The organism is Streptomyces sp. NPDC111802 (genome assembly GCF_055634335.1).
Genome location: NZ_JBVKCZ010000032.1, coordinates 56,361 through 112,565 on the forward strand (window position 1 = coordinate 56,361; position 56,205 = coordinate 112,565).

At 69.5% G+C, this 56,205-nt stretch carries 53 protein-coding genes and 3 tRNA genes (2 of these 56 running past the window's edge); 38 read left to right on the forward strand and 18 right to left on the reverse strand.

The features are described 5' to 3' along the window. Together rnpA and rpmH are read right to left on the reverse strand one after the other, a co-directional pair. Positions 1-48, reverse strand: the start of a protein-coding gene (gene rnpA, locus ACZ7NC_RS30605; protein ID WP_148000334.1) for a ribonuclease P protein component. Its footprint begins 324 nt before the window's first position; the window shows 48 of its 372 coding nt (coding positions 1-48); the start codon lies at positions 46-48; its stop codon lies off the left edge, out of view. 21 nt (positions 49-69) lie between these two features. Further along, positions 70-207, reverse strand: a complete 138-nt coding sequence (gene rpmH, locus ACZ7NC_RS30610; RefSeq protein ID WP_471492736.1) for a 50S ribosomal protein L34 — start codon at positions 205-207, stop codon at positions 70-72. A gap of 383 nt (positions 208-590) precedes the next feature. On the opposite strand from rpmH, the gene dnaA reads away from it, so the two are divergent. From dnaA to ACZ7NC_RS30660, 10 genes are all read left to right on the forward strand, one after another. Then, positions 591-2,501 carry a chromosomal replication initiator protein DnaA gene (gene dnaA / locus ACZ7NC_RS30615; protein ID WP_471492737.1) on the forward strand — a complete coding sequence of 637 codons (1,911 nt, stop codon included), beginning with the start codon at positions 591-593 and terminating at the stop codon, positions 2,499-2,501. 893 nt (positions 2,502-3,394) lie between these two features. After that, positions 3,395-4,525, forward strand: coding sequence for a DNA polymerase III subunit beta (gene dnaN / locus ACZ7NC_RS30620; RefSeq protein ID WP_471492792.1), 1,131 nt, complete (start codon positions 3,395-3,397; stop codon positions 4,523-4,525). Positions 4,526-4,771: 246 nt separating this feature from the next. Beyond that, positions 4,772-5,647 carry a phosphogluconate dehydrogenase (NAD(+)-dependent, decarboxylating) gene (gnd, locus tag ACZ7NC_RS30625; protein ID WP_471492738.1) on the forward strand — a complete coding sequence of 292 codons (876 nt, stop codon included), beginning with the start codon at positions 4,772-4,774 and terminating at the stop codon, positions 5,645-5,647. Between the two features lie 142 nt (positions 5,648-5,789). Then, entirely contained in the window at positions 5,790-6,911 is a 1,122-nt protein-coding gene (gene recF, locus ACZ7NC_RS30630; RefSeq protein WP_471492739.1) for a DNA replication/repair protein RecF, read from the forward strand. Continuing rightward, positions 6,908-7,453 (forward strand): DciA family protein, encoded by a 546-nt coding sequence (locus tag ACZ7NC_RS30635; protein ID WP_471492740.1) that lies wholly within the window; start codon positions 6,908-6,910, stop codon positions 7,451-7,453. Before recF ends, ACZ7NC_RS30635 begins: the two co-directional genes overlap by 4 nt. A gap of 482 nt (positions 7,454-7,935) precedes the next feature. Beyond that, positions 7,936-9,996, forward strand: coding sequence for a DNA topoisomerase (ATP-hydrolyzing) subunit B (gyrB, locus tag ACZ7NC_RS30640; protein ID WP_471492741.1), 2,061 nt, complete (start codon positions 7,936-7,938; stop codon positions 9,994-9,996). 42 nt (positions 9,997-10,038) lie between these two features. Beyond that, positions 10,039-12,627: a DNA gyrase subunit A gene (gyrA, locus tag ACZ7NC_RS30645; protein ID WP_471492742.1), complete on the forward strand. Its 2,589-nt coding sequence runs from the start codon at positions 10,039-10,041 to the stop codon at positions 12,625-12,627. A gap of 18 nt (positions 12,628-12,645) precedes the next feature. Then, complete coding sequence (locus tag ACZ7NC_RS30650; protein ID WP_471492743.1) at positions 12,646-13,434, forward strand: DUF3566 domain-containing protein; 789 nt, start codon at positions 12,646-12,648, stop codon at positions 13,432-13,434. A 180-nt stretch (positions 13,435-13,614) separates the two neighbouring features. Beyond that, positions 13,615-13,691: transfer RNA gene (locus ACZ7NC_RS30655), tRNA-Ile, on the forward strand. Positions 13,692-13,803: 112 nt separating this feature from the next. Beyond that, a complete protein-coding gene (locus tag ACZ7NC_RS30660) occupies positions 13,804-14,547 on the forward strand; it encodes an AAA family ATPase (protein ID WP_471492744.1) in 744 nt (247 codons plus the stop codon). Between the two features lie 150 nt (positions 14,548-14,697). Here ACZ7NC_RS30660 and ACZ7NC_RS30665 read toward each other — a convergent pair whose 3' ends face one another. After that, positions 14,698-15,075 carry a DUF6344 domain-containing protein gene (locus ACZ7NC_RS30665; protein WP_471492745.1) on the reverse strand — a complete coding sequence of 126 codons (378 nt, stop codon included), beginning with the start codon at positions 15,073-15,075 and terminating at the stop codon, positions 14,698-14,700. A 337-nt stretch (positions 15,076-15,412) separates the two neighbouring features. Here ACZ7NC_RS30665 and ACZ7NC_RS30670 point away from each other — a divergent pair, with 337 nt between their 5' ends. Next, positions 15,413-15,541, forward strand: a complete 129-nt coding sequence (locus tag ACZ7NC_RS30670; RefSeq protein WP_003999697.1) for a DLW-39 family protein — start codon at positions 15,413-15,415, stop codon at positions 15,539-15,541. Positions 15,542-15,904: 363 nt separating this feature from the next. Continuing rightward, a complete protein-coding gene (locus ACZ7NC_RS30675; RefSeq protein ID WP_471492746.1) occupies positions 15,905-17,167 on the forward strand; it encodes a hypothetical protein in 1,263 nt (420 codons plus the stop codon). Between the two features lie 93 nt (positions 17,168-17,260). Here the strand turns inward: ACZ7NC_RS30675 and ACZ7NC_RS30680 are convergent, their stop codons facing one another. Next, positions 17,261-18,985, reverse strand: a complete 1,725-nt coding sequence (locus ACZ7NC_RS30680; protein ID WP_471492747.1) for a protein kinase domain-containing protein — start codon at positions 18,983-18,985, stop codon at positions 17,261-17,263. A 174-nt stretch (positions 18,986-19,159) separates the two neighbouring features. Continuing rightward, complete coding sequence (locus tag ACZ7NC_RS30685) at positions 19,160-19,708, reverse strand: helix-turn-helix domain-containing protein (RefSeq protein WP_471492748.1); 549 nt, start codon at positions 19,706-19,708, stop codon at positions 19,160-19,162. Between the two features lie 181 nt (positions 19,709-19,889). On the opposite strand from ACZ7NC_RS30685, the gene ACZ7NC_RS30690 reads away from it, so the two are divergent. Both ACZ7NC_RS30690 and ACZ7NC_RS30695 read left to right on the forward strand, forming a co-directional pair. Further along, positions 19,890-19,962: transfer RNA gene (locus ACZ7NC_RS30690), tRNA-Ala, on the forward strand. Between the two features lie 128 nt (positions 19,963-20,090). Next, positions 20,091-20,222 (forward strand): hypothetical protein, encoded by a 132-nt coding sequence (locus ACZ7NC_RS30695; protein WP_471492749.1) that lies wholly within the window; start codon positions 20,091-20,093, stop codon positions 20,220-20,222. A 20-nt stretch (positions 20,223-20,242) separates the two neighbouring features. Here the strand turns inward: ACZ7NC_RS30695 and ACZ7NC_RS30700 are convergent, their stop codons facing one another. Further along, positions 20,243-20,956: a DUF5324 family protein gene (locus tag ACZ7NC_RS30700; RefSeq protein WP_471492750.1), complete on the reverse strand. Its 714-nt coding sequence runs from the start codon at positions 20,954-20,956 to the stop codon at positions 20,243-20,245. Between the two features lie 326 nt (positions 20,957-21,282). Here ACZ7NC_RS30700 and ACZ7NC_RS30705 point away from each other — a divergent pair, with 326 nt between their 5' ends. Both ACZ7NC_RS30705 and ACZ7NC_RS30710 read left to right on the forward strand, forming a co-directional pair. Next, positions 21,283-21,810, forward strand: coding sequence for a peptidylprolyl isomerase (locus ACZ7NC_RS30705; protein ID WP_471492751.1), 528 nt, complete (start codon positions 21,283-21,285; stop codon positions 21,808-21,810). 109 nt (positions 21,811-21,919) lie between these two features. Next, the gene (locus tag ACZ7NC_RS30710) at positions 21,920-22,804 is read left to right on the forward strand and encodes a rhomboid family intramembrane serine protease (protein ID WP_471492752.1); all 885 of its coding nucleotides are present in this window, start codon (positions 21,920-21,922) and stop codon (positions 22,802-22,804) included. A gap of 314 nt (positions 22,805-23,118) precedes the next feature. Here ACZ7NC_RS30710 and crgA read toward each other — a convergent pair whose 3' ends face one another. Beyond that, positions 23,119-23,373: a cell division protein CrgA gene (crgA, locus tag ACZ7NC_RS30715; protein WP_471492753.1), complete on the reverse strand. Its 255-nt coding sequence runs from the start codon at positions 23,371-23,373 to the stop codon at positions 23,119-23,121. A 142-nt stretch (positions 23,374-23,515) separates the two neighbouring features. Between crgA and ACZ7NC_RS30720 the strand changes: the two genes are divergently transcribed. From ACZ7NC_RS30720 to ACZ7NC_RS30745, 6 genes are read left to right on the forward strand one after another with little or no spacing between them, the layout of a single operon-like run. Beyond that, a complete protein-coding gene (locus ACZ7NC_RS30720; RefSeq protein ID WP_471492754.1) occupies positions 23,516-24,292 on the forward strand; it encodes a DUF881 domain-containing protein in 777 nt (258 codons plus the stop codon). 18 nt (positions 24,293-24,310) lie between these two features. After that, positions 24,311-25,033 carry a class E sortase gene (locus ACZ7NC_RS30725; protein WP_471492755.1) on the forward strand — a complete coding sequence of 241 codons (723 nt, stop codon included), beginning with the start codon at positions 24,311-24,313 and terminating at the stop codon, positions 25,031-25,033. A gap of 18 nt (positions 25,034-25,051) precedes the next feature. Then, on the forward strand, positions 25,052-25,249 hold the full coding sequence (locus ACZ7NC_RS30730) for a hypothetical protein (RefSeq protein WP_164905044.1): 198 nt from the start codon (positions 25,052-25,054) through the stop codon (positions 25,247-25,249). Beyond that, positions 25,246-25,884 carry an aminodeoxychorismate/anthranilate synthase component II gene (locus tag ACZ7NC_RS30735; protein WP_471492756.1) on the forward strand — a complete coding sequence of 213 codons (639 nt, stop codon included), beginning with the start codon at positions 25,246-25,248 and terminating at the stop codon, positions 25,882-25,884. The genes ACZ7NC_RS30730 and ACZ7NC_RS30735 overlap by 4 nt, the downstream gene beginning before the upstream one ends. Beyond that, positions 25,881-27,149, forward strand: a complete 1,269-nt coding sequence (locus ACZ7NC_RS30740) for a class E sortase (protein ID WP_471492757.1) — start codon at positions 25,881-25,883, stop codon at positions 27,147-27,149. Before ACZ7NC_RS30735 ends, ACZ7NC_RS30740 begins: the two co-directional genes overlap by 4 nt. A 13-nt stretch (positions 27,150-27,162) precedes the next feature. Continuing rightward, on the forward strand, positions 27,163-27,927 hold the full coding sequence (locus ACZ7NC_RS30745) for a class E sortase (protein ID WP_471492758.1): 765 nt from the start codon (positions 27,163-27,165) through the stop codon (positions 27,925-27,927). A 104-nt stretch (positions 27,928-28,031) separates the two neighbouring features. On the opposite strand, the gene pknB is transcribed toward ACZ7NC_RS30745, so the two are convergent. The 6 genes from pknB to ACZ7NC_RS30775 form a co-directional block, all read right to left on the reverse strand. Continuing rightward, a complete protein-coding gene (gene pknB, locus ACZ7NC_RS30750; RefSeq protein ID WP_471492759.1) occupies positions 28,032-30,026 on the reverse strand; it encodes a Stk1 family PASTA domain-containing Ser/Thr kinase in 1,995 nt (664 codons plus the stop codon). A 170-nt stretch (positions 30,027-30,196) separates the two neighbouring features. Further along, the gene (locus tag ACZ7NC_RS30755; RefSeq protein ID WP_471492760.1) at positions 30,197-31,675 is read right to left on the reverse strand and encodes a peptidoglycan D,D-transpeptidase FtsI family protein; all 1,479 of its coding nucleotides are present in this window, start codon (positions 31,673-31,675) and stop codon (positions 30,197-30,199) included. Beyond that, positions 31,672-33,126, reverse strand: coding sequence for an FtsW/RodA/SpoVE family cell cycle protein (locus ACZ7NC_RS30760; protein ID WP_471492761.1), 1,455 nt, complete (start codon positions 33,124-33,126; stop codon positions 31,672-31,674). Before ACZ7NC_RS30760 ends, ACZ7NC_RS30755 begins: the two co-directional genes overlap by 4 nt. Positions 33,127-33,154: 28 nt before the next feature. Next, positions 33,155-34,741: a Stp1/IreP family PP2C-type Ser/Thr phosphatase gene (locus ACZ7NC_RS30765; RefSeq protein WP_471492793.1), complete on the reverse strand. Its 1,587-nt coding sequence runs from the start codon at positions 34,739-34,741 to the stop codon at positions 33,155-33,157. Positions 34,742-34,831: 90 nt separating this feature from the next. Then, on the reverse strand, positions 34,832-35,347 hold the full coding sequence (locus tag ACZ7NC_RS30770) for an FHA domain-containing protein FhaB/FipA (protein ID WP_471492762.1): 516 nt from the start codon (positions 35,345-35,347) through the stop codon (positions 34,832-34,834). Between the two features lie 10 nt (positions 35,348-35,357). Further along, positions 35,358-36,227 carry an FhaA domain-containing protein gene (locus ACZ7NC_RS30775; protein ID WP_471492763.1) on the reverse strand — a complete coding sequence of 290 codons (870 nt, stop codon included), beginning with the start codon at positions 36,225-36,227 and terminating at the stop codon, positions 35,358-35,360. Positions 36,228-36,754: 527 nt separating this feature from the next. Here ACZ7NC_RS30775 and ACZ7NC_RS30780 point away from each other — a divergent pair. Beyond that, positions 36,755-36,841, forward strand: a tRNA-Leu gene (locus ACZ7NC_RS30780). Positions 36,842-36,999: 158 nt separating this feature from the next. On the opposite strand, the gene ACZ7NC_RS30785 is transcribed toward ACZ7NC_RS30780, so the two are convergent. Further along, positions 37,000-37,362 carry a DUF1304 domain-containing protein gene (locus ACZ7NC_RS30785; RefSeq protein WP_471492764.1) on the reverse strand — a complete coding sequence of 121 codons (363 nt, stop codon included), beginning with the start codon at positions 37,360-37,362 and terminating at the stop codon, positions 37,000-37,002. A 302-nt stretch (positions 37,363-37,664) separates the two neighbouring features. Here ACZ7NC_RS30785 and ACZ7NC_RS30790 point away from each other — a divergent pair, with 302 nt between their 5' ends. Continuing rightward, complete coding sequence (locus tag ACZ7NC_RS30790) at positions 37,665-37,964, forward strand: hypothetical protein (RefSeq protein WP_471492765.1); 300 nt, start codon at positions 37,665-37,667, stop codon at positions 37,962-37,964. Between the two features lie 136 nt (positions 37,965-38,100). Here the strand turns inward: ACZ7NC_RS30790 and ACZ7NC_RS30795 are convergent, their stop codons facing one another. Continuing rightward, positions 38,101-38,751 carry an FMN-dependent NADH-azoreductase gene (locus ACZ7NC_RS30795; RefSeq protein WP_471492766.1) on the reverse strand — a complete coding sequence of 217 codons (651 nt, stop codon included), beginning with the start codon at positions 38,749-38,751 and terminating at the stop codon, positions 38,101-38,103. A gap of 178 nt (positions 38,752-38,929) precedes the next feature. On the opposite strand from ACZ7NC_RS30795, the gene ACZ7NC_RS30800 reads away from it, so the two are divergent. From ACZ7NC_RS30800 to ACZ7NC_RS30815, 4 genes are all read left to right on the forward strand, one after another. Then, on the forward strand, positions 38,930-39,295 hold the full coding sequence (locus tag ACZ7NC_RS30800; RefSeq protein ID WP_471492767.1) for a winged helix-turn-helix transcriptional regulator: 366 nt from the start codon (positions 38,930-38,932) through the stop codon (positions 39,293-39,295). A gap of 220 nt (positions 39,296-39,515) precedes the next feature. Next, positions 39,516-41,021, forward strand: a complete 1,506-nt coding sequence (locus ACZ7NC_RS30805) for a DUF2252 domain-containing protein (protein ID WP_471492768.1) — start codon at positions 39,516-39,518, stop codon at positions 41,019-41,021. A 132-nt stretch (positions 41,022-41,153) separates the two neighbouring features. Continuing rightward, positions 41,154-42,071, forward strand: coding sequence for a J domain-containing protein (locus ACZ7NC_RS30810; protein WP_471492769.1), 918 nt, complete (start codon positions 41,154-41,156; stop codon positions 42,069-42,071). A 123-nt stretch (positions 42,072-42,194) separates the two neighbouring features. Next, positions 42,195-42,542: a rhodanese-like domain-containing protein gene (locus ACZ7NC_RS30815; RefSeq protein ID WP_471492770.1), complete on the forward strand. Its 348-nt coding sequence runs from the start codon at positions 42,195-42,197 to the stop codon at positions 42,540-42,542. A gap of 52 nt (positions 42,543-42,594) precedes the next feature. Here ACZ7NC_RS30815 and ACZ7NC_RS30820 read toward each other — a convergent pair whose 3' ends face one another. After that, on the reverse strand, positions 42,595-43,728 hold the full coding sequence (locus ACZ7NC_RS30820) for an acyl-CoA dehydrogenase family protein (protein ID WP_471492771.1): 1,134 nt from the start codon (positions 43,726-43,728) through the stop codon (positions 42,595-42,597). Between the two features lie 281 nt (positions 43,729-44,009). Between ACZ7NC_RS30820 and ACZ7NC_RS30825 the strand changes: the two genes are divergently transcribed. The 3 genes from ACZ7NC_RS30825 to ACZ7NC_RS30835 are packed head-to-tail and all read left to right on the forward strand — an operon-like array spanning position 44,010 to position 46,752. Beyond that, complete coding sequence (locus tag ACZ7NC_RS30825) at positions 44,010-44,798, forward strand: DUF5819 family protein (RefSeq protein WP_471492772.1); 789 nt, start codon at positions 44,010-44,012, stop codon at positions 44,796-44,798. Further along, positions 44,795-46,021, forward strand: a complete 1,227-nt coding sequence (locus tag ACZ7NC_RS30830) for an HTTM domain-containing protein (RefSeq protein ID WP_471492773.1) — start codon at positions 44,795-44,797, stop codon at positions 46,019-46,021. Before ACZ7NC_RS30825 ends, ACZ7NC_RS30830 begins: the two co-directional genes overlap by 4 nt. Continuing rightward, positions 46,018-46,752: a TrmH family RNA methyltransferase gene (locus ACZ7NC_RS30835; protein ID WP_471492774.1), complete on the forward strand. Its 735-nt coding sequence runs from the start codon at positions 46,018-46,020 to the stop codon at positions 46,750-46,752. Before ACZ7NC_RS30830 ends, ACZ7NC_RS30835 begins: the two co-directional genes overlap by 4 nt. Here ACZ7NC_RS30835 and paaN read toward each other — a convergent pair. Beyond that, the gene (gene paaN / locus ACZ7NC_RS30840) at positions 46,749-48,440 is read right to left on the reverse strand and encodes a phenylacetic acid degradation protein PaaN (protein WP_471492775.1); all 1,692 of its coding nucleotides are present in this window, start codon (positions 48,438-48,440) and stop codon (positions 46,749-46,751) included. The genes ACZ7NC_RS30835 and paaN overlap by 4 nt on opposite strands. A 160-nt stretch (positions 48,441-48,600) precedes the next feature. On the opposite strand from paaN, the gene ACZ7NC_RS30845 reads away from it, so the two are divergent. From ACZ7NC_RS30845 to ACZ7NC_RS30855, 3 genes are all read left to right on the forward strand, one after another. Beyond that, positions 48,601-50,127, forward strand: a complete 1,527-nt coding sequence (locus ACZ7NC_RS30845) for a 3-hydroxyacyl-CoA dehydrogenase (protein WP_471492776.1) — start codon at positions 48,601-48,603, stop codon at positions 50,125-50,127. Then, positions 50,124-50,714: a TetR/AcrR family transcriptional regulator gene (locus tag ACZ7NC_RS30850; RefSeq protein ID WP_471492777.1), complete on the forward strand. Its 591-nt coding sequence runs from the start codon at positions 50,124-50,126 to the stop codon at positions 50,712-50,714. Before ACZ7NC_RS30845 ends, ACZ7NC_RS30850 begins: the two co-directional genes overlap by 4 nt. Positions 50,715-50,809: 95 nt before the next feature. After that, complete coding sequence (locus tag ACZ7NC_RS30855; protein ID WP_471492778.1) at positions 50,810-51,115, forward strand: hypothetical protein; 306 nt, start codon at positions 50,810-50,812, stop codon at positions 51,113-51,115. A 15-nt stretch (positions 51,116-51,130) separates the two neighbouring features. On the opposite strand, the gene ACZ7NC_RS30860 is transcribed toward ACZ7NC_RS30855, so the two are convergent. Further along, positions 51,131-51,616 carry an Lrp/AsnC family transcriptional regulator gene (locus ACZ7NC_RS30860; RefSeq protein ID WP_383412976.1) on the reverse strand — a complete coding sequence of 162 codons (486 nt, stop codon included), beginning with the start codon at positions 51,614-51,616 and terminating at the stop codon, positions 51,131-51,133. 190 nt (positions 51,617-51,806) lie between these two features. Here ACZ7NC_RS30860 and pdhA point away from each other — a divergent pair, with 190 nt between their 5' ends. The 4 genes from pdhA to ACZ7NC_RS30880 all read left to right on the forward strand — a co-directional run. Beyond that, positions 51,807-52,943: a pyruvate dehydrogenase (acetyl-transferring) E1 component subunit alpha gene (pdhA, locus tag ACZ7NC_RS30865; RefSeq protein WP_471492779.1), complete on the forward strand. Its 1,137-nt coding sequence runs from the start codon at positions 51,807-51,809 to the stop codon at positions 52,941-52,943. Next, positions 52,940-53,944: an alpha-ketoacid dehydrogenase subunit beta gene (locus ACZ7NC_RS30870; protein WP_471492780.1), complete on the forward strand. Its 1,005-nt coding sequence runs from the start codon at positions 52,940-52,942 to the stop codon at positions 53,942-53,944. Before pdhA ends, ACZ7NC_RS30870 begins: the two co-directional genes overlap by 4 nt. 17 nt (positions 53,945-53,961) lie before the next feature. Next, positions 53,962-55,323: a dihydrolipoamide acetyltransferase family protein gene (locus ACZ7NC_RS30875; protein WP_471492781.1), complete on the forward strand. Its 1,362-nt coding sequence runs from the start codon at positions 53,962-53,964 to the stop codon at positions 55,321-55,323. A gap of 64 nt (positions 55,324-55,387) precedes the next feature. Next, positions 55,388-56,205, forward strand: partial view of an NTP transferase domain-containing protein gene (locus ACZ7NC_RS30880; protein ID WP_471492782.1) — the 5' portion only. The gene runs 130 nt beyond the window's last position; only the first 818 of its 948 coding nucleotides appear in the window; its start codon is at positions 55,388-55,390; its stop codon lies off the right edge, out of view.

Below are 56,205 nucleotides of genomic sequence, written 5' to 3' on the forward strand. Positions count from 1 at the left end.
GGTCGCGAAGTCTTCGCGCCGCCTCAGCCGATGCTCGGTAGGCAGCACGACGTCATGACCTGATCAGAATCAGGAGGACAGGCTGGCGCGACCCTTGCTACGGCGGTTCGCGAGAATCGCGCGGCCGGCACGGGTACGCATCCGCAGGCGGAAGCCGTGGGTCTTCGCGCGACGACGGTTGTTCGGCTGGAAGGTGCGCTTGCTCACTCGGGGGCTCCAGAAATCAATCGGTAGTGGCGGGGTGCCGTCCTGGCTGTCACCGTGCGCCCACGAGTAGCTCGCGTTAACGCCCGAGTGCACCGCTTCCCGATCACCTGACGCGATCTGTGCCCATCGGAGGCAGGCGGCAGCAGCCATCGACAACTCGACCTGGTTACGGTACGCGCGGCTACGCCATCCGGTCAAACCAGAGGTCACTGGGAGACACTATCCACAGGCTGGGGACAACAACTTGAACCGCACCCGCCGCCCTGACTACCGTGGCTGAACTCCGATTCGTTCCCTTGTCCCCTTGATTCTGGCTCCACCCCTTTGAATCCCGACCCGTCCCACAATCACACGTTCGTGGGACCCGTGAGAGAGCGTGCCCTGTGGCTGACGTACCTGCCGATCTTGCCGCAGTGTGGCCACGCGTACTGGAGCAACTTCTCGGTGAGGGCCGAGGGCAGGGGGTCGAGGCGAAGGACGAGCACTGGATCCGACGCTGCCAGCCCCTCGCGCTGGTCGCCGACACCGCCCTGCTCGCCGTACCGAACGAATTCGCGAAGGGCGTACTGGAGGGCCGTCTCGCCCCGATCGTCAGCGAGACCCTGAGCCGGGAGTGCGGCCGCCCGATCCGGATCGCGATCACCGTCGACGACTCCGCCGGCGAGCCCCCGGCCCCCCCTGCCCCGCCCCAGCCCCGCTACGAGGAGCCCGAGCTCCCGTCGTACGAGAGCTACGGCCGCCACCGCGCCGACGACCAGCAGCCCGGCCCGTCCGCCGACCCGCTGCCCACGGCCCGGCCGGCCTACCCGGGCGAGTACCAGCGCCCCGAGCACGCCCCCGGCAGCTGGCCGCGCCCGACGCAGGACGAGTACAGCTGGCAGCAGCAGCGCCTCGGCTTCCCGGAGCGCGACCCGTACGCGTCGCCTTCACAGGACTCCTACACACAGGACTCCTACGGCTCCCCCACCCAGGACTACCGCCCGCAGGCGATGGAGCGGCCGTCCTACGACGGACACCGCCCCGACTACGAGCAGCGCCGTCCTGACTACGACCAGCGCCGACCCGACTACGAGAAGCAGCGGCCGGACTACGACCAGCCGCGCGCCGAATACGACCAGGGCCCCCGCCGGGACATGCCCGAACCGCCCGTCGGCTCCGGGCATGTGCACCGCGGCGGTCCTGTCGGTGCGGCCCTGCCGACGACCGGCGCCCCCGGGCCGCTTGCCGCGCAGCCCGCGCCGGCGCCCGGCCCCGGTGAGCCGACCGCGCGTCTGAACCCGAAGTACCTCTTCGACACGTTCGTCATCGGCGCCTCCAACCGCTTCGCGCACGCGGCCGCGGTCGCCGTCGCCGAGGCACCGGCGAAGGCGTACAACCCCCTCTTCATCTACGGGGAGTCGGGACTCGGCAAGACGCACCTGCTGCACGCGATCGGGCACTACGCGCGCAGCCTCTACCCGGGCACGAGGGTGCGGTACGTGAGCTCGGAGGAGTTCACCAACGAGTTCATCAACTCCATCCGCGACGGCAAGGGCGACAGCTTCCGCAAGCGCTACCGCGAGATGGACATCCTGCTGGTCGACGACATCCAGTTCCTCGCGGACAAGGAGTCGACACAGGAGGAGTTCTTCCACACGTTCAACACGCTCCACAACGCCAACAAGCAGATCGTGCTCTCCAGCGACCGGCCGCCGAAGCAGCTGGTCACGCTGGAGGACCGGCTGAGGAACCGTTTCGAGTGGGGTCTGATCACCGACGTCCAGCCGCCCGAGCTGGAGACGCGCATCGCGATCCTCCGTAAGAAGGCGGTCCAGGAGCAGCTCAACGCCCCGCCGGAGGTCCTGGAGTTCATCGCCTCCCGCATCTCGCGCAACATCCGCGAGCTGGAGGGCGCGCTGATCCGGGTGACGGCGTTCGCGTCGCTCAACCGGCAGCCGGTGGACCTGGGGCTGACGGAGATCGTCCTCAAGGACCTGATCCCCGGTGGCGACGACGCGACGCCGGAGATCACCTCGACGGCCATCATGGGCGCGACCGCCGACTACTTCGGGCTCACGGTCGAGGACCTGTGCGGCAGCTCGCGGGGCCGTCAGCTGGTCACGGCCCGCCAGATCGCCATGTACCTGTGCCGTGAGCTGACGGACCTGTCGCTGCCGAAGATCGGCGCGCTGTTCGGCGGCCGCGACCACACCACGGTGATGCACGCGGACCGCAAGATCCGCAATCTGATGGCCGAGCGGCGCTCCATCTACAACCAGGTCACCGAGCTCACCAACCGCATCAAGAACGGCTGACGGAGCCGACCGCAAGCGGGCCGCAGGCGCCCGTCGTACGTCGCCGAGGGCGCCCCGGGACAGGATCCCGGGGCGCCCTTCGTCATTCCGCGACCGCACACACGGACACCTTGCTGTTCGAATACCTGCCGGGTTACGGCCACTCTCCACAGATTCAGTGACTTTCTGCCGTCCACATCCTGGGGACTGGGAAGTTGTCCAGACTGTGTCCACAGGCGTCCCTGTTGAAAGACCATCAGACCAGGTCATCCGCTTGTGGATTCGTGGACGAAGGATCTCCACAGACTGTGGACAGAGAGAAGATCCACAGGCTGTGCACGAAGTTGTCCACCGGCAACCCACAGGCTGAGGCCAGTTGTCCCCAGTGATCCCCAGCTTCTCCACACCGCTGTCCACTGTTCGGCAACGCGACGCGCCTCCTCACCGTGCCGAGTGAAAGCCGTCACACGAAGATGCCGGGTTGGCCTGTGGGAAAGGTGGGTAAAGCTGGGGACGGCGTTGGGGAGAAGTCGCCTCAGGCTGTGCACGGGGTGTGCAGAACTTTCTGTTCTCCACAGATACGCCTGGTTGTCCACTGCCTTCGCCCACAGGGCCGGTGGACAAAATCTTGGCTCTGAGCTGGGAAAACGTGGTTATCCACGGTATCCACAGGCCCTACTACTACTCCCAACTAGAGAGAGCTGGGAATCCGTTTCGAAGTGGGGCCTGTGCACAACTTGCCGTCCGGCTCCCGGCTGCCCCTCGTCACGACTTGACCCCGAGAGGCACCTACTGTCAGTGGGGTGCGTCAGACTGTTCCCGGTGTCCTTCCCCTCGCTGGGGCCGACGACACCGAGACAGACGACGAAGCCAGGCAGGCCGAGAAGCGCCGGCAACAGCAGGAGGCGGCAACAGTGAAGATCCGGGTGGAACGCGACGTACTCGCGGAGGCCGTGGCCTGGGCGGCGCGCAGCCTCCCGGCCCGCCCGCCGGCGCCTGTCCTCGCCGGCCTCCTTCTCAAGGCCGACGACGGTCAGCTGAGCCTGTCCAGCTTCGACTACGAGGTCTCCGCACGGGTGAGCGTCGATGCGGAGGTCGACGAGGAGGGCACGGTCCTCGTCTCCGGCCGCCTGCTCGCCGACATCTGCCGCGCTCTCCCCAACCGCCCGGTGGAGATTTCCACAGACGGTGTACGGGCGACCGTGGTCTGCGGCTCCTCGCGCTTCACACTCCACACACTGCCTGTGGAGGAGTACCCGGCCCTGCCGCAGATGCCGAACGCCACGGGCACCGTCCCCGGCGAGGTCTTCGCCTCCGCGGCCGCCCAGGTGGCCATCGCCGCGGGCCGTGACGACACCCTGCCCGTCCTCACCGGTGTGCGCATCGAGATCGAGGGCGACACGGTGACGCTGGCGTCCACCGACCGCTACCGCTTCGCGGTCCGCGAGTTCCTGTGGAAGCCGGAGAACCCGGAGGCCTCCGCGGTCGCCTTGGTCCCCGCCAAGACGCTCCTGGACACCGCCAAGGCGCTGACCAGCGGCGACAGCGTCACGCTTGCGCTCTCGGGCTCTGGCGCCGGTGAGGGCCTGATCGGTTTCGAGGGCGCCGGCCGTCGTACGACGACCCGTCTGCTGGAGGGCGACCTCCCGAAGTACCGCACGCTGTTCCCGACGGAGTTCAACTCCGTCGCCGTGATCGAGACCGCCCCCTTCGTGGAGGCCGTCAAGCGCGTGGCCCTGGTCGCCGAGCGCAACACCCCGGTGCGGCTGAGCTTCGAGCAGGGCGTGCTGATCCTCGAGGCCGGTTCCAGCGACGACGCACAGGCTGTGGAAAGGGTCGACGCCCAGCTGGAGGGCGACGACATCTCGATCGCCTTCAACCCGACCTTCCTGCTGGACGGTCTGAGCGCCATCGACTCCCCGGTGGCCCAGCTGTCGTTCACGACGTCCACCAAGCCCGCGCTGCTGAGCGGCAAGCCGGCGCTGGACGCCGAGGCGGACGAGGCCTACAAGTACCTGATCATGCCGGTGCGTCTGAGCGGCTGACGTCGTCCACAGGGGTCGGGGGTCCGGTGGACTTCCGAGCCCGTTCGGCCGGGCGGACGAGCCCCGGAGCGGGTCGTCGTCCACAGTCCCGCCGACCCTGTGGGTATCGGCTCCACCGGTGAAGCCGCAGGTGAGGGTGTACGTCTGAGCGCGTATGCCCACGGATGTGCGCGTGCGTCCGGGTTTAGGCTCGGACGTCGGTACGAATGTGCCTCACACGCCACAGCAACCTAAGGAACAACTCTGATGGAGCTCGGTCTCGTCGGCCTCGGCAAGATGGGCGGCAACATGCGCGAGCGGATCCGTCGCGCGGGCCACACCGTCGTCGGATACGACCGCAACCCCGACCTCGTGGATGTCCACAGCCTGGAAGAGCTTGTGGGCAAGCTTCCGGGCCCGCGGGTGATCTGGGTGATGGTCCCGGCCGGCGCCCCGACCCAGTCGACCGTCGACGAGCTGGCCGAGCTCCTGGAGCCCGGTGACGTCGTCGTGGACGGTGGCAACTCGCGCTGGACGGACGACGAGAGGCACGCCGAGGAGCTGGCGGCCAAGGGCATCGGGTTCGTCGACTGCGGCGTCTCCGGTGGCGTATGGGGCCTGGAGAACGGCTATGCGCTGATGTACGGCGGCGACGCGGAGAACGTCGCCAAGGTGCAGCCGATATTCGACGCCCTCAAGCCGGAGGGCGACTTCGGTGCGGTGCACGCCGGCAAGGTCGGCGCGGGGCACTTCGCGAAGATGGTCCACAACGGCATCGAGTACGCGATGATGCAGGCCTACGCCGAGGGCTGGGAGCTGCTGGAGAAGGTCGACTCCGTGACCGACGTCCGGGAGGTCTTCCGCTCCTGGCAGGAGGGCACGGTCATCCGCTCCTGGCTGCTGGACCTCGCGGTGAACGCCCTGGACGAGGACGAGCACCTGGACAGGCTCAGGGGTTTTGCACAGGACTCCGGTGAGGGACGCTGGACTGTGGAAGCCGCCATCGACCACGCGGTGCCGCTGCCGGCGATCACCGCGTCGCTGTTCGCGCGGTTCGCGTCCCGCCAGGACGACTCGCCGCAGATGAAGATGATCGCGGCGCTGCGGAACCAGTTCGGCGGCCACGCGGTCGAGAAGAAGTGACCGGCGGGGCAGAAGTGCCCGCCGGAGACGAGAAGAAGTAATCCACACCCTGGGGATGGCACCCTGGCACCCTCGGGAGTGACCCGGTTGTCCACAACTGGGGAAAGTCGAACCACATGTTGGGGGAGGTCGGCGAACGACCATGCACGTCACGCATCTGTCGCTGGCCGACTTCCGCTCGTACGCCCGGGTCGAAGTTCCGCTCGACCCGGGCGTCACCGCCTTCGTCGGTCCCAACGGCCAGGGCAAGACCAACCTCGTCGAGGCCGTCGGCTATCTCGCCACCCTCGGCAGCCATCGCGTCGCCTCCGACGCCCCCCTGGTCCGCATGGGCGCCGACCGGGCGGTCATCCGGGCGCAGGTGCGGCAGGGCGACCGGCAGCAGCTGGTCGAGCTGGAGCTGAACCCCGGCAAGGCCAACCGCGCCCGCATCAATAGATCCTCGCAGGTCAAGCCCCGTGACGTGCTCGGCATCGTGCGGACGGTCCTGTTCGCGCCGGAGGATCTCGCGCTGGTCAAGGGCGACCCCGGCGAGCGGCGCCGCTTCCTCGACGAGCTGATCACCGCCCGCTCCCCGCGCATGGCCGGTGTGCGCTCCGACTACGAGCGCGTCCTCAAGCAGCGCAACACCCTGCTGAAGTCGGCCGCGCTGGCGAGAAGGCACGGCGGACGCTCCATGGACCTGTCCACCCTCGACGTCTGGGACCAGCACCTCGCGCGCGTGGGCGCCGAGTTGCTCGCCCAGCGCCTCGACCTGATCGCGGCGATCCAGCCGCTGGCCGACAAGGCGTACGAGCAGCTGGCGCCCGGCGGCGGTCCCGTCGCCCTCGACTACAAGCCGTCGGCTCCCGGTGAGGCGCACACGCGCGAGGACCTCTTCGAGCAGCTGATGGCGGCGCTCGCCGAGGCCCGTAAGCAGGAGATCGAGCGCGGTGTCACGCTCGTGGGCCCGCATCGGGACGATCTGCTTCTCAAACTCGGTCAGCTGCCTGCCAAGGGATACGCCTCCCACGGGGAGTCCTGGTCCTACGCGCTGGCGCTGCGCCTGGCGTCGTACGACCTGCTCAGGGCCGAGGGCAACGAACCGGTGCTGGTCCTCGACGACGTCTTCGCCGAGCTGGACACCCGCCGCCGCGAGCGCCTGGCCGAGCTGGTCGCGCCCGGCGAGCAGGTCCTGGTGACGGCCGCGGTCGACGACGACGTACCGCACGTGCTGTCCGGGGCGCGGTACTCGGTGTCCGAGGGGGCGGTGGAGCGCGTATGAGCGAGAACCCGTCCGGGGACACCCCCGCGCCCAAGAAGACCCCCGAGCCCTCCGGCGTCGACCTCGCACGCGTGGCGCTGAGGGCGGCCAAGGAACAGGCACGCGCGCGTGGCGACGCGGCACGGCAGAAGAAGCAGGCGCGGCGCGGCGGCCTGCGCTCCGGGGCGCGCGCCGACGGCCGCGATCCCCTGGCGCTCGGTGCCGCCATTAACCGCTTGATCACCGAGCGCGGTTGGGAGACCCCGGCCGCGGTGGGCGGTGTGATGGGGCGCTGGCCGCAGATCGTCGGCGACGACGTGGCCAAGCACTGCGTGCCGGAGAAGTACGACGAGGACGAGCGGGTCCTGGTCGTGCGCTGCGACTCGACGGCGTGGGCGACGAACCTGCGGCTGCTCGCCCCGACGCTGGTCGCCCGCCTCAACGAGGACCTCGGGCATGGCGCCGTGCGTCAGATCAGGGTGCAGGGCCCAGGCGGCCCCGCCCGCCGTTACGGCCCTCTGCGCGCGCCCGGCAGCACGGGGCCCGGCGACACCTACGGGTGACCGCGTCGGCCTGGCCGTGACGGGTTCGCCGCGCCTGCCGCGCCGCCGTCACAGCAGTCCCTGAAGCCCCGCCAGCCACAGGTGACCGACATCACACCACCCGTCGCCGGTGGTCACGAAGTGCCGTCGGTGACCTGCTCGTCGTACACCCGCACGCGGTTGCGAATCGCGACCTGACTCCGAAGTAGCCAAGGGTTGACGGCCGGAAGCGCTGAGTGGCTCTGTGAGCCTCTTGGAGCCCCCATCCGCATATCGGGAGTCGGAAGAGGCAGGTTCAGGGCGGCACATGCGGACTCAGGTACCGGCAAACCCCCATCACTGTCGGCGCTACCGGTAGACTGGAGCCCAATCCCGCCCCAATCGTGGGGACCGTCCGGGAAAAGCTGAGCAACGCTGATCAAGGCTTACCAACGCAACATGCCGCAGCCGCTCCGGCAACCCGCCGACGAGCCTGGCTCGTGCTGTGCCAGAAAGGGCGCTTCGTGGCCGATTCCGGCAACCCCAACGAGAACATCCCGTCCACCGAAGCCGGCGCCAACGGCGCGGTGACCCCGTCGAACGGCGAGGTCACCGCCTCGTACGACGCCAGCGCCATCACCGTCCTCGAGGGTCTGGACGCGGTCCGCAAGCGACCCGGCATGTACATCGGCTCGACCGGTGAGCGTGGACTCCACCACCTGGTGCAGGAGGTCGTCGACAACTCCGTCGACGAGGCGCTGGCCGGGCACGCGGACACGATCGACGTGACGATCCTCGCCGACGGTGGCGTACGGGTCGTGGACAACGGCCGTGGCATCCCGGTCGGCATCGTCCCCTCCGAGGGCAAGCCGGCCGTCGAGGTGGTGCTGACGGTCCTGCACGCGGGCGGAAAGTTCGGGGGCGGCGGTTACGCGGTCTCCGGCGGTCTGCACGGCGTGGGTGTCTCCGTCGTGAACGCTCTGTCGACCAAGGTCTCCGTCGAGATCAAGACCGACGGCTACCGGTGGACGCAGGACTACAAGTTGGGCGTCCCGACGGCCCCGCTTGCCAAGCACGAGGCCACGGACGAGCACGGCACCTCGGTCACCTTCTGGGCCGACCCGGACATCTTCGAGACCACCGAGTACTCCTTCGAGACGCTCTCCCGGCGCTTCCAGGAGATGGCGTTCCTCAACAAGGGGCTGCGCATCAACCTCACCGACGAGCGCGAGTCGGCGAAGGCCACCGCCGGTGCGGACGAGGCGGGCGAGGACGAGAAGCACGAGGTCAAGACGGTCTCGTACCACTACGAGGGCGGCATCGTCGACTTCGTGAAGTACCTCAACTCCCGCAAGGGAGAAGTGGTGCACCCCACCGTGATCGACCTTGAGGCCGAGGACAAGGACAAGAGCCTGTCCCTCGAGCTCGCGATGCAGTGGAACGGCGGTTACAGCGAGGGTGTGTACTCCTTCGCCAACATCATCCACACGCACGAGGGCGGTACGCACGAGGAGGGCTTCCGTGCGGCGCTGACCTCGCTGATCAACAAGTACGCGCGCGACAAGAAGCTGCTGCGCGAGAAGGACGACAACCTCACGGGTGACGACATCCGCGAGGGTCTGACCGCGATCATCTCGGTGAAGCTGAGCGAGCCGCAGTTCGAGGGCCAGACCAAGACCAAGCTGGGCAACACCGAGGTGAAGACCTTCGTCCAGAAGGTCGTCTACGAGCACCTCGCGGACTGGCTGGACCGCAACCCGAACGAGGCTGTGGACATCATCCGCAAGGGCATCCAGGCGGCCACCGCGCGCGTGGCGGCCCGCAAGGCCCGTGACCTGACGCGTCGCAAGGGCCTGCTGGAGACCGCGTCCCTGCCCGGCAAGCTCTCCGACTGCCAGTCGAACGACCCCATCAAGTGCGAGATCTTCATCGTCGAGGGTGACTCCGCCGGCGGCTCGGCCAAGTCCGGCCGTAACCCCGAGTACCAGGCGATCCTCCCGATCCGCGGCAAGATCCTCAACGTGGAGAAGGCCAGGATCGACAAGATCCTGCAGAACCAGGAGATCCAGGCGCTGATCTCGGCCTTCGGTACCGGCGTCCACGAGGACTTCGACATCGAGAAGCTGCGCTATCACAAGATCATCCTGATGGCGGACGCCGATGTCGACGGCCAGCACATCAACACCCTGCTGCTGACCTTCCTGTTCCGCTTCATGCGGCCGTTGGTCGAGGCCGGGCACGTGTTCCTGTCCCGTCCCCCGCTCTACAAGATCAAGTGGGGCCGGGACGAGGTCGAGTACGCGTACTCCGACCGCGAGCGCGACGCGCTGCTCGAGATGGGCCGTCAGCGCGGCAAGCGCGTCCGCGAGGACTCGATCCAGCGCTTCAAGGGTCTCGGCGAGATGAACGCCGAGGAGCTGCGCATCACGACCATGGACCAGGAGCACCGCGTCCTCGGCCAGGTCACCCTCGACGACGCCGCCCAGGCCGACGACCTGTTCTCGGTCCTCATGGGCGAGGACGTCGAGGCCCGTCGCCAGTTCATCCAGCGCAACGCCAAGGACGTCCGCTTCCTCGACATCTGAGTCGGTCTCAGCTGACCGCACCAGGAAGGACCTTCACCAGCAATGACCGACGAGAACACTCCCGTCACTCCTGACGAGGGACAGATCCTGCGTGTCGAGCCCGTCGGGCTCGAGACGGAGATGCAGCGCTCCTACCTCGACTACGCGATGTCCGTCATCGTCTCGCGTGCGCTGCCGGACGTCCGCGACGGCCTCAAGCCAGTCCACCGCCGCGTCCTGTACGCCATGTACGACGGCGGCTACCGCCCCGAGCGCGGCTTCTACAAGTGCGCGCGCGTGGTCGGCGACGTCATGGGTAACTACCACCCCCACGGCGACTCCTCGATCTACGACGCCCTGGTCCGTCTCGCCCAGCCGTGGTCGATGCGGATGCCACTCGTCGACTCCAACGGCAACTTCGGCTCTCCGGGCAACGACCCGGCGGCGGCCATGCGCTACACCGAGTGCAAGATGGCGCCGCTGTCGATGGAGATGGTCCGTGACATCGACGAGGAGACCGTCGACTTCACGGACAACTACGACGGCCGCTCGCAGGAGCCGACCGTCCTGCCCTCCCGCTTCCCGAACCTGCTGATCAACGGCTCGGCCGGTATCGCGGTCGGCATGGCGACCAACATCCCGCCGCACAACCTGCGCGAGGTCGCGGCCGGCGCCCAGTGGTACCTGGAGAACCCCGAGGCGACGCACGAGGAGCTCCTGGAAGCCCTTATCGAGCGCATCAAGGGCCCCGATTTCCCGACGGGCGCCCTTGTGGTGGGCCGCAAGGGCATCGAAGAGGCGTACCGCACCGGCCGCGGCTCCATCACCATGCGCGCTGTCGTCGAGGTCGAGGAGATCCAGAACCGCCAGTGCCTGGTGGTCACGGAGCTGCCGTACCAGGTCAACCCGGACAACCTCGCGCAGAAGATCGCCGACCTGGTGAAGGACGGCAAGATCGGCGGCATCGCCGACGTCCGGGACGAGACCAGCTCCCGTACGGGTCAGCGTCTCGTCATCGTGCTCAAGAGGGACGCGGTCGCCAAGGTCGTACTGAACAACCTCTACAAGCACACGGACCTGCAGACGAACTTCGGCGCCAACATGCTGGCGCTGGTCGACGGCGTCCCGCGCACCCTCTCCCTGGACGCGTTCATCCGTCACTGGGTGACGCACCAGATCGAGGTCATCGTCCGCCGTACGCGCTTCCGGCTGCGCAAGGCCGAGGAGCGGGCGCACATCCTGCGCGGCCTCCTCAAGGCCCTGGACGCCATCGACGAGGTCATCGCGCTGATCCGGCGCAGTGACACGGTCGAGATCGCGCGCGGGGGCCTGATGGAGCTCCTGGAGATCGACGAGATCCAGGCCAACGCCATCCTCGAGATGCAGCTGCGCCGACTGGCCGCCCTGGAGCGCCAGAAGATCATCCAGGAGCACGACGAACTCCAGGCGAAGATCACCGAGTACAACGAGATCCTGGCCTCGCCGGTCCGCCAGCGCGGCATCGTCAGCGCGGAGCTCGCCGCGATCGTCGAGAAGTACGGCGACGACCGCAAGACCATGCTGGTGCCTTACGACGGTGACATGTCCATCGAGGACCTGATCGCCGAGGAGGACATCGTCGTCACCGTCTCGCGCAGCGGCTACGTCAAGCGCACCAAGACCGTCGACTACCGCGCGCAGAAGCGCGGCGGCAAGGGCGTACGCGGCACGAAGCTGAAGGAAGACGACATCGTCGACCACTTCTTCGTCTCGACGACCCACCACTGGCTGCTGTTCTTCACCAACAAGGGCCGGGTGTACCGCGCGAAGGCGTACGAGCTCCCCGACGCCGGCCGGGACGCGCGCGGACAGCACGTCGCCAACCTGCTGGCCTTCCAGCCCGACGAGGCCATCGCCGAGATCCTCGCCATCCGCGACTACGAGGCGGTGCCGTACCTCGTGCTCGCCACCAAGGCGGGCCTGGTGAAGAAGACGCCTCTGAAGGATTACGATTCGCCGCGCTCCGGCGGTGTCATCGCGATCAACCTCCGTGAGATGGAGGACGGTTCCGATGACGAACTGATCGGTGCCGAACTCGTTTCGGCCGACGACGATCTGCTTCTGATCAGCAAGAAGGCACAGTCGATCAGGTTCACCGCCACGGACGAGTCGCTGCGCCCCATGGGCCGCGCCACCTCGGGTGTCAAGGGCATGAGCTTCCGCGAGGGAGACGAGCTGCTCTCGATGAATGTTGTTCGACCCGGTACGTTCGTGTTCACTGCCACCGACGGCGGGTACGCGAAGCGGACCGCGGTCGACGAGTACCGCGTCCAGGGTCGCGGCGGCCTCGGCATCAAGGCCGCCAAGATCGTCGAGGACCGCGGCTCTCTCGTCGGCGCGCTGGTGGTCGAGGAGACCGACGAGATCCTCGCCATCACGCTGGGCGGCGGTGTGATTCGTACGCGAGTCAACGAGATCAGGGAGACGGGCCGTGACACCATGGGCGTCCAACTGATCAACCTGGGCAAGCGCGATGCCGTCGTCGGTGTCGCACGTAACGCCGAGGCGGGACGCGAGGCGGAGGAAGTCGACGGCGACGTGGCCGTCGACGAGACCGCCGAGGGGGCCGCGACCACCGGCACGGACGAGGGTGACGCACCCTCGGCCGAGTAGCACGAGGAGAGAGTCATCGTGAGCGGAGCCACGGGCGGCGCCGGGTCGTCCGGTACCTCGACCGGTTCTACGGGCGGTACGGACGGCGGCGGCCGTGGCTCCGCCGCGCCCGCGACCGACACGCACACCACCCAGCTGAAAGCGATCAAGTCGCCCGCGCAAGGCCCTTCCTCGCCCGACGCACCTGGAACCCAGGGGGGAACCGTGACGGACACCCGAGGCTCGCAGACCCAGCAGTACGCGGCCGGCGCGGGCGCCCAGCAGCAGCCCCAGCCCGCGCCCGCGGGAGGGCAGCAGGCGGCCCCCGCGTCACCGCTGCCCGGGGAACGGCAGTCGCAGCAGCCCGCCGCGCCCTACCACCCGCCGCAGGCCTACCAGACGCCCGCTCCGGGAAGCGCGGTACGTCGGCCGCGCACGGGGGCGAGCACAACGCCGCGCACCCGCAAGGCGCGCCTGCGGGTGGCCAAGGCCGACCCGTGGTCGGTGATGAAGGTCAGCTTCCTGCTCTCCATCGCGCTGGGCATCTGCACGATCGTGGCGTCCGCGGTGCTGTGGATGGTCATGGACGCGATGGGCGTCTTCTCGACGGTCGGCGGCACGATCTCCGAGGCGACCGGCTCCAACGAGTCGAACGGCTTCGACCTGCAGTCCTTCCTCTCGCTGCCGCACGTCCTGATGTTCACGTCGATCATCGCGGTCATCGACGTCGTCCTCGCGACGGCGCTGGCGACGCTCGGCGCGTTCATCTACAACCTTTCCGCCGGCTTCGTGGGCGGCGTCGAGCTGACGCTCGCGGAGGACGAGTGACGAGGAGTAGTACGGCGGCGGTCGGCTGACGGCGGGCCGTCCGAGGTCGGACGACGGTTGCCGTCGGGAGGCGGTTTCAAACCTCTCCTGACGGTTCTCCGACAACCGATTTTGGGACTGCCCACGTCGTGCGCTAATCTTCAGGAGTCAGCGCGCGGGACACACACCGCAGAGCGCGGCGGGGCTATAGCTCAGTTGGTTAGAGCGCATCCCTGATAAGGATGAGGCCACAGGTTCAAATCCTGTTAGCCCCACCAGCGAAAAGACCCCCAGTCCACCAGGGCCGGGGGTTTTTCGCGTCCCTGGTAGTTGGCCTGCCCGATTGTCACGCCCCGCCGATTGTCAGTGCCGGATGAGAGCCTGGTCGGCATGATCGTCGAACGGGCTTACGCGCATCTCGCCGAGGGCGAGCTGGGGGAGGACGGCCAGTGGCCGTGGTCCGTGCCGTGTGTGCGGCAGCTGCTGGATGACGGCCTGAGATTCACCGCGCCGGTCACCTTCCTGGTGGGGGAGAACGGCTCGGGCAAGTCGACCCTCGTCGAGGCGCTCGCGGAGGGCTTCGGCCTGGACTCATGGGGCGGATCCGCGGGCTACAAGTACGCGAGTTGGCGTGAGCCGTCGGCCCTGGGCGGGCGGATACGGTTCGAGGCGACGGCGGCCGGCCGCCGCATGCTGCGCGGGCCTCGTACGCGCCGCAGGGGCTTCTTCCTGCGGGCGGAGACGGCGCTGGACGCGCTGGGCCGGGAGCAGAAGTCCGGAAGGCTGTCCGGGGCCGCGGACGAGATGAGCCACGGCGAGGGCTTTCTGATGGCCTTCCGCGAGCGGTTTCAGGAGCCTGGGCTGTACGTCCTTGACGAGCCCGAGGCCGCGCTGTCCTTCGCTTCTTGTCTTCAACTCGTGGGGCAACTGCACGAACTGGGGCGTTCCGGCGCACAGATCATCTGCGCGACGCACTCACCTGTGCTGACGGCGCTGCCAGGCGCCGAGATCATCGAGGTGGGTGACCACGGAATGCGTCCCGCCGGCTGGCGGGATCTGGAAATCGTCGACCACTGGCGGCGTTACCTCAACGATCCCTGGGCCTATCTCCGGCACATCGTCGAGCCGGGATGAGGCGGACCGGGCCGGATGAAGCGCGCCGGAGTACTGCTGGAGGGGCTGCCGTCAGAAGCGGGTGCCGTGTACGCAGGCTCGCTGTGACGGCGGGTTCGGAGCAGAGGGGACAAGGCTCGCGGAGGGCTATACCTGGGGCGAGCCCGGGTTTCAGCGTTGATGCGGGACGAGTGGCCGTTCCGGGGCTTCGTCGTGGGCGCATTCGCGGGTGGTCGATGCGGACCCTGCGGCTTCCGTCTCCGTGAGCGGCCGGTGTCGGCAGCTGGGTGTCTTGCCGTGCGCCTCGGCCCGGATGCGCTGCTTCATCGTGGGGGGCAGGGCTCTGGCGTAGGACCAGGCCCAGTGGGGCATCGCCGGGACCGTCAGTTCAGCGCTGCGGTTGTTGTCGTCGCCTCCGCTCCGGCGGCTCGTCTCGGTGTGCGGGACGGCCGCGGCCGCGGTGTTGGTGACGAATCCGAGCGCCGTGCACAGCGCGAGAAAGGCGGTGACGATGGCTGTCCACAGGTTCATGACCTTGTTCCTGGTCATGGCCCCTCACTTTCGGGTTGGGCGATTTGCGTACTTTCCTCATGATGTGTATGGGGGCCGCGAAGTCATGTACCGACGCCCATGACGCGTCGATCTTCAGATGAACACCACTCGAATGGGCGCAAGAGGCTCGACGAGTGAGCGAAACTGGAGGAAGGGTGCCAAATGTCACCGTCCGTCGGGGTGTGATCACCCTCTGATCGGAGCGACGGCATCCGCTTCTACTGGGGTGTGGCGACGGGCAGTTGAGCGCCGACGCAGGTCACCGATTGATATCGACCGGTGTGTATAGTCGGGCGCCAGAGGTCCCCTACGTCAAGAAAGACGAGGTCGCGCGGTGAAGAAGCTTCTCCTGGTCGCACTGGCCGCCATCGGCGGGCTCCTCGTGTACCGCCAGATCCAGGCGGATCGCGCCGAGCAGGATCTGTGGACGGAGGCGACTGACTCCGTGCCCACGGGTTCGTGAGCCACCACGACGGATCGCACACAGACCCCGGCCGCCCGAGCGGTCGGGGTTTTGTGTGTCCGGCGGCAGGTCGGGTGCCGCGGCTTCGAGTTGCGGAAGCGACGCGCAGGTCCTAGAGCCGGGTGTTTCGGACTGTCGTACGGATTGCGGGGGTGACGCGCGACCGGGCTGGGCAGGATGGGCGACGGTCCATGGTCCGACGGTGACGAGGAGTGGCGCGTGATGAGGCGGCGGCGTGCGGCGCGGTGGCGCACCGCGAGGATGCTCCGCGCTGTGAGGCGGCGGTCCCCGAGGGTGCGGCGGTCCCCGAGGATGCGGCGCCCCGCGAGGATGTGGCGCGGTCATACCTCGGCACGCGCGCGTGTGGCCGTCGTGGCGGGGCTGCTGATCTGCACGACGGCTGTTCTGCCGGGTCTGCCCGCGCAAGCCGCCGGGACTCCCGGCCCCTACGCCTTCGCACCGGACGCCCGCGCCGTCACAGGCGCGACCAGCAGCGCGGACGCCGTACCCCTCACACCGGGCACGCGGTACAAGAGCTCCCTGCCCAGTGAGGCAGAGATCCACTATCGCCTCGATCTCGACGCCACCTCGGACGTGTACGTGTCCGTGACCGCTGTCCCCCCGCTCGGCAGCACGATCTACGCGGGCGACGGCATCAAGGTGTCCGTGCGGGACGCGGTCGGCCATGTCTGTTCCCAGGACACCCAGACCTTCGGCGTCGTCCACAGCCCGCGTCCGATTGCGGCATGGGGCGCGCGGGAGACGTCCGTCAACCGGCCTCGCTGCGAGATCGCGGGCACCTATGACGTGATCGTCGAACGCACCGGTACGGCGGAGTCCGCACCGGATACCTGGGGCCTGGAGCTCTTCGCCGCCTCCGAGCCGCCCCTGAAGCAGACCGGCGAGACGAGCGCACCCGAGGTCTGGGACTCCGCCTCACCCGCTCCCCTCCCCGGCGACGGCGAGCACCGCGAGGGCGGCTCCGGCTTCGCTTCCGCGGTCTCTGTCGGCCAGGGCGTCTGGACCGCCGACATCGAGCCCGGGCGGACGCTCTTCTACAAGGTGCCGCTCGACTGGGGCCGCCAGTTGTACGCCACCGCCGAACTCGGCAGCTCGAACAGTGGCGACGGCTACGCGGTCGGCGCCCTGAACGTCTCGCTCTACAACCCCGTCCGCGGCTTCGTCGACGACGCGAGCGCCAACTACAACGGCCGGCGGAAGGCCGCCGAACTCGACCCCTTGCCGCCGGTCGCGTACGAGAACCGGTACGCCGGCCCCGACCGGCTCAGCGCCATGCGGTTCGCCGGTTCCTACTACCTCGTGGTGCACCTGGCGGCCGAGGTGGCGGAGAGATACGGCGAGGGGCCGTTCGAGCTGACGCTGCGCGTGCGGGAGGAGGGTACGGGGCAGGCCGGTCCCGGTTATGCGGGGGAGTCCGAGCCGGGGAATGTGTTCCAGGTCTCGGCGGCGGAGCGGGAGGCGGCCGCGGGCGGCGCGGCCGGAGCCGGGGGTGGCGGGGGCGCTGCGATGACCGTGCTCGCGGTGAGCGGGATCGGGGCGGGGACGTTGGTGCTGGTGGTGTTGGGGGTGTGGATGGTGGTGGCTCGGCGGAGGGTTGCGGGCTGACCGTGAATCCAGGCCGACCGTGAATCCAGGCCAACCGTGAACCCAGGCCGACCGTGAGCCCAGGCCGACCGTGAACTCAGGCCGACCGTGAACTCAGATGTGGGCCAGTGCCCAGAACCCCACGGCATAACAGACCAACGCCAGCAGCAGGAGCGGCACCGTCACCTTGGCCGGCGGCCCGGGGCGGCGGGCGACGCGTCGGGGTGCGCGTCGGGTGGCGCGGTGACCGCCGCGGCGGCTCGGCTGCGGAATTGGGGGCGCCGGAGTTGGAACCTGCGGGCTCTGAGCGGTGTACGAAGCAGTAGAGGCATCGACGCGCTGATGGTGCGCCGGCGTCGTCGTCGGAGGCTGAGCCGGGTACTGCGGTGTGCGTGGCTGGGGGGAGGACAGTACGTGCGTGGTGTCGTAGGGGGAAGTGTGAGCCGAGTGATGCTGCACGCTGTCGTGTGCCTGGCTGCCCGTCTGTACCTGGCCGTGTCCTTGCGCCTGGATCTGCGCCTGGGCCTGGATTTGTGCCTGGGCCTGGTGTGGTGGTGTCGCGTGGGGGTGAGGCAGGGGCGATTCAGCGTGCAGGGGAGTCTGAGGGGAGGAGCCGGTGGACTGAGGCGGGGGCAGATGGAAGCTGCCGGTGTCCGACATGGAGAGAGGACCGCTGCTGTCGCCTGACTGCGGCGTGGGCTCGGACGCGGACGGGGTGAAGTCCGAAGCCGGACTCGGCTCCGCCACACGTCGGCGCGGATCGTGGGATACGGCGCTCGAGCCAGTGTCAGTTGCCGAGTTCGCGAGCCCGGCGAAGCTCGCCACCCCCGCCGAGCCCGATGGGCTCCCCGGCCCCGACCCTGACCCCGTCGCCGCCCCCGGCCCCGTCACCGACCCCGCCGAGCCCTCACCGACCCGCCCAGAGCCGCCCCTCCCCCCTTCGATCCCCGGCGCCTGTTTGAGCGGCCCGTTCGACGTGAACCCCGGTGGAAGTGGCCCGAGTTGGTCGAAGATCTCGATGATCTCGTCGTCGGGACCGGGTTCCGGCAGCAGCTCGACGGCCACGGCAAGGGCCTTGCGCGCACCCGTCGCCGTACGGAACCGCGCGTGCGGATCCGGCTGCAGCAGCGAGGCCACGACCTGCCAGAGCGGTTCCGGAATGCCCTGGGGCGCACCGGGCGTTCCGTGCGCGCTGAAGTACTGGACGAGCGCCTTGGCGTCCGGCTTGGCGCCCTCCAGCAGATACAACGCGACCAGCCCCACGGCGAACAGATCGGCGGGGAAGTCCGGCTCCGCTCCCATGAGTTGCTCGGGTGCCAGGTAACCGGGCGTCCCCACCACGAGGTTGGTCTCGGTCAGGCGCGGCTCACCGAGCCGCATGGCGATGCCGAAGTCGGACAGCCGCAGCCGCGGGCGACCCGTGCCGGTGGCTTCGAGGAGCAGGTTGGCGGGCTTGATGTCACGGTGGACCACGCCCTCCGCGTGCACGGCGGACAGTCCCGCGAGGAGCTGGTCGAGGAGGACGCAGACGAACGAGGGCGGCAAGGGGCCGTAGTCCCCGATGAGATGGACCAGCGAACCGCCGGCCACCAGGTCCATGGTGAACAGGACCTTGTCGTCGTCGGCGGCCCAGCTGGCGGGCGCGAGCACATGCGGGTGATCGATCCGGAGGGCCTGCTCGCGGACGAAACGCAGCAAGGAGTGCGCGTCGCTCTGTTGCAGCACCTTGGCGGCCACATACCGACGGCGGCGATGGTCCCAGGCACGCCAGACGGCGCCGACACCTCCGCGCCCGATCGGGTCGACCAGTTCATACCGCCCGGCGAAGACCTCACCCATGGCTGTGCGTCGCTCCTCCCCCTCCGGTTACCCCCCTTGCTTCCCCCACGACGAGCGATACGACTCCCCCTCGCTGACCGTCCTTCGCGCACTCCCCCGCACGACCCCTCGTGCCCGCTCAGGACGCAGACCGTCGGCCCGGCTACCGACCCCCTCGGCGACCGGGCCTCCGGGTCAGCTCTGGTGGGACTGGTAGTGCGCGACCGCGTCGGAGGTGCGGCCGGCGCCGTACACCCGGAGGAACTCTGCCAGTTCCGGGTGGGTGGGGGCGAGGGTGTCCGCGGCGTCGATGATGTCGCCCGCGGCCGCCACGGAGCGCAGGAGCGACTGGATCTCACGGACCACCCGCTTGACCGTGGGCGCGCCCGAACTGTTCGTCGTCTGTGTTGTGTTGCTGAGCACCGAGCCCCCCTGCGACTTCTTGATCTCCTCCATGCGCTCGGTGGCCTCGGCCGCGCTCACGCTGCCGTCCGCGACCTGCCCCGCCAAGTCCTGCAGCAGCTGCACCCGCTGGACCACGGCTGGATTGCCGATCTTCGCCCGCTGTCCGCTCATCAGCTGCGACAGCATCGGTGCGGACAGTCCCAGTACCCCCGCGAGACGAGCCTGGTTGAGACCAAGATCGTCGATGAGCTTACGGAAGAGCGTCCCCAGCGGCTCCCCGTACCAGTTCCGCTGCAGATCCCGCGCTCTTGCGGTGGCTTCCTGCTGTGCGGCGTCCATTGCGTCTCCCCATCGCTTCCCCAAAACCGCGGTTCGCTGTAGCGAACCACGCCGAGCATCCTACGGAGAGTGGTCGTTTACCGGGACCCCCAATCCTTTTGCGGGATCCGGGGGGCGACCGGGTACTCTGGTCTGGGCGCCCGCCGGACTGGGGTTTCTTCCGGCCGGACGTTCCTTTTGAGGGGCCTTAGCTCAGTTGGTAGAGCGCTGTCTTTGCATGGCAGATGTCAGGGGTTCGACTCCCCTAGGCTCCACACACCAAGCCCTCTGACCTACGGAAACGCAGGTCGGAGGGCTTTCGCATGCGCGGGCACACCACCGGTACCGAGGAGACGCAGGCGCTCCTGACCGGTCGTCATCAGAGAAGTCGGCATGAGAAAAGGTGGTGTGCGCCCGCCGGGGCGCACACCACCCATCGTTCCTGCCGTTCCTGCCGTTCCTGCCGTTCCTGCCGTTCCTGCCGTTCCTGCCGTTCCTGCCGTTCCTGGAGAGCCGTGAAGCCGTGAAGCCGTGAGGAGGGGAAAGCCCCTCACATCACCGTCCCTCGTCCCCCCGAGCCGCCTCCTCCTCGGCCTCCTTCGCCTGGACCTCCGGGTCCAGGCCGGACTGGCCGCTGCCGTCCACTGCAGCGAGACGGCCCGACTCGGGCACCTCGGTCGCGGCGGGCGGCTCGACCAGCCAGTCCGGGTTGGCCTGCTTGTCCCACCACTTCCACGCGGCGAAAGCACCGCCCGCCAGAACACCGAGCACCGCCAGCACCTTCACGGCACGACCGGCCTTGGCGCGCCGCTCGTGCTTGCGGACCAGCTTCTGGATCTCCTTGGCCGAGACCTGACCGCGCAGCGCGGCCAGTGCCGCGACGCCACGCGCGGCGGCCTCGTCCCTCACGGGCCCGGCCACGGCCGCCGCGTGTGCGAGCCTCGGCCGGGAGTATTCGGCAGCCTGCCGGGCTGCCTTGCGCGTACGGAACGCGGCCTCATGAGCTGCGTGGTCGACCTTCGGTGGTACATGCGCACGAGCCTGTTCCAGATACGGCGCCACATGCGCGCCGTACTGGAGACGCGCCTGCGCTCGGGCCTGCTCGGTGGCCTGCGACACCATCGGCGCGAGCCGTGTGCGCGCCTCCTGTGCATATTGCGCGGCCCTGTCCTTGGCGGTGTCGGCGTAGGGCGCCACCACTTCCGCGGCGTGCAGCACGCTGTCCTTCGCCGAGCCGGTCGCGGCGCGCACGCTGTCGATGCGGGTCACGGGATCCTCCTCCTCGGTGGCGTACGGTAATTCGACTTTCCACCCTTTTACGGATCATGCCTGCCGGAACGCTGTGCGGCATGTGAGGGCGGGCATATGGGTGCCGATGAACTTGATCAAACGCAATAACGGACCAATGCGGTGCAACGGTGGCTTGTCGTCGACAATGCCATGGTTCGCCGTCTCCCGCCCCTGCCAGGTACCCACTCGACGACTTTTCTGCAAGCGGAGCGCCGGGTTGCGTACCGGTGAACGACAGCTGGGCGACGGAGCTCGGCGGCCGTGCGAGGATCGAGGGGTCACAGGAAGACAACGGAAGGCAGATCGTGGCTGAGCAGCTCTACGCCACCCTGAAGACCAACCACGGCGACATCGAGGTCCGGCTCCTCCCGAACCACGCGCCGATCACGGTCAAGAACTTCGTCGAACTCGCCAAGGGTGAGCGTGAGTGGACGAACCCCACCACCGGTGAGAAGTCCACGGCCAAGCTCTACGACGGCACGGTCTTCCACCGGGTCATCAGCGGCTTCATGATCCAGGGCGGTGACCCGCTGGGCAACGGCACCGGCGGCCCGGGCTACCAGTTCCAGGACGAGTTCCACCCGGACCTCGCCTTCGACAGGCCCTACCTGCTCGCCATGGCCAACGCCGGCCCGGGCACCAACGGCTCGCAGTTCTTCATCACCGTCTCGCCGACGACCTGGCTCAACCGCAAGCACACCATCTTCGGTGAGATCACCGACGCGGCCAGCCAGAAGGTCGTCGACGCCATCGCGACCCTCCAGACGAACCCGCGCACCGATCGCCCGCTCAACGACGTGGTGATCGAGTCCGTCGTCGTCGAGACCCGCTGAGGCCGAGTCCGACACCTCCCACAGGGAACCAAACGCCCCGCTCGTCCGTAAGGATGAGCGGGGCGGTGCATTGAGGACGTGCATCGCGTACGACGACCTAGGGGACCTCATGGACCAGCCGGCAGGCAGCCCGCAGGACGCGCAGAGCCTGCCCGTCTGCTACCGCCATCCGGACCGCGAGACCGGCATCCGCTGCACCCGCTGCGAGCGGCCCATCTGCCCCGAGTGCATGGTCAGCGCATCCGTCGGCTTCCAGTGCCCCGACTGCGTCCGCGGCGGCTCCGGCACCGGACACGCCCCCAGCGCCGCCCAGCCCCGCACCCTCGCCGGCGGCACCATCGCCGCGGACCCCCGGCTGCTCACCAAGATCCTCATCGGGATCAACCTCGCGGTCTTCATCGCCGTCCAGACCAGCACCTCGCTCCTGAACGACCTGGTCCTCATCGGCGCCTGGCCCCCCGCCCCCTTCAGCCCCACCGAAGGCGTCGCCGAAGGCGAGTGGTGGCGCCTGGTGACCTCGATGTTCACGCACGAGGCCATCTGGCACATCGCCTTCAACATGCTCAGCCTCTGGTGGCTCGGCGGCCCCCTCGAAGCCGCCCTCGGCCGCGTCCGCTACCTCGCGCTCTACTTCTGCTCCGGCCTCGCGGGCAGCGCCCTCACCTACCTGCTGGTCGCCCCCACCACGGCCTCGCTCGGCGCCTCCGGCGCTGTCTTCGGTCTCTTCGGCGCCACCGCCGTCCTCATGCGCCGGCTCCAGTACGACATGCGGCCGATCATCGCCCTGCTGGTGATCAACCTGATCATCACGTTCGGCTGGGGCAATATCGCCTGGCAGGCCCACGTGGGCGGCCTCGTCGCCGGCGTCGTCATCGGCTACGCCATGGTCCACGCCCCACGTGAGCGCCGGACGCTGGTCCAGTACGGCACATGTGCGCTGGTCCTGGCCGTGGTCGTGCTGATGACCGCGTTGAGAACGCTCCAGCTCACCTGAGCGGGGCGGTCATCCACCTGAGCCCCACTGTTGTCCACAGCGTGTGGCGGATCTTGTGCACACTGTGTGGGAACAACTGTGCCCCCTGTCACTGACCAGCGTTTCCGCAGGTCAGGCAGGGGGCGAACAAGTTTTCGGTAGCGTGCGGTTTACCGGTACTTCCGTCACACCGGCGTCAACACTCGATGAGTTATCCACAGATCGTCTTTCTTTTTCCCCACTGTGGAAAACGGCTGTGGATAACTCAGCGGATAGCCCTGGGCAGAGCTGGGTTCACCGAGCGGTGGCCGCCGGTTCGAGTGCTGCCTCGACCGCTACTTCCACTGCGTGGAGACGCCGAATCCGGCGGCGATGAAGCCGAAGCCCACCACGATGTTCCAGTTGCCCAGCGCTTCGAGTGGCAGTGAACCGTCGGTCACATAGAAGACGACGATCCAGGCCAGGCCGATGATGAACATGGCCAGCATCACGGGCGCGACCCATGCGCGGCTGTTCAGCTTGATGGCGGTCGCCTGCTTCGACGGCGGCGGCGTGTAGTCGGCCTTCTTGCGGATACGTGACTTCGGCACGAGAGTCTCTCCTGTCGATGCGCTGCGTGGCCGCGCAGGGAACTGTGGCTGGCTCCGGGGCAGCGTACAAGGGGACTCTGATGGCTCCCCCGGGCGTCCGTTAGCGTAGTGCTTCCGCGGCGCCGAAGGAGATAAGGGTACGTTGAGCAATTCTGCCGACTCTCCCGGGACGGGCTCCAGCCCTGTTCGTGGCCGTTTCCGGCCGGTGCGGGTGCTCACCGCGGCCGTCTTCGCCCTCGCCGGGCTGATTTTCTTCACCAGCTTCGACACGGCCAAGGGCACCAATATCCGCACGGATGCCTCACTACTGAAGCTTTCGGACCTGATCCATGAGCGCAGCCGTGAGAACGGTGAGCGCAATGACTCCAACGCGGCCCTGCGGGATGATGTGGAGGCGCTTGCCGAGCGGGATGACGGCAGCACCAAGGCGGAGGACGACAAGCTGTCGGGGCTGGAGCGCAGCGCGGGCACACAGAAGCTGACGGGCGAGGCGATCACGGTCACGCTCAATGACGCTCCGCCGGACGCCACCGCCAAGCTCCCCGGCTATCCCGAGCCGCAGCCGGACTATCTGGTCATCCACCAGCAGGATCTCCAGGCGGTGGTCAACGCGCTGTGGCAGAGCGGGGCCAAGGGCATCAAGGTCATGGACCAGCGGCTGATCTCCACGAGCGCGGTGCGCTGTGTGGGCAACACCCTGATCCTTCAGGGCCGGGTCTACTCGCCGCCGTACAAGATCACGGCCGTCGGTGACCCCGAGAAGATGCAGCAGGCGCTCGCGGCCTCGCCGGCGATCCAGAACTACATGGTGTACGTCAATGTCTACGGCCTCGGCTGGAAAGTAACCGAGGACGGCACGGTGACTCTGCCCGGCTACTCGGGCACAGTGGATCTGCAGTACGCCAAGCCCGTGGAGTGAGCCTCGCTGGAGCTGCCGGTGCGCGTAGTCGTCAGGACCGTCAGCGAACTGTGCATCACCATCGGCACGGTGATCGTCCTGTTCGTCGTCTATGTACTGTTCTGGACCGGCGTAAAGGCCGACAGCGTCATGGACGACCAGATCGATCAGTTACAGGACCAGTGGGCGCAGAGTGCCGTACGCCCCACCGACGCGGCTCCCGGCGGCGCGGCGAGTCCGGGCGCGGCGACTCCGGGCGCGGCGGCCGGTCCGCCGAAGCCGGCGCCGTATGCCACGGACAAGCCCTTCGCGATCATGTACATCCCGCGTCTTGGTTTCACGTGGAACAAGCCGGTTCTCGAAGGCACCGCCACCAAGACCCTGAAGAAGGGGCTCGGCCACTACGCGAACACCGCCCAGCTTGGCCAGAAGGGCAACTTCTCGGTGGCCGGCCACCGGCGTACGTACGGCGACCCCTTCAAGGATTTCCCCAGGCTGCGCCCGGGTGACGCGGTGGTGCTGACGGACGGGACGACCTGGTTCACCTATCGGATCGACAAAGGCCCCTACAAAACACTGCCCACCGACATTGAGGTGATCGACCCTGTGCCCCGTAAGTCGGGGTACACACGTTCAGGCCGCTATCTGACCCTGACCACGTGCGATCCCGAGTGGGGGCACAGTCATCGGCTGATCGTGTGGGCACATCTGGACTCCACCCAGCCTGTGGAGGCCGGGAAACCTAAGGCGTTGCGCCGTTAGTCTGTTGGCTGTAACGGCGTGAGTCTGGTGCCGTGGTGCGACGGAAGGGACGGCATGTACGGCTGGATCTGGCGGCATCTGCCGGGGAACGCGTGGGTGAGGGCGCTGCTCTCGCTCGCTCTGGTCGTGGCCGTGGTCTACGTCCTCTTCAACTATGTCTTTCCGTGGGCCGAACCGCTGCTGCCCTTCAACGATGTGACGGTGGACAACCAGTGAGCGCGCGCATCCTCGTCGTGGACAACTACGACAGCTTCGTCTTCAACCTGGTCCAGTACCTGTACCAGCTGGGTGCCGAGTGCGAGGTGCTGCGCAACGACGAGGTGTCGACCGCGCACGCCCAGGACGGCTTCGACGGTGTACTGCTGTCGCCGGGCCCGGGTACGCCGGAGCAGGCGGGCGTGTGCGTGGACATGGTCCGGCACTGCGCATCGACCGGAGTGCCGGTCTTCGGTGTCTGCCTCGGTATGCAGTCGATGCAGGTGGCGTACGGCGGTGTCGTGGACCGTGCGCCGGAGCTGCTGCATGGCAAGACCTCGCTGGTCGAGCACGGGGGCAAGGGCGTCTTCGCGGGCCTGCCGACGCCGTTCACGGCGACCCGCTACCACTCGCTGGCGGCGGAGCCGGAGACGGTGCCGGCCGACCTCGAGGTCACCGCACGTACGCACGACGGCATCATCATGGGCCTGCGTCACCGTGAACTCCCGGTCGAGGGCGTGCAGTTCCACCCCGAGTCGGTGCTGACCGAGCACGGGCACCGGATGCTGGCCAACTGGCTGGTGGAGTGCGGCGACCAGGGTGCGATGGCGAGGTCGACCGGGCTCGCCCCGGTGGTGGGCAGGGCCACGGCGTGACCGCGCTGCGCCCTGAGCGCGAGTCCGGCGCCGCGTACGGGGAGTCCTTCACGGACTCCTACGGCGACGCCGGCGACCAGGGGACCTCGTACGGGCAGCAGCCGTACGGGGACTCGGGTGCGCTCGGGGAGTGGTACGGCGGGGAGAGCTACGTCACTCAGGCGCAGGGCGCCGAGGGGCAGGACGGCGTCGGGTACGGCGGCGAGGGTTTCGGGGCCGAGAGTTACGGGGCCGAGAGTTACGGCACCGAGGGATACGGCGCTCAGGGCTACGGCGATGAAGTGCCCCCCGCGCCCCAAGAGCCGTACGCGGAGCCGTACATACCCCCGGCGGACGACGAGACCGTGGCTCTGCGGGTCCCCGATCCGCCGCCGCCCTATGGCGAGCCCATATCGGCCTCTCCTGCCTCCTCCGCCTCATCGGCCTCTTCCACCCCGACAGGCGGACGCGCGGCCCGCAGAAAGGCCGCCAAGCGGCGTCACGGGCGTCATGGCGGTTCCCGCCCGGCCTCGGAGGCCGCCGAGGCAGGCTCGGAGAGTTCCGGCGCTCCCCTGTCGCGTGTGGAGGCCCGTCGGCAGGCGCGGGCGCGCAAGGCCAGCCCGGCCACCGTCGTCAGCCGGGCGATCGGGGAGGTGTTCATCACCACCGGCGTGCTGATGCTGCTGTTCGTGAGCTACCAGCTGTGGTGGACGAACGTCCGGGCGCACGCACAGGCGGACAAGGAAGCCAGCAGCCTCCAGGACGACTGGGCGAACGGCAAGCGCAACCCGGGGACCTTCGAGCCGGGGCAGGGCTTCGCCATCCTGCACATCCCGAAGCTGGACGTCGTCGTCCCGATCGCGGAGGGCATCAGCAACAAGAAGGTGCTCGACCGGGGCATGGTCGGCCACTACGGCGAGGACAAGCTGAAGACGGCGATGCCGGACGCCAAGACGGGCAACTTCGGGCTGGCCGGCCACCGCAACACCCACGGCGAGCCATTCCGCTACATCAACCGGCTCGCTCAGGGCGACGACATCGTCGTGGAGACGCAGGACAAGTACTTCGTGTACAAGATGGCGTCGATCCTGCCGGTGACGTCGCCGAGCAATGTGAGCGTGCTGGATCCGATTCCGCCGGGGTCGGGTTTCACCAAGCCGGGCCGGTACATCACACTCACCACATGCACGCCGGAGTTCACCAGTAAGTACCGGTTGATCGTCTGGGGCAAGATGGTCGAGGAACGGCCGCGCAGCAAGGGCAAGCCGGATGCGCTCGTCAGTTAAGGGCAGATGAAAAGTGGCAGCGACCACCGAGGGCACGGAAGATCACACGGCCGCTCCCGCGTCACGGCGCCCCCCGGCTCGCCGCCGCGGAATGGGCCGGATCGCGATGGCGGTCAGCGTCTTCGGCGAACTCCTCATCACGGCGGGCCTGGTGCTGGGCCTGTTCGTCGTCTATTCGCTCTGGTGGACGAACGTTGTCGCCGACCGCGCGGCGGACAAGCAGGCCGACAAGGTCCGTGACATCTGGGCCCACCAGGACGAGGACTCGGGCCGACCCGCCGAGTACGACGCCAAGAACGGCATCGGCTTCCTGCACGTCCCCGCGATGAGCACGGGCGAGATCCTGGTCGAGAAGGGCACGACGTCGAAGATCCTCAACGACGGCGTCGCCGGCTACTACACCGACCCGGTCAAGGCGACCCTGCCCACCTCGGACAAGAAGGGCAACTTCTCCCTCGCCGCACACCGTGACGGTCATGGCGCGAAGTTCCACAACATCCACAAGCTCAAGCAGGGCGACCCGATCGTCTTCGAGACGAAGGACAAGTGGTTCGTCTACAAGGTCTACGCCGTCCTTCCCGAGACCTCGAAGTACAACGTCCAGGTCCTCTCCGCCGTCCCGAAGGAGTCGGGCCGGAAGAAGGCGGGCCACTACATCACGCTGACGACATGCACGCCGGTGTACACGAGCCGGTACCGGTATGTGGTGTGGGGGGAGCTGGAGCGGGTGGAGAAGGTGGACGAGGAGCGGACGGCGCCGGAGGAGCTGCGCGGCTGACGGAGATTCGCCAGAACGACGGTTCGCCAGAACAACGATTCGCCACAACAACAAGGCCTCGGCACCCTTCAAAGGTGCCGAGGCCTCATGGCGAGCGCTCGGGTCTAGCCGAAGATTCCTCCGTCGCCGTTCCCGCCGTTGTTCCCGCCGTTGTTGCCGAAGCCCACGGTGGTCAGCGTGATCTGGGTGTTCGCCGGGTCGTCAACCTGCTGGTTGCCCTTGGGGTCCTGGTCCGTGACGAAGGCCGTGTCGCTCTGGTCACTGCCGTTGGCGAACTGGATGTTGGTGAAGCCGGCTGCCGCCAGAGTCTGCTTGGCCTGGCCCACCGTCTGACCCACGACGCTCGGCACCGGGGTCTTCTGCTTGGCCTGCTTGCCGATCTGGATGGTCACCGTGGAGTTCTTGTCGGCCTCGCTGCCCGCCTCGGGCGAGGTCGAGATGACCTTGCCGACCTGGTTCGGGTCCTGGGTCTCGACCTCGGTGCAGGTGCCGACCAGTTCGTTGGCCGTCATCTGCGCCTTCGCCTCGTCGCAGGACTTGCCGAGGACGTCCGGCACGGTGGCCTTCTCCTCCTCCTTGGCGACGGTGAGGGTGATCGTGGTGCCCTTCTCGACCTCCTCGCCGCGCCGCGGGTCCTGGTCGAGGACAGTGCCGGGTTCGTCGGAGGAGACCTCACGCGTTTCGGTCTTGATCTCGAACTGGTAGTCGTCGGCCGTGAGCTTCGACTTGGCGTCATCGAGGCTCAGGCCGATCACGCTCGGCACCGTCACCTTCGGCGCACCTGTCGACACCACGACGTCGACCTCGGAACCCTTGTCGAGCTTGGACTTGGGCTCAGGGGCCTGGTCGCAGATCTTGCCCTTGGGCTGGTCCGCGCACTCCTTCTTCGTGACGGTACCCAGCTTGAGGTCGATGTTGGTGAGCAGATCCCTCGCGCTGCCCTCGGTCTCGCCGACGAGGTCCGGGACGGCCACCTGGCTGTTGCTCGCGTTCTCGCCGTCGAAGACCCACTTGCCGATGAGGACCGCGCCGACGAGGACCAGTACGGCCGCGACGGCCAGCAGGATCGTCGAGGTGTTGGACTTCTTCTGGCGGCGGCGGTCCGGGCGGTCGTCGTAGCCGTAGCCGCCGTCGTCCGGGTTCATCGGCGGCAGCATCGACGTGGCGCCGGCGTCCGCGGAGCGCAGGGCCGTGGTCGGCTGGTCGTCCGGGTAGCCGCCGTAGCCCACCGAACCCATCGCGGCCGTCGCGGCGACGGGCTGGCCGTCGAGGCAGGCCTCGATGTCGGCGCGCATCTCGTCGGCCGACTGGTAGCGGTAGTTGGGGTCCTTCGTCAGGGCCTTCAACACGATCGCGTCCATCTCGGGCGTGATCTCGGGGTCGAAGACCGACGGGGCCTGGGGCTCTTCCCGTACGTGCTGGTAGGCGACCGCGACCGGGGAGTCGCCGACGAAGGGAGGGCGGACCGTGAGGAGCTCGTAGAGCAGGCAGCCCGTGGAGTAGAGGTCCGAGCGGGCATCCACCTGCTCGCCCTTCGCCTGCTCCGGCGAGAGGTACTGGGCGGTGCCGATCACGGCGGCGGTCTGGGTCATCGTCATGCCGGAGTCGCCCATGGCGCGGGCGATGCCGAAGTCCATCACCTTGACCTGGCCGTTGCGCGTCAGCATGACGTTCGCCGGCTTGATGTCGCGGTGGACGATGCCGCTGCGGTGGGCGTACTCCAGACCCTGGAGGATGCCGATGGTCATTTCCATGGCGCGCTCCGGCAGCAGCTTGCGGCCGGAGTGAAGCAGCTCACGGAGCGTGGAACCGTCGACGTACTCCATGACGATGTACGGGATCGAGACGTTGTCGATGTAGTCCTCGCCCGTGTCGTAGACCGCCACGATCGCGGGATGGTTGAGCGAGGCGGCCGACTGGGCCTCTCGGCGGAACCGGGCCTGGAAGGACGGGTCGCGCGCGAGGTCCGCGCGCAGCGTCTTCACCGCCACGGTGCGGCCGAGCCGGGTGTCATGCGCGAGGTAGACCTCGGCCATGCCACCACGGCCGAGCACCTGGCCCAGCTCGTACCGGCCGCCGAGGCGACGCGGCTCTTCCATAAGCTACCTACCAGCCCTCTCCGTCGGTCCCGACCTCACCCTTGTGGGTGTGGCGGTGTGCCGTCCGGGCATACCGTACCCGGCTCATCTTGTGTGACCTGGCCAAGCCCGTAACCCGATACAGGACCGGTATCGCAACGTGCACCGATGTGAAGGGGGCGTGAGCGGGGTCACTTCTTGTTGCCGATGACCGCCTCCATGACGCTCTTGGCGATGGGCGCCGCGAGTCCGCCGCCGGAGATGTCGTCGCGGACGGCGTTGTCGTCCTCGATCACCACGGCCACGGCTACCGGCGAGCTGTTGTCGCTGAGCTTGGCGTAGGAAATGAACCACGCGTAGGGGTTCTCGCTGTTGTCCACACCGTGCTGGGCGGTACCGGTCTTGCCGCCGACCTTCACGCCGCTGATCTGCGCGTTCTTACCGGTTCCGTCCTGGACGACTGTCTCCATCATCGACTGCAGGATCTGCGCGTTCTTAGCCGACAGCGGCTCGCTCAGCTCCTCGGGCTCGGTCTTCTCGATGGCGTCGAGGTTGTTGGTCTGGAGCTCGTCGACCATGTACGGCTTCATCAGCGTGCCGTCGTTGGCGACCGCCGAGGCGACCATCGCCATCTGCAGCGGGGTGGCGGCGGTGTTGAACTGGCCGATGGAGGACAGCGCGGTCTGCGAGGGGTTCATGTTGTCGGAGAAGACGGACGCGCTGGAGCGGGTCGGCGTGAACTGCTCCTCGGTGAAGCCGAACTTCTTGGCCGTCTCCAGCATCTTGTCGTTGCCGAGGTCGGAGCCGATCTTGCCGAAGACGGTGTTGCAGGAGTACTGGAGGGCGACCCGCAGCGTCGCGTTCTTGCAGGGGATGTTGCCCTCGTTCGGCAGCTTGGTGGTGGTGCCCTCCATGACCCACGGGTCCGGCGAGTTCGTCTTCGCGTCCGCGTCCGTGTACAGCCCGTTCTCCAGCGCCGCGGCCGCGGTGACGACCTTGAAGGTCGAGCCGGGCGGGTAGACCTCGCGCAGCGCGCGGTTGAGCATCGGGTCGTCCGGGTTGGTCTTCTTCTGGAGCTTCTGCCACGCCTCGGTGTCGGTCGTCGTGGAGTTGCCGGCGAAGGACGAGGGGTCGTACGACGGGTAGGAGGCCAGCGCCAGGATCTTGCCGGTGGACGGCTCGATGGCCGCGACGGCGCCCTTGCCGCCCTGCTTCTTCAGACCCTCGTAAGCGGCCTTCTGCGCGGCGCCACTGAGGGTGGTGACCACGTTGCCGCCCTCCCTCTCCTTGCCGGTGAGCATGTCGAGGGTGTTGCGGAAGAACAGCCGGTCGTCGTTGCCGGTCAGGATGCCGTCCTCGAGGGACTCCAGCTGGTTGGCGCCGAAGGCCTGCGAGGCGTATCCGGTGACAGGCGCCCACATGGGGCCGTTCGTATAGGTGCGCTTGTACTTGAAGTCGCTGCCGGAGGTCTCGTCCGAGCCGGTGATCGCCTTGCCGTCGACGATTATGTCGCCGCGGGGGGTGCCGTAGCGCTCGATGACGACGCGGCGGTTGTTCTTGTCCGTCCTCAACTCATCGGCCTGGAGGTACTGGATCCAGTTGTCGCGGATGAGCAGTGCCAGGACGAGGATTCCGCAGAAGATCGCAATCCGGCGTAGGGGCTTGTTCACGGACGGACCACCTGGGTCATCTCGGCGTCGGGGTTGGGCGCGGGGGTGGGCGCGGGGCGGCGGGCGGTGTCGCTGATGCGGAGCAGGATGCCGATCAGAGCCCAGTTGGCGATGACGGAGGAACCGCCGTACGCCACGAAGGGCAGCGTCATACCGGTCAGCGGGATGAGGCCCATGACACCGCCGGCGACGACGAAGACCTGGAGGGCGAAAGCGCCGGACAGGCCGACGGCCAGCAGTTTGCCGAACGGGTCGCGGGCGGCGAGCGCCGTGCGCACGCCGCGTTCCACGATCAGGCCGTAGAGCAGCAGGATCGCCATGACGCCGGCCAGGCCCATTTCCTCGCCGAAGGTGGCGAGGATGAAGTCGGAGTTGGCGGCGAAGCCGATGAGGTCGGAGTTGCCCTGACCGAGGCCGGTCCCGAGGGTGCCGCCCGAGCCGAAGGCCCACAGGGCCTGCATGGCCTGCTCGGAGTGGACGACGCCGTCGCTGATACCGGAGCGGCTGAGCTGGAACTCGCGCGCGGGGTCGAGCCAGGCCTGCACACGCGTCTGGATGTGGGACTCGAAGCTCGCCACACCGACGGCGCCGACCGCGGACATCAGCAGACCGAAGACGATCCAGCTGGTCCGCTCGGTGGCGACGTACAGCATGATGACGAACATTCCGAAGAACAGCAGCGACGTACCGAGGTCGGTCTCGAAGACCAGGATGAGGATCGAGATCACCCAGACGACGAGGATCGGGCCGAGGTCGCGGCCACGCGGCAGGTAGAGCCCCATGAAGCGACGGCTGGCCAGGGCCAGGGCGTCTCTCTTCACCATGAGATAGCCGGCGAAGAAGACCGCGAGGATGATCTTCGCGAACTCACCGGGCTGGAGTGTGCCGAGGCCGGGGATCTTGATCCAGATCTTGGCGCCGTAGATGTTCGCGCCGAGCCCGGGTACCAGCGGCAGGATCAGCAGGAACAGCGCGGCGGCCATGGAGATGTAGGTGTAGCGCTGAAGGACGCGGTGGTCCTTGAGGAAGATCAGCACTGCCACCAGCAGGGCGACGCCCATCGCGGAGTACAGCAACTGGCGCGGTGCCGCCTCGACGAAGCTGTTGCTCTGCTGGAGTCGCTTCGACTGGTCAAGCCGCCAGATCACGACCAGGCCGAGGCCGTTCAGCAGGGTGGCCAGCGGCAGCATCAGAGGGTCCGCGTACGGCGCGAACTTGCGTACGGCGAGATGGCCGACGCCGGCCAGGAGGCCGAGCCCGAGTCCGTAGCTCAGCAGGCCGGCCGGTACCTGGTCATTGATCGCCAAGCCCACATTGGCGTAGGCGAAGACCGGAATGACGACCGCGAACACCAGCAACGCGAGCTCGGTGTTCCGCCTGCTCGGCGCGCCGATCGCGCCGATCGTGGACGTGTGGTGCGTCGGCGAGTGCGTTGAATTCGTACCGCTCATGGATGTGACGTGGCCTCTCACGGCTTGCCTACTGCGTACCGCAGTTCGTGACGACCTTCTGCTCTTCCTCCGAGAGAGTGGGGCCGGGGCTTGGCGTCGCAGTCGGTGTCGGGGAGGTGGAGGAGGACGGGGGCGGGGACTTGGTGGACGCCGAGGGATTCGGCGTCGGTGTCGCCTTGGACGTAAGGGAGGTACGGGTGGTTCCCGTGGTACCTCCGGCCTCGCCCTCGCCGGTCTTGGAGTTCTTGGCGCTCTCGGCGGCCTGCTGCTCGGACCGCTTCTGGCACGCGGAGGCCTGCAGGGCGAGCTCGTCGATCTTCGCCTGGGCGTCCTTCAGGCCGCCCTCGGTGATGGTCCCCTCGACGAGTTTGCGCTGGTACGGCGGCAGGTACTTGAGTTCGATCTCGGGGTGATCCTTCTCCACCTTCGAGAGCGAGACCCAGGCCAGGTCCTGGCTGATCCCGCGGTACAGGGCGACGTGTTCCTCGTTGGTGCCGACGTAGTACTGGGTCTGCGTCCAGCGCCAGCCGCCGTACAGGCCGCCGCCGATGACGGCGAGCGCGAGGGCCGAGTAGAAGGATCTCTTCAGCCACTTGCGGCCCTTGCGGGGCTTGACGAAGTCGTCGTCGGTGTAGTCGCCGAAGCTGCCCGCCGGGGCGTAGCCGGTGGTGTCGCCGGAGCCGGGCGGGCCGAACTCGCCGCCCCCGCCGCCCTGCCCGGGCACCTGGCGGCCGAGCCCGGAGGCGCGGCCCGCGGGGGTCTGCATGATGCCGTTGTCGTGCAGGTGGTGCTGCTGGTTCTCGGCGACCGCGCCGACCACGACCGGGGTGTCGGACAGCTGCCCGGCCAGGGTGTCGCCGGTGTCCAGGTCGAGGACGTCCGCGACGATCACGGTGATGTTGTCGGGGCCGCCGCCGCGCAGCGCGAGCTGGATGAGCTCCTGCACGGTCTCCTGGGGGCCCTGGTAGCTGGCGAGGGTGTCCTCGAGCGTCTGGTGGGAGACGACGCCGGAGAGGCCGTCGGAGCAGATCAAGTAGCGGTCGCCGGCGCGGACTTCACGGATGGAGAGGTCGGGCTCGACGTGTTCGCCGCTGCCCAACGCCCGCATCAGCAGGGAGCGTTGGGGGTGGGTGGTGGCTTCCTCTTCGGTGATGCGGCCCTCGTCGACCAGCCGCTGCACCCAGGTGTGGTCCTGCGTGATCTGGGTGAGGACGCCGTCGCGCAGCAGGTACGCGCGCGAGTCGCCGACGTGTACGAGGCCGAGGCGCTGCCCGGTCCACAGCAGGGCCGTGAGCGTCGTGCCCATGCCCTCCAGCTGGGGGTCCTCCTCGACCATGGCGCGCAGCTGGTCGTTGGCGCGCTGTACGGCCGTACCGAGGGAGGTGAGGATGTCGGAGCCGGGGATGTCGTCGTCGAGGGCGACGATGGTGGAGATCGCCTCGGAGGAGGCGACCTCGCCCGCGGCCGCGCCGCCCATGCCGTCGGCGATGGCGAGCAGGCGGGGACCGGCGTATCCGGAGTCCTCGTTGCCCTCCCGGATCATGCCTTTGTGCGATCCGGCGGCGAAGCGCAGTGACAGACTCATGCGCACCTCGCCCGTCGGCTCCGGGTACATCCGCACGGTGCCCACCCTCCGGTCGGGAGCGCGCCGGGGCCCGTGGTGTGGGCCACCGCTGCGTGCTCGCTCCGCTCGCTCATTGTCGTACTACTTCCGCAGCTCGATGACGGTCTTGCCGATGCGGATCGGCGCGCCCAGCGCAATCGGTGTGGGGGTCGTCAGCCGCGTTCGGTCGAGGTACGTGCCGTTGGTGGAGCCCAGGTCCTCGACGATCCACTGGCCGTCGCGGTCCGGGTAGATCCTGGCATGCCGGCTGGAGGCGTAGTCGTCGTCCAGCACGATCGTGCTGTCGTGTGCCCGGCCCAGGGTGATGGTCTGGGCCTGGAGTGCGACGGTGGTGCCGGTGAGGGTGCCCTCGGTCACAACCAGCTTGGAGGGGGCGTTACGGCGCTGGCGGCCGCCGCTCTGCTGGCCGCGCTGCTGCGGCGGCGCCGCCGCCTGCCGGGCGGCCTGCTGCTGCCGTCCGGCTTCTCGCCTGGCGCCGCGCTGGGTGACGCGCGTACCGAAGAGGTCGCTGCGGATGACCTGCACGGCCACGATCACGAACAGCCACAGTACGGCCAGGAAACCCAGCCGCATGACCGTGAGGGTCAGCTCTGACATTGCCCCCGCTTCACCCTTCGGCTTGCCGGTAAATGATGGTGCTGCTGCCCACGACGATCCGCGAGCCGTCGCGGAGCGTAGCGCGGGTGGTGTGCTGCCCGTCCACCACGATGCCGTTGGTGGACCCGAGATCCTGGATCGTCGAGGGCGTTCCGGTCCGGATCTCGCAGTGCCGGCGGGAGACGCCGGGGTCGTCGATCCGCACGTCGGCGTCGGTGCTGCGGCCCAGCACGAGCGTCGCACGGGAGATCTGATGGCGGGTGCCGTTGATCTCGATCCAGTAGCGGGTGCGGCCGCCGGCCGCGGGTGCGGCGGGAGGACGCTGGCCGCCCGCGGGCTGCGGGTAGCCGTAGCCGCCGGGGCGTCCGCCGGGCGGCGGCGCGGCCGGCATGGGCGGGGCGCCCGTGGGCGCGGCGGGCTGCGGATAGCCGTAGCCGCCCTGGGCGCCGCCGGGCCGCCCGGCCGGGGCGGCGGGTGCGGGGCCCTGCTGGCCCTGCTGGTTGGTGGAGCCGGCGAGCGTGCGGCTGCGGACGCGGTACAGGCCGGTGTCGAGGTCGTCGGCCTTCTCCAGGTGGACCTTGATCGGTCCCATGAAGGTGTAGCGCTGCTGCTTCGCGTAGTCGCGGACCATACCGGCGAGCTCGTCGCCGAGCTGGCCGGAGTAGGGGCTGAGCCGCTCGTAGTCCGGCGTGCTCAGCTCCACGATGAAGTCATTGGGGACGACCGTGCGGTCGCGGTTCCAGATGGTGGCGTTGTTGTCGCACTCGCGCTGGAGCGCTCCCGCGATCTCGACCGGCTGGACCTCGGACTTGAACACCTTGGCGAAGGTGCCGTTGACCAGACCTTCGAGACGCTGCTCGAACTTCTTCAGGACTCCCATGGGGCACCTCCTCCGTAGCCTGCTTCGTCCTGCATCCCGCTGGGCGGGCACTGCCTTACCTGGTACTGCTTACTGATCGTATCCACGCGCCGGTAAATCGGCTGGTTCCCCCTGTCGGCCCGGTCGACGGGTGTCGACGCCCTCGAAGTTCCCTTCGGAGCTCCCCTTCGAACTCCTCAAGGACACAGTCTTGCCATGGATCGTAGAGGGGGCCGCAGACCAGTGTCCCGCACCTGACTGTGGACCCCGACCCGCTCCTGGGGAGATGCCCAGGACCGGTACGAGGTTGATACGTGAACAGGTTCTCGTTGATACGGAGCGGAGGGCACCGCGGATCGGTCGCTGCCGGACGGCGGCCGGCGACTGCGCTGGTGGGCGCCTGAGCGGCGCGTGAGCGGCGCCTGAGCGGTGGCTGCACGGCGGCTGCCTGGGGATAAGGGATGTGAACCCACCCTGGCCGGCATGCTAATGTTCTCGGTGTCGGAAGGCGCCGGACCGCAAGGGAAGAGCCCGAGGACACACCCAATGCGCGGGTGGCGGAATAGGCAGACGCGCTGGATTCAGGTTCCAGTGCCCGCAAGGGCGTGGGGGTTCAACTCCCCCCTCGCGCACCACCGAAGAGGCGGCATCGTAGACACGATGCCGCCTCTTCTGTTGTGTTTTCTGTTGCGTTCGCCACGCTGTGCCGTGCTGCGGTGTCTTGGCGCCGTGACCTGTGATGAAGCTCTCAGGCCACGGCACGGGTCGGCACCGGTCGGCACCGGTCGGGGGCTCAGCCGGCCGCGATGACCGTGGCGAGGGTCACGGCGGCGGGCAGCGCCTGGGCGAAGAGGATGCGGCGGTTGGCGGTTGCCGCGCCGTAGACGCCGGCGACGACTATGCAGGACAGGAAGAAGATCTGGGCCCGGTGGCCGGTCGGGTCGTCGGCGATCAGACCCCAGACCAGGCCGGCGGCCAGGAAGCCGTTGTAGAGACCCTGGTTGGCAGCCAGCGGCGCGGTGGTGCGGGCCAGGTCGGCGTCGAACCCGGAGAAGCGGCGGCCGGGGCCGCGCTGCCACAGGAACATCTCCAGGACCAGGATGTAGACGTGCAGCAGCGCCATGAGGGCGACGAGGACCACTGAGATCGTGTGCATGCGGTGATTTTGCCGGTGGGGTGGGTCCGGCGGTGGGTCTCTCCGTCCTTTGGCCGGTCGGTCTTTCGGCCGAGGCGCCGGGTCCGCGGGCGGGGGACGGTGGCCGTTCGGGCGAAGCGGCGGCCGACTGACCGACGCGAGATTGGAGCCGGGCAGGCCGGGCAGCTCGGGCATCCCATGTGCGGTGGGACGTGCTGTTCTGGCTCGGCTGTGTCGCCTTCGCGCTGTCGCCGGTCCTGGTCACGGATCTCAGCCCGCACCGGGTCTGAGCGTCTGCGCCGCCGTCGGGTGCGCCGTCGCTGATGGTCGCTGGCGGGGGCGCGCAGTCGGAGGTGTACGTCGTCGAGCACTCGGGTGGCCTGCTGCTGGACTCCGGCAGCCCTTACGTGCCGCACTCGGTCGGCGTCGACGACTACAAGCCGTACCGGCCCGGCATGGCGCTGTTCGGGATGCCTCACGGGCTGTTCGGCGGTGCGCCGCTCGCGGACGCCCGGGGTTCGCGGCGTAACGGGGGTACGTCGGGGGCCGGGTCGGGGTCGGCGAGCTCAACAGGGGTGGCTGTGAGCGGGGTGTCGGTGCGGGGAGCCGACGGCTCCCGGTGAGGTGGGGTGGGGTGACGCGACTTCCCGGCACGCGCGCGTGGGGCCCGGCTGGCGCGAACGGGCTCCACGCGCGCGTGTGGTTCGGATCGCGAAGGCAGAGCCGCGCGCGAGCCGGGACGTCGACGCCGGTGACTGCCTACGCCGCGAGCAGCTGGGCCAGTCGCTTCGCCTTCGCGGTGGCCTCGTCGAGGGCACGCTCGCGGGAGGCCTCGAAGAGGGGGACCAGGTCGGCCATCTCCGGGTTGGCCGGGGCCATGGTGAGCTCCGGGACGATGAAGTCGAGGTCGGTGCCGAGGAAGTCGGCCAGGACGGCCGACAGATAGTTCTGCACGTACTCGTAGCCCTCGCGCGGCGTGCCCGGGCCGTACGCGCCGCCGCGGCTGGCGACGACGGTGACCGGGGTGCCCTTGACCGACTGGGCGTTGCCCGCGGTACGGCCGAACAGGACCACGTTGTCCAGCCATGCCTTCAGCGTCGACGGGATCGTCAGGTTGTACATCGGGGCGCCGATCAGCACGGCGTCCGCGCTCTCCAGCTCCTCGATCAGCTTCACGCGCTCGGCGAAGGCGGCGGCCTGCTCCGGGGTGTGCGTGGCCGGATCGGCGAAACCGGCGGTGTGGGCGTGAGCGGTGATGTGCGGCACGGGGTGCGCGGCGAGGTCGCGGTGGATCACCATGCCGTCGGGGTGCTGTTCCTGCCAGGTGCGGCGGAAGGCGTCGGTGATGGCGCGGGAGGACGAGGCATCGGCAGGGAAGACGGAGGAGTCGATGTGCAGGAGCGTTGCCATGGGGTCTCTCCAGAAGGAAGGAAAGGAAGGGAAGGAGGGAGGTAGGGGAGGGAGCGGCAGGGGAGGCAGGCGCGCGGGACGTACCTTCCCGCTGTGACTGAAACTTCGTACTCGACTATGAATAACACAGTCGCTTACTTTTTTTCACCCCCATACGGTAGAGCAGTACCCTGGACCCATGGCGACGGGTGAGCAGGATCACGACGTAGTGGAGTGCAAGCGGGTCGACGCGGGCATCGCACGCGTCTTCCAGCTGCTCGGAAAGCGCTGGACCGGCCCGATCGTGTCCGTCCTGACCGCGGGGCCCGCCCACTTCGTCGCCCTGCGCCGGGCGATCCCCGGCATCAGCGAGCGCATGCTCTCCGACCGGCTCACCGAACTGGCCGCAGCGGGACTTGTCGTGCGCGAGGTGTACGAAGGGCCGCCGCTGCGGGTCGTGTACCGGCTGACAGAGGCGGGCGCCGCGCTCAAGCCCGCGCTCTCCGAGCTCGGGGGATGGGCGGAGAAGTATCTGCCGGACGGGGAGCGGGCGGAGGGCTGTTGAGGCAGTCGCACCGAGGGGCTGCTGAGGCAGCCGGGCGGACGCCGCTGAGCTGCTGAGGGCGGTGCCCGGGGCTGCGCTTCGTGCGGTTTTCCACAGGCGCGGTTTTCCACAGGCATGGAGTTGTCCACAGGGTCTGACGCGTTTCCGGCCACCGGTTGTAACGTCGGCACGAGTTGATGTTCGTGTTGATGTTCTTGCGTGAGCGGGGGAGGCGGTCGCTATGACCGAGGTCGGTGCGGAGGCTGCGGCGGAGGCGGCAGCGGGGGCGGCAGCGGGGGCGGCGGGCTCGACGTCGGGGTCCGGGGCGCGGCCGGAGTCCGTGGTGCGCTCGGGAGCCACGGCGCGTCGGCTGCCCCGCGTGCGCGGCTTCGCCGAGTGGCCCGGCGGTGGGTCGCCCAAGGAGGAGGGGAAGGCGCTGCGCAGGCGGGTGCCGCGTTCCGAGCACGCGGTTCTCGACCTGGACGCCGCCCGCCCCGACGCAGTGGCCGCCGTCGAGGAGTCCAACCTCGGCCGGCTTCCCGAGCTCACGCCGATAAGGGTCGGCCGGATGGCGGCGACGCCCTTCGCCTTCCTGCGCGGCTCGGCGGGGCTCATGGCGTACGACCTCGCCCGCACCCCCATGACCCGGATCCGCGCCCAGATCTGCGGCGACGCGCACGCGGCGAACTTCGGCCTGTACGGCGACCCGCGCGGCGGCCTGGTCATCGATCTGAACGACTTCGACGAGACCCTGTACGGCCCCTGGGAGTGGGACCTCAAGCGGCTCGCCACCTCGCTGGTGCTCGCGGGCCGGGAGGCCGGCGCGGACGAGGACGCGTGCCGCAAGGCCGCGCACGACACGGTCGGTTCCTACCGGCGCACCATGCGCCTGCTGGCCAAGCTTCCGGTGCTGGACGCGTGGAACGCGATCGCGGACGAGGAGCTGGTCTCCCACACCGACGCCCATGACCTGCTCGGCACGCTGGAGCGGGTCGCGGAGAAGGCGCGGGCCAACACCAGCGGTCGCTTCGCGGCGAAGTCGACGGCGCCGACCGAGGACGGCGGCCGCAGCTTCGTCGACGCGCCGCCGGTGCTGCGCCGGGTCCCGGACGAGGAGGCGGCGGCCGTGGCGGCGTCGCTGGAGAGCTACGTCACGACGCTCTCCGAGGACCGACACCCCCTCCTCTCCCGCCACGCGGTGCACGACGTGGCGTTCCGAGTGGTCGGCACGGGCAGCGTGGGCACCCGCTCGTATGTCGTCCTGCTCCTGGACCACCGGGGCGAGCCGCTGGTCCTCCAGGTGAAGGAGGCCCGCCGCTCGGCCCTGGTCCCGCATCTGGTGACGGCCGGCTTCGAGGTGCCGGAGCCGGACCACGAGGGACGGCGCGTGGTCCTCGGCCAGAAGCGGATGCAGGTGGTCAGCGACATCCTGCTGGGCTGGACGACGGTCGACGGGCTCCCCTTCCAGGTACGCCAGTTCCGCAACAGAAAGGGCAGCGTCGACCCGGCCGCGCTGGCCACCGACCAGATAGACGACTACGCCCGCATGACCGGTGCCCTCCTGGCCCGCGCCCACTCCCACAGCGCCGACCCCCGCCTGATCTCCGGCTACTGCGGCAAGAACGAGGAATTGGACGAGTCGATCGCCACCTTCGCCGTCACCTACGCCGACCGCACGGAGGCGGACCACGCCGCGTTGCTGGAGGCGGTGCGGGCGGGGCGGATCGCGGCGGAGACGGGGGTGTGAGGGGCGGCGGTTCGTCCGGGGAGCGGGCTCGGTGAAGTACGTCGATCTCGCGGAGGACCAGGGAGAGGGCCGCACCACAGACGGGACCGGAGTATTCGAAGCGCCGGCCCCGCCGTGGCCTACGCTGGGCGGGTGATGACGCCGGAAGCTGAGCAGTCCCAGGCCGAGCCCGCTGGTGCGGGGGCGCCGGGCGGTGCCGAGGTGCCCGTCGGTGGAGCTGAGCAGGGTGGTGAGGCGCAGGTGACGGCCGAGGACGCGGCAGAGCGACCCGAGGAGCGGCTGGAGCGTGCCGTGCGGGCCGCCGAGCAGGCGCTGATCGAGTACGAGATCGCGGTGGAGACCTTCCGCGTCGAGGTGGACAACTTCTCCCGGCTGCACCACCAGAAGCTCGGCCCGATGTACGCCCGTCTCGACGAGCTGGACGCCCGGATCGCCGAGGCGGTCGCCGCCCGCACCGGCGACCCCGAGGACATCCGCAAGGCCGACGAGGCACGCGCCCGGGTGATGCCGATGCCCGGTGTCGAGGAGCTGTTCCACGGCTGGATGGACGGCGGTGGACTGTTCCCGGAGGCCGCGGCGATGCTCACGGACCAGCCGGTGCGGCCCCCGCAGCGGGTGCGCCCCAGCGACGAGGCCCGCAAGCTCTACCGCGAGCTGGCCCGCAAGGCCCACCCCGACCTCGCCCAGGAGGATGCGGAGCGGGCCAGGCGTGAGGAGTTCATCACCCGCGTCAACGCCGCCTACGCCCGCGGCGACGAGGTGCTGCTGCGGGAGCTGGCCGAGGAGTGGGCCGCGGGACCCGCGCCGAAGGAGCAGGGCCCGACCCCCAGCGAGGAGCTCTACGCCCGCCTCGAATGGCTCGCCCGGCGCAAGGAGCTGCTCACCCTGGTCGCCAAGGAACTGGAGGAGGGCGCGATCGGCGCGATGCTCCGCCTCGCCCCCGACGACCCCGACCGCCTCCTCGACGAGATCGCCGACCAGCTCCTGGCCCAGGTGGCGGAGCGGGAGGCGGAGCTGGCGGCACTGCTCGGGCAGGGGCCGCAAGCCTGACCTCGGGGGCGCGGGCTGCTCGACAAGCCACGACTGGACCCGCAGGCTCCCGACCCGACCGCGGACCCGCCCTCCCCCGCACGGGCCCCCGACCCACCCCACCCGTCAGGTAGCGTCAGTGACATGCATTTCGGATCAGGCGTACCCACCGTCGAGGTCAATGACCTCAAGGACGACGACTTCCTCCTCGACGTCCGCGAGGCCGACGAATGGCAGGCGGGCCACGCCGAAGGCGCACTGCACATTCCCATCAGCGAGTTCGTGGCCCGCTACGGCGAGCTGACCGAGGCCGCGCCGCAGGACGGCCGCGTCCATGTGATCTGCCGCTCCGGTGGCCGCTCGGCGCAGGTCGCGATGTACCTGGCCCAGCAGGGCGTCGACGCGGTGAACGTCGACGGTGGCATGCAGGTGTGGGCGGCGCTCGGACGTCCCGTGGTGAACGACGAGGGGCAGCCCGGCTTCGTCCTCTGAGGTCCGGCCATCGCTCCTGGAGCCTTTCAGCCGCCGGAGCCGGAGAGACCCGTCACCCCAGCGGATGCGCCGCCAGCAGATCTCCCAGCGCCTCCTCGTGTGCCGCCGCCGGGCCGAGCGCCAGCTCCAGGTGCTTGGCCCAGGCGTGGTACCGGTGCAGCGGATAGTCGACGTCGGCGCCGAAGCCGCCGTGCAGATGCTGTGCCGTCTGCACGACCCGGCGTACGCCCTCCGAGGCCCAGATCTTGGCCACGGCCACATCGCCGGAGGCGGGCAGCGCGCCCGATGCCCCCGAGGAGATGCGCCACGCGGCCTGCCACAGCGTGGTCTCCATCGCGCGCAGGTCGATGTAGCGGTCAGCGCACTGCACGGCGACCGCCTGGAACGTGGCGATGGGATGACCGAACTGCTCCCGCTTGCTCGCGTACTCGGACGTCATCCCCAGCACCCGCTCCCCCAGCCCGAGCGCCAGCGCACACGTCCCCGTGGCCAGCAGCTCCCGCAGCCACTCCCACGCCCCCTCGGCGTCGATGACGTACCGCTCCGCCGGCCGCACCGACTCCAGCCGCAGCTCGGCCAGCCGCTCCCCGCTGGTCGAGAACTGCTCGGCGAGCGAGACCCCCTGCGCGCCGGGCGGCACCAGCGCGAGGACGGTCCGATCGGCGGCCGTACGGGCCGGTACGACGACGAGATCGGCGTCGTAGGCCCAGGGCACCGCGGTCTGCACGCCGTCCAGCACCCACCCGGAACCGTCCTGCCGTGCCGTCACCGCGAGCTCGGCCGGGTCATGGCCGGTGCGGCCGTGCGCGGCGACCGTCAGCACGACCTCACCGCGCCCCGCCCGCGCCAGCAGCCCGGCCTTGAGTTCACGGCCGCCGTACGCCTGGACGGCGGCCGTCGCCGCGCTGCTCTCCAGCAGTGGCATCCGGGCCAGTACCTTCGCCGACTCACGCAGCACCAGGCACAGCGCGACGGGGTCGAGGCCCGCGCCGCCGTACTCCTCCGTGAGCAGCAGGCTCAGCAGGTCCGCGGCCGCGAGGCGGCCCCACAGCGGCCGGTCGAAGTCGTCGGCGACGGCGCCCGGGGTGAGCGCGGGAGAGGGCACCGCGTCAGGCGCGACCCCGGCGAACACCCCGCGCGCCGCCTCGGCCGCCGCCTGCTGCTCCTCGGTGAAGGTGAAGTCCACGGTCCCTGCCCTTCCACACGCACGGCGATCTGACGGTGCGTCAAGATAGAACAGGTTCTAGAAGAAGGGAATGCTCCGCGTACGGGCGCCGCGTGCGGCTCCGCGTGCGGCTCCGCGTGCGGGTTCCGCGAGGTCACGCAGAGTGCCCGTGCGGCCCCCTGGGGCCCCCGTATGGTGTGGGCAACGGCTGGCCGCCAGGGGCTGTGCCCGGCGCGTGGGCCTGAGTACCGTTCCCGTGCGAGCGCCGAGAAAAGCAGAGCGGAATCGGGAGACGGGGCACGATGGACGCGCACCACGCAGGCTCGGCCGCCCGGCACGGGCCGGACCAGGAGCCTCAGGACGCTCCGTCTGCCGTCGCGCCCCCCGCTGCCCCGCCGCTCCCCGAACCGGAACCGGAATCCCGCACGGGTGTGGCCGCCCTCTCACCGCGATACCAGGTCGGCGCCGCGCTCGCCCTCGCGGTCGTGGCCATCGCCGTCTGTGTCCATGTGGGGATGGTCTTTCTGCACGTCACCCCGCCGAACACGGTCACCAAACAGCACGGTCAGGCGATCGACGACTGGATATACCCGGAGTTCGAGCAGAACTGGAAGCTGTTCGCCCCCAACCCGCTCCAGCAGAACATCTCCGTACAGGTCCGTGCCCAGGTCAGCACGGCCGCCGGCGCGACGCGCACGACGGGCTGGTACGACCTGTCCGCCCAGGACGGCCGGGCCATCGACGGCAATCTCCTGCCAAGCCACACCCAGCAGAACGAGCTGCGCCGCGCCTGGGACTTCTTCGCCGCCACCCACGACGCCCAGAACCGCCCCGTCGGTCTGCGCGGCGCCCTGTCCGAGACCTATCTGCGGCACATAGTGCGGCTGCGCCTCGACCGGGTGGACGCGGCCGGCGCGGGCGGCGCCGTCGAACGCGTCCAGGTCCGCTCCCGCACCACGAACGTGCCCCCGCCGAAGTGGAGCGACGAGCAGATCTCGGACAAGGCCACCTACCGTGTGCTGCCCTGGTGGGGGATCCCTGAGGACGAGACCGCCGAAGCGGCCGGGACCGGCACGGGAGGCGCCCGGTGAACCGCCTCGCCCTCGCGATCTCCTCCGCCATCGCCCGCGTCACCGAGTCCGCCCTCGGCCCGTACCAGACGGCCGTCATCCGCATCGGCTTCACCGCGACCTGGCTGCTGTTCCTGCTGCGCGAGTTCCCGCATCGCCGGGAGCTGTACGGCCCCGACGGCCCCTGGAACTTCGACCTCGCCCAGCAGCTGATCGGGACGAACGGCTCCTTCACCGCGCTGATCTGGTCGAGTGGCGGGTTCTGGTTCGAGAGCGTCTACGCCTTCGCCGTCCTGACCAGCGTTCTGCTGCTGCTCGGCTGGCGCACTCGCACGATGTCCGTGCTGTTCATGGTCGGCGTGCTGTCGCTGCAGAACCGCTCCATCTTCATGGGCGACGGCGGCGACAACGTGCTGCACCTGATGTGCGTCTACCTCGTCTTCACGCGCTGCGGACAGGTCTGGTCGCTGGACGAGCGCCGGGCCCGGCTCGCGCGCGAGGCACGCGCGCGTGGCGAGCGCGTCGCGCCGGACCGGGTGGGCCCGGCCCTGTGGGGCGTGTTCGGGTTCGCGCTGGTCGCCGCGACCGCCGCGGGGCGGCTCGACGGCGACCTGACGGTGCCGGTGATCCTGTGGGGCGTCTGGCTGGCGCAGGCGGTGGGGTGGATCGTGGGCCGCCGCGCGCGGACCGCCGAGCCCCGCATCCTGCTGGACGTCATCGGCAACATCGTGCACAACGGCGCACTGCTGGTGATCATGGCCGAGGCGTGTCTGATCTACGCGACCGCCGGCTGGTACAAGATCCAGGGCTCCCGCTGGCAGGACGGCACCGCCGTCTACTACCCGCTGCACCTCGACTACTTCTCGCCCTGGCCCGCCCTCGCCGACCTGCTGTCCTCCAGCGGCACGATGGTGATGCTCATCACCTACGGCACGGTCATCGTGCAGGTCGCCTTCCCGTTCACGCTGTTCAACCGGCGAGTCAAGAACGCCCTCCTCGCCGCGATGATCACCGAGCACGCCATGATCGCGGTCGTCCTCGGGCTGCCGTTCTTCTCGCTGGCGATGATCGCGGCGGACGCGGTGTTCCTGCCGACGACGTTCCTGCGCCGCCTCGGCAGCTGGGCGGCACGCGCGCGTGGACGCCTGTCGCGTCTGGTCCCCAGCGGCGACGACCATGAGCCCCTCCCCGGACCGCGCACCCCGGAGAACCCCGAGCACGCGCACGTAGGCTTCACGGCATGACCGTGACCACCTGGAACCGGCTCGCCCAGAGCTCCGTCCTGCTCGACGGCTTCCATGCCTTGAAGCACGCCGTGCGCTTCGGAGCCGAGGTCCCGGTCGCGGTCGCCGTCGACCGGGAGGCCGCCCTGGCCCTCGCCGAGGAGCTGGCACCGGACGTGCGGGACGCCCTGGCCGCGCTCCTGACGGAGGTCCCGGAGTCGACGTACACGTCCCTGGTGCCGCGCCCGCATCCCACCGCGGTGGCCGCCCTGGCCGTACGACCGTCCCGCGCCACCAACCTGGAGAAGCTGGCGCACACCCCCCGCACCGCCCCCGTGGTGGTACTCGACAACCCCCGCAACCTGGGCAACGCGGGCGCCGTGATCCGCCTGGCCGCCGGCTTCGGCGCGACCGGCGTGGTCACGACCGGCACCCTCGACCCCTGGCATCCGACGGTCGTACGCGGCGGGGCGGGCCTGCACTTCGCGACGGCGGTGGAGCGGCTGGCCGTGGATGAGCTGCCACCCGGGCCGGTCTTCGCCCTGGACCCGGAGGGCGACGACATCCGGGGGATCAAGCTCCCGGATGACGCCGTCCTCGCCTTCGGATCGGAGCGAAGCGGCCTGTCGGCCGAACTACGCGCGCGTGCCGACCACTTGGTGGCTCTGCCCATGCGTCCGCAGGTCTCCAGCTACAACCTCGCCACCAGTGTGGCGATGACGCTGTACCACTGGAGCCTCAGCGGCCTTTAGGCCTCCCGGCGCACCTCGACGACCCGGAACCGGTTCGCGACGAACGCCCCGTCGGTGAGTGCCGAGTTGGCCGCCGGGTTGCCACCGGACCCGTGGAAGTCGGAGAACGCGGCCGTCTGGTTGACGTAGACCCCGCCCGTGAGGTTCAGCGACAACTGGGCCGCCTCCTCCAGGCACACCTCCTGGATCGAGGCCTCGACCTCCTCGTCGGTGGTGTACGCCCCGACGGTCATCGCGCCCTTCTCCCGCACGGTCCGGCGCAGCAACTCCACCGCATCGGCGGCCGAGTCGACCGCCACGGCGAACGAGACGGGCCCGAAGCACTCGCTCATGTACGCGGCCTCGTCGTCCGGCTTGGCCCCGTCGAGCTTGACGATCACGGGCGTGCGCACGACCGCGTCAGGGAACTCGGGGTTCGCGATCTCGCGGGAGGCGAGGGCGACCTCTCCGAGGCCGGCGGCGGCCTCCAGGCGGGCCTTGACGTCGGGGTTGACGATCGCGCCGAGCAGCGCGTTCGCGCGGGCGTCGTCGCCGAGGAGGCCGTCGACCGCGCGGGCGAGGTCGGCGACGACCTCGTCGAAGGTCCTGGGACCCTCCTCGGTGCGGATGCCGTCGCGCGGGATGAGCAGGTTCTGCGGGGTGGTGCACATCTGGCCGCTGTACAGGGACAGCGAGAAGGCCAGGTTGGACAGCATCCCCTTGTAGTCGGCGGTGGAGTCGACGATCACCGTGTTGACGCCGGCCTTCTCCGTGTAGACCTGCGCCTGGCGGGCGTTGGCCTCCAGCCAGTCGCCGAACACGGTGGAACCGGTGTAGTCGATGATCCTGATCTCGGGGCGGGTGGCCAGCGCCTTGGCGATGCCCTCGCCAGGCCGCTCGGCGGCCAGCGCGACCAGGTTCGGGTCGAAGCCCGCCTCGGCGAGCACCTCGCGCGCGACCTGCACGGTGAGCGCGAGCGGCAGCACCGCGCGCGGGTGGGGCTTGACCAGGACCGCGTTGCCGGTGGCGAGGGAGGCGAACAGGCCCGGGTAGCCGTTCCAGGTCGGGAAGGTGTTGCAGCCGATGACCAGGGCGATACCGCGCGGGACCGGCGTGAACTGCTTGTTCAGCGCCAGCGGGTCGCGCTTGCCCTGCGGCTTGGTCCACTCCGCGGTGTCGGGGGTGCGGACCTGCTCGACGTAGGCGTACGCGACCGCCTCCAGACCGCGGTCCTGTGCGTGCGGCCCGCCCGCCTGGAAGGCCATCATGAAGGCCTGGCCGGAGGTGTGCATGACCGCGTGCGCGAACTCGTGCGTCCGGTCGCTGATCCGCTTGAGGATCTCCACGCACACCACCGCGCGCATCTCCGCGCCCGCGTCCCGCCACGCGCGCCGGCCGGCCTTCATGGCGGGCAGCAGCGTGTCGATGTCCGCGTGCGGGTACTCGACGCCCAACTCGATGCCGTACGGCGACACTTCGCCGCCCACCCAGTCGTCGGTGCCGGGCTGGCCGAGGTCGAGGCGGCCTCCGAGGAGGGCGTCGAAGGCGGCCTTGCCCGCCGCCGCGTCCAGACTGCCGTTCTCACCGTAGGCCTTGGGGTGCTCGGGGTGCGGCGACCAGTACGCGCGCGTGCGGATGGCCTCCAGCGCCTGGTCGAGGGTGGGCCGGTGCTTGGCGATCAGCTCGTGGGTGGTCAGTTCGGCGGCCATGCGAGACCAACTCCTCGTTTCCAGAGCTCTTCGTCGAGCTCATGACCTGGGCAGAAACATGGGCAGAAACAGCCAGTCAGAGTTAGAGTAACCGAACGATCGGTCGGTTCAAGGGGGTCCGCCGCATCTGTGGAAAACCCCGTGCGGGAGGATCGCGCCCATGACAGCTCTCGACCTCAGCAGCCCCGTGGCCGTCGTCGGCACCGGCACCATGGGCCAGGGCATCGCCCAGGTCGCGTTGGTCGCCGGCCATCCCGTACGGCTGTACGACACCGTTCCCGGGCGGGCCCAGGACGCGGCCGACGCGATCGGCGCACGCCTCGACCGGCTCGTCGAGAAGGACCGCCTCACCGCGGCCGACCGTGACGCGGCCCGCGCCCGGCTGCTGCCCGCCGAGTCCCTCGCGGAGCTCGCGGACTGCGCCCTGGTCGTGGAGGCCGTCCTGGAGCGCCTCGACGTCAAGCAGGAGCTGTTCCGCGAGCTGGAGGGCGTCGTCGACGAGGACTGCCTGCTCGCCACCAACACCTCGTCCCTGTCCGTCACGGCCATCGGCGGCGCCCTGGCCGGTCCCGGCCGCTTCGTCGGCCTGCACTTCTTCAACCCCGCGCCGCTGCTGCCGCTGGTCGAGGTCGTCTCCGGGTTCGCCACCGACGTCACGTCGGCCACGCGCGCGTACGAGACGGCACGCGCCTGGGGCAAGACGCCGGTCGCCTGCGCCGACACCCCCGGCTTCATCGTCAACCGCATCGCCCGGCCCTTCTACGCGGAGGCCTTCGCGGTCTACGAGGCGCAGGGTGCCGATCCGGCCACCATCGACGCGGTGCTGCGCGAGTGCGGTGGTTTCAGAATGGGCGCGTTCGAGCTCACCGACCTGATCGGGCAGGACGTCAACGAGTCCGTCACGCGGTCCGTGTGGCAGTCCTTCTTCCAGGACGTGCGCTTCACGCCCTCGCTGGCCCAGCGGCGCCTGGTCGAGTCCGGGCGCCTCGGCCGTAAGAGCGGACACGGCTGGTACGACTACTCCGACGGGACCGGGGCCGCCGAGCGGGACGAGCCGCACACCGCGGAGAAGGCCCCGCAGCCCGCCTACGTCGTCGCCGAGGGCGACCTGGGCCCCGCCGCCGAGCTGCTCGCGCTGATCCGCGAGGCGGGCATTCCGGTGCGCGAGGAGGAAGAGGACCACGGCACCCGTCTGGTGCTGCCCAGCGGCGGTCAGCTGGCGCTCGCCGACGGCCAGACGTCGGTGGAGTTCCGGGACGTCGTCTACTTCGATCTCGCCCTCGACTACCGCCGGGCCACCCGGATCGCCCTGTCCGCCTCCCAGGACACCGCCTCGCAGACCCTCGCCGAGGCCATCGGGCTCTTCCAGGCGCTCGGCAAGGCCGTCAGCGTCATCGGAGACGTCCCCGGCATGATCGTCGCCCGCACGGTCGCCCGGGTCGTCGACCTGGCGCACGATGCCGTCGCCAAGGGCGTGGCCACCGAGGAGGACATCGACACCGCGATGCGGCTCGGCGTGAACTACCCCATGGGGCCCTTCGAATGGAGCCGCAAGCTCGGCCGCGGCTGGGCGTACGACGTCCTGGACGAGCTGCACGTACGCGAGCCGTCCGGTCGCTACGCTCCGTCCCTCGCGCTGTACCGCCACGCGTACGCCTCCGACAAGCGGGAGGGCAGCACCTCATGACCACCGCCAAGCGCGACACGTACACCCCGGAGACACTGCTCTCCGTCGCCGTGCGGGTCTTCAACGAGCGCGGTTACGACGGCACCTCCATGGAGCACCTCTCCAAGGCGGCCGGTATCTCCAAGTCGTCGATCTACCACCACGTCACGGGCAAGGAGGAGCTGCTGCGCCGAGCCGTCAGCCGGGCGCTCGACGGGCTCTTCGGGATCCTCGACGAGGAGCACGCGCGCGTGGGGCACGCCGCCGACCGGCTGGAGTACGTCGTACGCCGCATGGTCGAGGTGCTCATATCCGAGCTGCCGTACGTCACGCTGCTGCTGCGCGTGCGCGGCAACACCGGCACCGAGCGCTGGGCCCTGGAACGGCGCCGCGACTTCGACCACCAGGTCGCTGAGCTCCTCAAGGCGGCCGCCGCGGACGGCGAGGTACGCGCCGACGTGGAGGTACGGCTCGCGACCCGGCTCGTCTTCGGCATGGTCAACTCGATCGTGGAGTGGTACCGCCCCGACGGCCGGGGCATGAACGAACGCGAGGTGGCCGACACGGTGGTGCGGCTGGTCTTCGGGGGGTTGCGGCAGGCGGGCTGACCGCCTGCTGCCAGGGTGGTCTGAGTACGCGCGCGTGGACGGATGAGTCCGCCGTCCGATGTCCGCGGACGGCCGCCGCTGGTGAGCTGTGACGCATGACCGAGAACGATGCGCAGCTCTTCGCCACCGACCCGACATGGTGGAGGGCGCCTCTCGTGGCCACGCTGTTCGGACTGCCGCTCCTCGTGTGGGAGTGCAGCATGTACGGCACCGACAGCTACGTCAGCGGCCTCGAAGCGATGCTCTACGGGGGAATCGTCCTGCTTGCGATCGCCTGGACGCTGCCGCATCGCCGGTCGGCGCGGATGCTGCGGATCACGGCGGCCTGTTCTGCTCTCGTGTGCGCATTCCTTCCGCTGGTGTTCCTGGTGATGATGGCCATGGCGATGGCCTCGGGCTGACGCCGGGCCCGACCCTCAGCCCTGCGGCTCCAGGTCCTCCTCCTCGAACACCAGCAGCGTGCGGGAGCTGAGCACCTCGGGGATCGCCTGGAGGCGGGTGAGGACCAGTTCGCGCAGGGCTCGGTTGTCGGGCGTGTGCACCAGGAGCAGGACGTCGAAATCGCCGCCCACCAGGGCGATGTGGGAGGCGCCCGGGAGCTGGCGGAGCTGTTCGCGGACCGTGCGCCAGGAGTTCTGGACGATCTTCAGGGTGATGTACGCCGATGTGCCCTGACCCGCGCGTTCGTGGTCGACGCGGGCTCCGAAACCGCGGATGACGCCGTCCTCGATGAGGCGGTTGATGCGCGCGTACGCGTTGGCGCGCGAGACATGGACCCGCTCGGCGACCGACCGTATCGACGCCCGGCCGTCGGCCTGGAGCATCTGCAGGATGTCCTGGTCGATGGCGTCGAGCGGACGCGGCGGCGGCAGGGGGACGCCGCCCTCCGGGCTCTCGGCCATTTGTTCAGGCGCCATGTCCCCCTGCCTTCCCTCCATGGACGTAGTGCGTTCATTGGAGGCTGTGGAGAACCGTTTGTCCACAGCCTGAGGGTGCCTGTAGCCAAAATGTGCCGGCGACCGAACAATCGGTAGGTGAGGCGCATCACAGAAGCCGCGCCTCCCGTAGCCACTCCCACGAGGAGGTGCCGTCATGACGGTCATGGAGCAGCGAGGGGCGTACCGGCCATCGCCGCCGCCCGCCTGGCAGCCCCGCATGGACCCCGCCCCGCTGCTGCCCGACGCCGAGCCGTACCGCGTCCTCGGGACGGAGGCGGCCGCGAAGGCCGACCCGGACCTGCTGCGCCGGCTCTATGCCGGGCTGGTGCGCGGGCGCCGGTACAACACCCAGGCGACCGCGCTCACCAAGCAGGGCCGCCTCGCCGTCTACCCGTCCAGCACCGGCCAGGAGGCCTGCGAGGTCGCCGCCGCGCTGGCCCTTCAGGAGCGCGACTGGCTCTTCCCGAGCTACCGCGACACCCTCGCGGCCGTCGCACGCGGCGTGGACCCCGTCCAGGCCCTGACCCTGCTGCGCGGCGACTGGCACACCGGCTACGACCCCCATGAGCACCGTGTCGCGCCCCTGTGCACGCCGCTCGCCACCCAGCTCCCGCACGCGGTCGGCCTCGCGCACGCCGCCCGTCTCAAGGGCGACGACGTGGTCGCGCTCGCCATGGTCGGCGACGGCGGCACCAGCGAGGGCGACTTCCACGAGGCACTGAACTTCGCGGCCGTATGGCAGGCGCCCGTTGTCTTCCTCGTCCAGAACAACGGCTTCGCGATCTCCGTCCCGCTCGCCAAGCAGACCGCGGCCCCGTCGCTGGCCCACAAGGCCGTCGGCTACGGCATGCCCGGCCGCCTGGTCGACGGCAACGACGCGGCCGCCGTGCACGAGGTCATCGGCGACGCCGTACGGCACGCGCGCGCGGGCGGCGGTCCGACGCTGGTCGAGGCGATCACCTACCGCATCGACGCCCACACCAACGCCGACGACGCGACCCGCTACCGCGGTGACTCCGAGGTCGAGACCTGGCGCGGACACGACCCGATCGCCCTCCTGGAGCAGGAGCTGACCGAGCGCGGGCTCCTCGACGAGGCCGGCAAGCAGGCCGCGAAGGACGCGGCCGAGGCCATGGCCGCCGACCTGCGCGAGCGTATGAACCAGGACCCGGTGCTCGACCCCAGGGACCTGTTCGCCCACGTGTACGCCGAGCCCACCCCGCAACTGCGCGAACAGCACGCACAGTTGCAGGCCGAGCTCGACGCCGAGTCGGAAGGGTCGCACCGATGACCACCGTCGCCGTCAAGCCGGCCACCATGGCGCAGGCCCTCACGCGCGCGATGCGCGACGCCATGGCAGAGGACCCCACCGTGCACGTCATGGGTGAGGACGTCGGCACCCTCGGCGGTGTCTTCCGCGTCACCGACGGGCTCGCCAAGGAGTTCGGCGAGGACCGTGTCACGGACACCCCGCTCGCCGAGGCGGGCATCCTGGGCACCGCGGTGGGCATGGCCATGTACGGCCTGCGCCCGGTCGTGGAGATGCAGTTCGACGCCTTCGCCTACCCGGCCTTCGAGCAGCTGATCTCGCACGTGGCGCGCATGCGCAACCGCACCCGCGGCAGGATGCCGCTCCCGATCACCGTCCGTGTCCCCTACGGCGGCGGCATCGGCGGCGTAGAGCACCACAGCGACTCGTCCGAGGCGTACTACATGGCGACTCCGGGGCTCCATGTCGTCACGCCCGCGACCGTCGCCGACGCCTACGGGCTGCTGCGCGCCGCCATCGCCTCCGACGACCCGGTGATCTTCCTGGAGCCCAAGCGGCTGTACTGGTCGAAGGACGCCTGGAACCCGGAGGACCCGCAGACCGTTGAACCGATAGGCCGCGCGGTGGTGCGGCGCTCCGGCCGGAGTGCCACGCTCATCACGTACGGACCGTCCGTGCCCGTCTGCCTCGAAGCCGCCGAGGCGGCACGGGAGGAGGGGTGGGACCTCGAAGTCGTCGACCTGCGCTCGCTGGTGCCGTTCGACGACGAGACGGTCGCCGCCTCGGTACGGCGGACCGGGCGGGCGGTCGTCGTACACGAGTCGGGCGGGTTCGGCGGACCGGGAGGGGAGATCGCGGCCCGGGTCACGGAGCGCTGCTTCCACCATCTGGAGGCGCCGGTGCTGCGCGTGGCCGGGTTCGACATCCCCTATCCGCCGCCGATGCTGGAGCGTCACCACCTGCCCGGCGTGGACCGGATCCTGGACGCCGTGGGGCGTCTGCAATGGGAGGCCGAGAGCTGATGGCACACGCTTCTGAGATGCACAGTCTGGAGTTCAAGCTCCCCGACCTCGGGGAGGGGCTCACCGAAGCGGAGATTGTTCGTTGGCTTGTCGAGGTCGGAGACCTCGTCGCGGTCGACCAGCCGGTCGTCGAGGTCGAGACGGCCAAGGCGATGGTCGACATCCCCTGCCCCTACGGCGGCGTCGTCACGGCCCGCTTCGGCGAGGAGGGCACGGAACTGCCCGTCGGCGCGCCGCTGCTGACGGTGGCCGTGGGCGCCCCGGCCACCGACGGCGAGACCGAGGGCTCCGGGAACGTGCTGGTGGGATACGGCACCTCTCAGGCGCCGGCGCGACGCCGGAGGGTGCGGCCGGGGGAGACGGTGCCCGCGGTACCGGTGGAGGTCGCGGGGGCGCCCGCCGCGGGGTCCGCCGCCGCCAACGGCAGTGCCGCCGCCCGGGAGACCGGCGACGGGCCCGTGCCGGTCATCTCCCCGCTCGTCCGCCGCCTCGCCCGTGAGAACGGCCTGGACCTGCGAGAGCTGCACGGCTCCGGACCCGACGGGCTGATCCTGCGCGCAGACGTGGAGTACGCGCTGCGTGCCGCCGCCGCGCAGGGCAGGACGGCGGCGCCGGCCGCCGAGACCCGGGCCCCCGCCGTGTCGGCCCCCTCGGCCGCATCCGCCCCGATCTCCTCCTCCGCGGCCCCCGCCGGTATCCGTGTCCCGCTCAAGGGCGTCCGCGGTGCCGTGGCCGACAAGCTCTCCCGCAGCCGGCGGGAGATCCCGGACGCCACCTGCTGGGTGGACGCCGACGCGACGGAGCTCATGCGGGCGCGGACGGCGATGAACGCCGCCGGGGGACCGAAGATCTCCCTGATCGCCCTGCTGGCCCGGATATGCGCCGCCGCCCTGGCCCGGTTCCCCGAGCTCAACTCCACGGTCGACATGGAGGCCAGGGAGGTCGTCCAGCTCGACCATGTGCACCTCGGATTCGCCGCGCAGACCGACCGAGGGCTCGTCGTCCCGGTCGTACGGGACGCGCACGCGCGGGACGCGGAGTCGCTGACCGCCGAGTTCGCCCGGCTGACCGAGGCGGCCCGCACGGGCACCCTCACACCCGCGGAACTCACCGGCGGGACCTTCACGTTGAACAACTACGGGGTGTTCGGGGTCGACGGCTCCACGCCGATCATCAACCACCCCGAGGCCGCGATGCTCGGCGTCGGCCGCATCATCCCCAAGCCGTGGGTGCACGAGGGCGAACTGGCGGTGCGCCAGCTCGTCGAGCTCTCGCTCACCTTCGACCACCGGGTCTGCGACGGCGGCACGGCGGGCGGCTTCCTGCGCTATGTCGCGGACTGCGTGGAACAGCCGGCGGTGCTGCTGCGCACCCTGTGACGGATGTACGACCGGTGCCCTCCCCTGCGTTCCCTGTGATCGTGAAGGCACGCATACTCGGGGGGTGATCGCGTACGAGCCGACAGGCGCGCAGGGCGCCACCGACACCGGGGACGACGTCGTGTACGACGCAGTCGTGCTCGCCGGAGGCGGTGCCCGGCGGCTCGGCGGCGTGGACAAGCCCGCCGTACGCGTCGGCGGGCGCCCGCTGCTCGACCGGGTGCTCGCCGCCTGCGTCGACGCCCGCACGGCCGTCGTCGTCGCCGACCCCCGCCCCACCGCGCGCCCGGTGACCTGGGCGCGTGAGGACCCGCCGGGCGGCGGACCGCTGGCCGCCCTCGACGCCGGGCTGCGGCACACCACGGCGGATTCCGTCGTCGTCCTCTCGGCCGACCTGCCGTTCCTCGACGAGCGCACGGTGCGGCGGCTGCTGACCGCCCTGAGCACCGGCGAAGCCGACGGCGCGCTGCTCACCGACGCCGACGGCCGTGACCAGCCGCTCGTCGCCGCGTACCGCGCGCCCGTGCTACGCCGTGAACTGGCCGAGCTCGCCCAAGGGCACAACGGCCTCACCGGCCTCCCCCTGCGCCGGCTGACCGGCGCGCTCGACCTCATTCGCGTCCCCGACCCCGTCGCGTCCTTCGACTGCGACACCTGGGACGACATCGCCACCGCCAGGGCACGCATCAGGGAGCATGGGCACGTGTTGGATGAATGGATTTCCGCAGTCAAGGACGAACTGGGCATCGACCTCGACGTCGACACCAAGGTGCTGCTGGACCTCGCCCGCGACGCCGCCCACGGCGTGGCGCGGCCCGCGGCACCGCTGACGACCTTCCTCGTCGGGTACGCGGCAGCGCAGGCCAAGGCCGGCCAGGGCGG

Excerpts from the sequence above, each read along its gene's own strand:
- gnd (WP_471492738.1), top strand. The coding sequence starts at position 4,772 with ATGGAGCTCGGTCTCGTCGGCCTCGGCAAGATGGGCGGCAACATGCGC.
- recF (WP_471492739.1), top strand. The coding sequence starts at position 5,790 with ATGCACGTCACGCATCTGTCGCTGGCCGACTTCCGCTCGTACGCCCGG.
- ACZ7NC_RS30635 (WP_471492740.1), top strand. The coding sequence starts at position 6,908 with ATGAGCGAGAACCCGTCCGGGGACACCCCCGCGCCCAAGAAGACCCCC.
- gyrA (WP_471492742.1), top strand. The coding sequence starts at position 10,039 with ATGACCGACGAGAACACTCCCGTCACTCCTGACGAGGGACAGATCCTG.
- ACZ7NC_RS30660 (WP_471492744.1), top strand. The coding sequence starts at position 13,804 with ATGATCGTCGAACGGGCTTACGCGCATCTCGCCGAGGGCGAGCTGGGG.
- ACZ7NC_RS30665 (WP_471492745.1), bottom strand. The coding sequence starts at position 15,075 with ATGACCAGGAACAAGGTCATGAACCTGTGGACAGCCATCGTCACCGCC.
- ACZ7NC_RS30680 (WP_471492747.1), bottom strand. The coding sequence starts at position 18,985 with ATGGGTGAGGTCTTCGCCGGGCGGTATGAACTGGTCGACCCGATCGGG.
- ACZ7NC_RS30685 (WP_471492748.1), bottom strand. The coding sequence starts at position 19,708 with ATGGACGCCGCACAGCAGGAAGCCACCGCAAGAGCGCGGGATCTGCAG.
- ACZ7NC_RS30710 (WP_471492752.1), top strand. The coding sequence starts at position 21,920 with ATGGACCAGCCGGCAGGCAGCCCGCAGGACGCGCAGAGCCTGCCCGTC.
- pknB (WP_471492759.1), bottom strand. The coding sequence starts at position 30,026 with ATGGAAGAGCCGCGTCGCCTCGGCGGCCGGTACGAGCTGGGCCAGGTG.
- ACZ7NC_RS30760 (WP_471492761.1), bottom strand. The coding sequence starts at position 33,126 with ATGAGCGGTACGAATTCAACGCACTCGCCGACGCACCACACGTCCACG.
- ACZ7NC_RS30765 (WP_471492793.1), bottom strand. The coding sequence starts at position 34,741 with ATGTACCCGGAGCCGACGGGCGAGGTGCGCATGAGTCTGTCACTGCGC.
- ACZ7NC_RS30770 (WP_471492762.1), bottom strand. The coding sequence starts at position 35,347 with ATGTCAGAGCTGACCCTCACGGTCATGCGGCTGGGTTTCCTGGCCGTA.
- ACZ7NC_RS30775 (WP_471492763.1), bottom strand. The coding sequence starts at position 36,227 with ATGGGAGTCCTGAAGAAGTTCGAGCAGCGTCTCGAAGGTCTGGTCAAC.
- ACZ7NC_RS30785 (WP_471492764.1), bottom strand. The coding sequence starts at position 37,362 with ATGCACACGATCTCAGTGGTCCTCGTCGCCCTCATGGCGCTGCTGCAC.
- ACZ7NC_RS30790 (WP_471492765.1), top strand. The coding sequence starts at position 37,665 with ATGGTCGCTGGCGGGGGCGCGCAGTCGGAGGTGTACGTCGTCGAGCAC.
- ACZ7NC_RS30795 (WP_471492766.1), bottom strand. The coding sequence starts at position 38,751 with ATGGCAACGCTCCTGCACATCGACTCCTCCGTCTTCCCTGCCGATGCC.
- ACZ7NC_RS30800 (WP_471492767.1), top strand. The coding sequence starts at position 38,930 with ATGGCGACGGGTGAGCAGGATCACGACGTAGTGGAGTGCAAGCGGGTC.
- ACZ7NC_RS30805 (WP_471492768.1), top strand. The coding sequence starts at position 39,516 with ATGACCGAGGTCGGTGCGGAGGCTGCGGCGGAGGCGGCAGCGGGGGCG.
- ACZ7NC_RS30815 (WP_471492770.1), top strand. The coding sequence starts at position 42,195 with ATGCATTTCGGATCAGGCGTACCCACCGTCGAGGTCAATGACCTCAAG.
- ACZ7NC_RS30825 (WP_471492772.1), top strand. The coding sequence starts at position 44,010 with ATGGACGCGCACCACGCAGGCTCGGCCGCCCGGCACGGGCCGGACCAG.
- ACZ7NC_RS30835 (WP_471492774.1), top strand. The coding sequence starts at position 46,018 with ATGACCGTGACCACCTGGAACCGGCTCGCCCAGAGCTCCGTCCTGCTC.
- paaN (WP_471492775.1), bottom strand. The coding sequence starts at position 48,440 with ATGGCCGCCGAACTGACCACCCACGAGCTGATCGCCAAGCACCGGCCC.
- ACZ7NC_RS30845 (WP_471492776.1), top strand. The coding sequence starts at position 48,601 with ATGACAGCTCTCGACCTCAGCAGCCCCGTGGCCGTCGTCGGCACCGGC.
- ACZ7NC_RS30850 (WP_471492777.1), top strand. The coding sequence starts at position 50,124 with ATGACCACCGCCAAGCGCGACACGTACACCCCGGAGACACTGCTCTCC.
- ACZ7NC_RS30855 (WP_471492778.1), top strand. The coding sequence starts at position 50,810 with ATGACCGAGAACGATGCGCAGCTCTTCGCCACCGACCCGACATGGTGG.
- ACZ7NC_RS30860 (WP_383412976.1), bottom strand. The coding sequence starts at position 51,616 with ATGGCCGAGAGCCCGGAGGGCGGCGTCCCCCTGCCGCCGCCGCGTCCG.
- pdhA (WP_471492779.1), top strand. The coding sequence starts at position 51,807 with ATGACGGTCATGGAGCAGCGAGGGGCGTACCGGCCATCGCCGCCGCCC.
- ACZ7NC_RS30870 (WP_471492780.1), top strand. The coding sequence starts at position 52,940 with ATGACCACCGTCGCCGTCAAGCCGGCCACCATGGCGCAGGCCCTCACG.
- ACZ7NC_RS30875 (WP_471492781.1), top strand. The coding sequence starts at position 53,962 with ATGCACAGTCTGGAGTTCAAGCTCCCCGACCTCGGGGAGGGGCTCACC.